53 protein-coding genes and 2 tRNA genes (2 of these 55 only partly in view) are annotated in these 56961 nt (G+C 62.0%); 25 read left to right on the forward strand and 30 right to left on the reverse strand.

Annotated features, from left to right (window positions below; all coding sequences use genetic code 11):
* The 4 genes in view from AACO21_RS07930 to AACO21_RS07945 are tightly spaced (at most 16 nt apart) and all read left to right on the forward strand, a layout consistent with a single transcriptional unit that may run on beyond the window.
* Positions 1 to 650, forward strand: the end of a protein-coding gene (locus AACO21_RS07930) for a pitrilysin family protein (RefSeq protein WP_346191976.1). The gene continues 664 nt to the left of window position 1, outside the view; the window shows 650 of its 1314 coding nt (coding positions 665-1314); its start codon lies off the left edge, out of view; the stop codon is at positions 648 to 650.
* Entirely contained in the window at positions 647 to 1186 is a 540-nt protein-coding gene (gene rsmD / locus AACO21_RS07935) for a 16S rRNA (guanine(966)-N(2))-methyltransferase RsmD (protein ID WP_346191977.1), read from the forward strand. Before AACO21_RS07930 ends, rsmD begins: the two co-directional genes overlap by 4 nt.
* Positions 1183 to 1680 (forward strand): pantetheine-phosphate adenylyltransferase, encoded by a 498-nt coding sequence (coaD, locus tag AACO21_RS07940; RefSeq protein ID WP_346191978.1) that lies wholly within the window; start codon positions 1183 to 1185, stop codon positions 1678 to 1680. Before rsmD ends, coaD begins: the two co-directional genes overlap by 4 nt.
* Positions 1681 to 1696: 16 nt before the next feature.
* The gene (locus tag AACO21_RS07945) at positions 1697 to 1954 is read left to right on the forward strand and encodes a YfhL family 4Fe-4S dicluster ferredoxin (RefSeq protein ID WP_346191979.1); all 258 of its coding nucleotides are present in this window, start codon (positions 1697 to 1699) and stop codon (positions 1952 to 1954) included.
* 124 nt (positions 1955 to 2078) lie between these two features.
* Here AACO21_RS07945 and AACO21_RS07950 read toward each other — a convergent pair whose 3' ends face one another.
* On the reverse strand, positions 2079 to 4028 hold the full coding sequence (locus AACO21_RS07950) for a dynamin family protein (RefSeq protein ID WP_346191980.1): 1950 nt from the start codon (positions 4026 to 4028) through the stop codon (positions 2079 to 2081).
* A 66-nt stretch (positions 4029 to 4094) separates the two neighbouring features.
* On the reverse strand, positions 4095 to 4928 hold the full coding sequence (gene mutM / locus AACO21_RS07955) for a bifunctional DNA-formamidopyrimidine glycosylase/DNA-(apurinic or apyrimidinic site) lyase (RefSeq protein WP_346191981.1): 834 nt from the start codon (positions 4926 to 4928) through the stop codon (positions 4095 to 4097).
* Between the two features lie 96 nt (positions 4929 to 5024).
* Here mutM and AACO21_RS07960 point away from each other — a divergent pair, with 96 nt between their 5' ends.
* The 8 genes from AACO21_RS07960 (at position 5025) to ychF (ending at position 11825) form a co-directional block, all read left to right on the forward strand.
* A complete protein-coding gene (locus AACO21_RS07960) occupies positions 5025 to 6743 on the forward strand; it encodes a tetratricopeptide repeat protein (RefSeq protein WP_346191982.1) in 1719 nt (572 codons plus the stop codon).
* Between the two features lie 8 nt (positions 6744 to 6751).
* On the forward strand, positions 6752 to 7339 hold the full coding sequence (lolB, locus tag AACO21_RS07965; RefSeq protein WP_346191983.1) for a lipoprotein insertase outer membrane protein LolB: 588 nt from the start codon (positions 6752 to 6754) through the stop codon (positions 7337 to 7339).
* Entirely contained in the window at positions 7336 to 8193 is an 858-nt protein-coding gene (gene ispE, locus AACO21_RS07970; protein WP_346191984.1) for a 4-(cytidine 5'-diphospho)-2-C-methyl-D-erythritol kinase, read from the forward strand. Before lolB ends, ispE begins: the two co-directional genes overlap by 4 nt.
* A gap of 78 nt (positions 8194 to 8271) precedes the next feature.
* Positions 8272 to 8348: transfer RNA gene (locus AACO21_RS07975), tRNA-Gln, on the forward strand.
* A 93-nt stretch (positions 8349 to 8441) separates the two neighbouring features.
* Positions 8442 to 9392 (forward strand): ribose-phosphate pyrophosphokinase, encoded by a 951-nt coding sequence (locus tag AACO21_RS07980; RefSeq protein ID WP_346191985.1) that lies wholly within the window; start codon positions 8442 to 8444, stop codon positions 9390 to 9392.
* 56 nt (positions 9393 to 9448) lie between these two features.
* Positions 9449 to 10051 carry a 50S ribosomal protein L25/general stress protein Ctc gene (locus AACO21_RS07985; RefSeq protein WP_346191986.1) on the forward strand — a complete coding sequence of 201 codons (603 nt, stop codon included), beginning with the start codon at positions 9449 to 9451 and terminating at the stop codon, positions 10049 to 10051.
* 69 nt (positions 10052 to 10120) lie between these two features.
* Positions 10121 to 10699, forward strand: a complete 579-nt coding sequence (pth, locus tag AACO21_RS07990; protein WP_346191987.1) for an aminoacyl-tRNA hydrolase — start codon at positions 10121 to 10123, stop codon at positions 10697 to 10699.
* Between the two features lie 34 nt (positions 10700 to 10733).
* The gene (ychF, locus tag AACO21_RS07995; RefSeq protein ID WP_346191988.1) at positions 10734 to 11825 is read left to right on the forward strand and encodes a redox-regulated ATPase YchF; all 1092 of its coding nucleotides are present in this window, start codon (positions 10734 to 10736) and stop codon (positions 11823 to 11825) included.
* 160 nt (positions 11826 to 11985) lie between these two features.
* Here the strand turns inward: ychF and AACO21_RS08000 are convergent, their stop codons facing one another.
* Both AACO21_RS08000 and AACO21_RS08005 read right to left on the reverse strand, forming a co-directional pair.
* Positions 11986 to 13257 carry an Hsp70 family protein gene (locus AACO21_RS08000; protein ID WP_346191989.1) on the reverse strand — a complete coding sequence of 424 codons (1272 nt, stop codon included), beginning with the start codon at positions 13255 to 13257 and terminating at the stop codon, positions 11986 to 11988.
* Between the two features lie 95 nt (positions 13258 to 13352).
* A complete protein-coding gene (locus AACO21_RS08005; protein ID WP_346191990.1) occupies positions 13353 to 14852 on the reverse strand; it encodes a polyamine aminopropyltransferase in 1500 nt (499 codons plus the stop codon).
* A gap of 127 nt (positions 14853 to 14979) precedes the next feature.
* Between AACO21_RS08005 and ribBA the strand changes: the two genes are divergently transcribed.
* The 6 genes from ribBA to AACO21_RS08035 all read left to right on the forward strand — a co-directional run bounded on the left by ribBA (position 14980) and on the right by AACO21_RS08035 (position 20763).
* Positions 14980 to 16089, forward strand: coding sequence for a bifunctional 3,4-dihydroxy-2-butanone-4-phosphate synthase/GTP cyclohydrolase II (gene ribBA / locus AACO21_RS08010; RefSeq protein WP_346191991.1), 1110 nt, complete (start codon positions 14980 to 14982; stop codon positions 16087 to 16089).
* A 3-nt stretch (positions 16090 to 16092) separates the two neighbouring features.
* Positions 16093 to 16566: a 6,7-dimethyl-8-ribityllumazine synthase gene (ribH, locus tag AACO21_RS08015; RefSeq protein ID WP_346191992.1), complete on the forward strand. Its 474-nt coding sequence runs from the start codon at positions 16093 to 16095 to the stop codon at positions 16564 to 16566.
* Complete coding sequence (nusB, locus tag AACO21_RS08020; protein ID WP_346191993.1) at positions 16563 to 17036, forward strand: transcription antitermination factor NusB; 474 nt, start codon at positions 16563 to 16565, stop codon at positions 17034 to 17036. Before ribH ends, nusB begins: the two co-directional genes overlap by 4 nt.
* A 5-nt stretch (positions 17037 to 17041) precedes the next feature.
* The gene (gene thiL, locus AACO21_RS08025; RefSeq protein WP_346191994.1) at positions 17042 to 18016 is read left to right on the forward strand and encodes a thiamine-phosphate kinase; all 975 of its coding nucleotides are present in this window, start codon (positions 17042 to 17044) and stop codon (positions 18014 to 18016) included.
* Positions 18009 to 18494, forward strand: coding sequence for a phosphatidylglycerophosphatase A (locus AACO21_RS08030; protein ID WP_346191995.1), 486 nt, complete (start codon positions 18009 to 18011; stop codon positions 18492 to 18494). The genes thiL and AACO21_RS08030 overlap by 8 nt, the downstream gene beginning before the upstream one ends.
* A gap of 112 nt (positions 18495 to 18606) precedes the next feature.
* Positions 18607 to 20763, forward strand: a complete 2157-nt coding sequence (locus tag AACO21_RS08035) for a TonB-dependent receptor (protein WP_346191996.1) — start codon at positions 18607 to 18609, stop codon at positions 20761 to 20763.
* A 48-nt stretch (positions 20764 to 20811) separates the two neighbouring features.
* Here the strand turns inward: AACO21_RS08035 and AACO21_RS08040 are convergent, their stop codons facing one another.
* The 3 genes from AACO21_RS08040 to AACO21_RS08050 form a co-directional block, all read right to left on the reverse strand.
* Positions 20812 to 20985, reverse strand: coding sequence for a hypothetical protein (locus tag AACO21_RS08040; protein ID WP_346191997.1), 174 nt, complete (start codon positions 20983 to 20985; stop codon positions 20812 to 20814).
* A gap of 162 nt (positions 20986 to 21147) precedes the next feature.
* Positions 21148 to 21224 (reverse strand) — tRNA-Arg (locus tag AACO21_RS08045).
* 66 nt (positions 21225 to 21290) lie between these two features.
* The gene (locus AACO21_RS08050) at positions 21291 to 21650 is read right to left on the reverse strand and encodes a C40 family peptidase (protein WP_346191998.1); all 360 of its coding nucleotides are present in this window, start codon (positions 21648 to 21650) and stop codon (positions 21291 to 21293) included.
* A gap of 204 nt (positions 21651 to 21854) precedes the next feature.
* On the opposite strand from AACO21_RS08050, the gene AACO21_RS08055 reads away from it, so the two are divergent.
* Positions 21855 to 22496 carry a hypothetical protein gene (locus AACO21_RS08055; protein WP_346191999.1) on the forward strand — a complete coding sequence of 214 codons (642 nt, stop codon included), beginning with the start codon at positions 21855 to 21857 and terminating at the stop codon, positions 22494 to 22496.
* A 55-nt stretch (positions 22497 to 22551) separates the two neighbouring features.
* On the opposite strand, the gene AACO21_RS08060 is transcribed toward AACO21_RS08055, so the two are convergent.
* The 10 genes from AACO21_RS08060 to glnL are packed head-to-tail and all read right to left on the reverse strand — an operon-like array spanning position 22552 to position 33169.
* Positions 22552 to 22695 carry a hypothetical protein gene (locus AACO21_RS08060; protein WP_346192000.1) on the reverse strand — a complete coding sequence of 48 codons (144 nt, stop codon included), beginning with the start codon at positions 22693 to 22695 and terminating at the stop codon, positions 22552 to 22554.
* Positions 22695 to 24602: a DUF4178 domain-containing protein gene (locus AACO21_RS08065; protein WP_346192001.1), complete on the reverse strand. Its 1908-nt coding sequence runs from the start codon at positions 24600 to 24602 to the stop codon at positions 22695 to 22697. Before AACO21_RS08065 ends, AACO21_RS08060 begins: the two co-directional genes overlap by 1 nt.
* Positions 24603 to 24612: 10 nt before the next feature.
* A complete protein-coding gene (locus tag AACO21_RS08070; RefSeq protein WP_346192002.1) occupies positions 24613 to 25608 on the reverse strand; it encodes an SPFH domain-containing protein in 996 nt (331 codons plus the stop codon).
* Positions 25609 to 25626: 18 nt separating this feature from the next.
* A complete protein-coding gene (locus AACO21_RS08075; RefSeq protein WP_346192003.1) occupies positions 25627 to 26028 on the reverse strand; it encodes a DUF350 domain-containing protein in 402 nt (133 codons plus the stop codon).
* Positions 26029 to 26086: 58 nt separating this feature from the next.
* Positions 26087 to 27778 (reverse strand): GGDEF domain-containing phosphodiesterase, encoded by a 1692-nt coding sequence (locus AACO21_RS08080; RefSeq protein ID WP_346192004.1) that lies wholly within the window; start codon positions 27776 to 27778, stop codon positions 26087 to 26089.
* Positions 27759 to 29057 carry an HD domain-containing phosphohydrolase gene (locus AACO21_RS08085; RefSeq protein ID WP_346192005.1) on the reverse strand — a complete coding sequence of 433 codons (1299 nt, stop codon included), beginning with the start codon at positions 29055 to 29057 and terminating at the stop codon, positions 27759 to 27761. The genes AACO21_RS08080 and AACO21_RS08085 overlap by 20 nt, the downstream gene beginning before the upstream one ends.
* A 5-nt stretch (positions 29058 to 29062) precedes the next feature.
* Entirely contained in the window at positions 29063 to 29809 is a 747-nt protein-coding gene (locus AACO21_RS08090) for a type III pantothenate kinase (RefSeq protein WP_346192006.1), read from the reverse strand.
* The gene (locus AACO21_RS08095) at positions 29806 to 30600 is read right to left on the reverse strand and encodes a biotin--[acetyl-CoA-carboxylase] ligase (RefSeq protein WP_346192007.1); all 795 of its coding nucleotides are present in this window, start codon (positions 30598 to 30600) and stop codon (positions 29806 to 29808) included. The genes AACO21_RS08090 and AACO21_RS08095 overlap by 4 nt, the downstream gene beginning before the upstream one ends.
* Positions 30601 to 30609: 9 nt before the next feature.
* A complete protein-coding gene (ntrC, locus tag AACO21_RS08100) occupies positions 30610 to 32025 on the reverse strand; it encodes a nitrogen regulation protein NR(I) (protein WP_346192008.1) in 1416 nt (471 codons plus the stop codon).
* A 49-nt stretch (positions 32026 to 32074) separates the two neighbouring features.
* The gene (gene glnL / locus AACO21_RS08105) at positions 32075 to 33169 is read right to left on the reverse strand and encodes a nitrogen regulation protein NR(II) (RefSeq protein WP_346192009.1); all 1095 of its coding nucleotides are present in this window, start codon (positions 33167 to 33169) and stop codon (positions 32075 to 32077) included.
* Positions 33170 to 33264: 95 nt separating this feature from the next.
* Here glnL and AACO21_RS08110 point away from each other — a divergent pair, with 95 nt between their 5' ends.
* Positions 33265 to 34347: an efflux RND transporter periplasmic adaptor subunit gene (locus AACO21_RS08110; protein ID WP_346192010.1), complete on the forward strand. Its 1083-nt coding sequence runs from the start codon at positions 33265 to 33267 to the stop codon at positions 34345 to 34347.
* 3 nt (positions 34348 to 34350) lie between these two features.
* Positions 34351 to 37512: an efflux RND transporter permease subunit gene (locus AACO21_RS08115; protein ID WP_346192011.1), complete on the forward strand. Its 3162-nt coding sequence runs from the start codon at positions 34351 to 34353 to the stop codon at positions 37510 to 37512.
* 6 nt (positions 37513 to 37518) lie between these two features.
* On the opposite strand, the gene AACO21_RS08120 is transcribed toward AACO21_RS08115, so the two are convergent.
* The 3 genes from AACO21_RS08120 to AACO21_RS08130 form a co-directional block, all read right to left on the reverse strand.
* A complete protein-coding gene (locus AACO21_RS08120) occupies positions 37519 to 37950 on the reverse strand; it encodes a DUF4124 domain-containing protein (protein WP_346192111.1) in 432 nt (143 codons plus the stop codon).
* 136 nt (positions 37951 to 38086) lie between these two features.
* Positions 38087 to 39502, reverse strand: coding sequence for a type I glutamate--ammonia ligase (glnA, locus tag AACO21_RS08125; RefSeq protein WP_346192012.1), 1416 nt, complete (start codon positions 39500 to 39502; stop codon positions 38087 to 38089).
* A gap of 199 nt (positions 39503 to 39701) precedes the next feature.
* Positions 39702 to 40865 (reverse strand): cation diffusion facilitator family transporter, encoded by a 1164-nt coding sequence (locus tag AACO21_RS08130; RefSeq protein ID WP_346192013.1) that lies wholly within the window; start codon positions 40863 to 40865, stop codon positions 39702 to 39704.
* 48 nt (positions 40866 to 40913) lie between these two features.
* Between AACO21_RS08130 and AACO21_RS08135 the strand changes: the two genes are divergently transcribed.
* Positions 40914 to 41366 (forward strand): rhodanese-like domain-containing protein, encoded by a 453-nt coding sequence (locus tag AACO21_RS08135; RefSeq protein ID WP_346192014.1) that lies wholly within the window; start codon positions 40914 to 40916, stop codon positions 41364 to 41366.
* Here the strand turns inward: AACO21_RS08135 and AACO21_RS08140 are convergent.
* Genes AACO21_RS08140 through AACO21_RS08150 form a run of 3 tightly spaced genes read right to left on the reverse strand, consistent with a single transcriptional unit; the run spans position 41363 to position 45700 of the window.
* Entirely contained in the window at positions 41363 to 42133 is a 771-nt protein-coding gene (locus AACO21_RS08140) for a hypothetical protein (protein WP_346192015.1), read from the reverse strand. The two genes, AACO21_RS08135 and AACO21_RS08140, sit on opposite strands and share 4 nt — an antisense overlap.
* A gap of 3 nt (positions 42134 to 42136) precedes the next feature.
* Positions 42137 to 42574 (reverse strand): hypothetical protein, encoded by a 438-nt coding sequence (locus tag AACO21_RS08145; protein WP_346192016.1) that lies wholly within the window; start codon positions 42572 to 42574, stop codon positions 42137 to 42139.
* A gap of 15 nt (positions 42575 to 42589) precedes the next feature.
* Positions 42590 to 45700 carry a CHAT domain-containing protein gene (locus AACO21_RS08150; RefSeq protein ID WP_346192017.1) on the reverse strand — a complete coding sequence of 1037 codons (3111 nt, stop codon included), beginning with the start codon at positions 45698 to 45700 and terminating at the stop codon, positions 42590 to 42592.
* Positions 45701 to 45753: 53 nt separating this feature from the next.
* Between AACO21_RS08150 and nadA the strand changes: the two genes are divergently transcribed.
* Genes nadA through clsB form a run of 3 tightly spaced genes read left to right on the forward strand, consistent with a single transcriptional unit; the run spans position 45754 to position 48812 of the window.
* Positions 45754 to 46854: a quinolinate synthase NadA gene (gene nadA / locus AACO21_RS08155; protein ID WP_346192018.1), complete on the forward strand. Its 1101-nt coding sequence runs from the start codon at positions 45754 to 45756 to the stop codon at positions 46852 to 46854.
* A 7-nt stretch (positions 46855 to 46861) separates the two neighbouring features.
* Positions 46862 to 47614 (forward strand): endonuclease/exonuclease/phosphatase family protein, encoded by a 753-nt coding sequence (locus tag AACO21_RS08160; protein WP_346192019.1) that lies wholly within the window; start codon positions 46862 to 46864, stop codon positions 47612 to 47614.
* Positions 47604 to 48812 carry a cardiolipin synthase ClsB gene (clsB, locus tag AACO21_RS08165; protein ID WP_346192020.1) on the forward strand — a complete coding sequence of 403 codons (1209 nt, stop codon included), beginning with the start codon at positions 47604 to 47606 and terminating at the stop codon, positions 48810 to 48812. The genes AACO21_RS08160 and clsB overlap by 11 nt, the downstream gene beginning before the upstream one ends.
* On the opposite strand, the gene gluQRS is transcribed toward clsB, so the two are convergent.
* From gluQRS to wecB, 7 genes are all read right to left on the reverse strand, one after another.
* Positions 48790 to 49698 (reverse strand): tRNA glutamyl-Q(34) synthetase GluQRS, encoded by a 909-nt coding sequence (gene gluQRS, locus AACO21_RS08170; RefSeq protein WP_346192021.1) that lies wholly within the window; start codon positions 49696 to 49698, stop codon positions 48790 to 48792. The genes clsB and gluQRS overlap by 23 nt on opposite strands.
* Entirely contained in the window at positions 49698 to 51590 is a 1893-nt protein-coding gene (locus AACO21_RS08175) for an ATP-binding protein (protein WP_346192022.1), read from the reverse strand. The genes gluQRS and AACO21_RS08175 overlap by 1 nt, the downstream gene beginning before the upstream one ends.
* Positions 51587 to 52384: a PhnD/SsuA/transferrin family substrate-binding protein gene (locus AACO21_RS08180; RefSeq protein WP_346192023.1), complete on the reverse strand. Its 798-nt coding sequence runs from the start codon at positions 52382 to 52384 to the stop codon at positions 51587 to 51589. The genes AACO21_RS08175 and AACO21_RS08180 overlap by 4 nt, the downstream gene beginning before the upstream one ends.
* Positions 52385 to 52614: 230 nt before the next feature.
* Positions 52615 to 54561, reverse strand: coding sequence for a nucleoside-diphosphate sugar epimerase/dehydratase (locus AACO21_RS08185; protein WP_346192024.1), 1947 nt, complete (start codon positions 54559 to 54561; stop codon positions 52615 to 52617).
* A 42-nt stretch (positions 54562 to 54603) separates the two neighbouring features.
* Positions 54604 to 55164 (reverse strand): sugar transferase, encoded by a 561-nt coding sequence (locus AACO21_RS08190; protein ID WP_346192025.1) that lies wholly within the window; start codon positions 55162 to 55164, stop codon positions 54604 to 54606.
* Complete coding sequence (locus tag AACO21_RS08195; protein ID WP_346192026.1) at positions 55161 to 56108, reverse strand: SDR family oxidoreductase; 948 nt, start codon at positions 56106 to 56108, stop codon at positions 55161 to 55163. The genes AACO21_RS08190 and AACO21_RS08195 overlap by 4 nt, the downstream gene beginning before the upstream one ends.
* 4 nt (positions 56109 to 56112) lie before the next feature.
* Positions 56113 to 56961 carry the 3' portion of a UDP-N-acetylglucosamine 2-epimerase (non-hydrolyzing) gene (wecB, locus tag AACO21_RS08200; protein ID WP_346192027.1) on the reverse strand. Its footprint extends 282 nt past the window's final position, so only the last 849 of its 1131 coding nucleotides appear in the window; its start codon lies beyond the right edge, outside the window — the gene reads right to left on this strand; its stop codon occupies positions 56113 to 56115.

The following is a 56961-nucleotide window of genomic DNA, read 5'->3' on the forward strand; positions in this document are numbered from 1 at the left end:
CCCGACGCGACGCCGAGCAGATCGCCGAACGGATCGCCCAAGGCCTGCCGACAGGCCGCCCCCCCGAGTTGCCGGTGATGCCGCAAGCACTGACCGGCCAGGACGTGCGCATTGCCCATCCGGCCAGCCAGGCCCATGTCTATCTGGGCATGCCGGCCATCGAGCGCGGCCACCCTGACTTTTTCCCGCTCATCGTCGGCAACTACACCCTGGGCGGCGGCGGTTTCGTCTCGCGCCTGATGAAGGAAGTGCGCGACAAACGCGGCTATGCCTACAGCGTCTACAGCTACTTCGCCCCGCTCAAGCAGCCCGGCCCCTTCCAGATCGGCCTGCAGACCCAGCGCAAGCAAGCCGGCGACGCCCTCAAGCTGGCCCGCGACATCCTGCTCGATTTCGTGCAAAACGGCCCGACCGAAGAAGAACTGGCCGCCGCACAAGCCAACCTGACCGGCAGCTTCCCGCTGCGCCTGGACAGCAACAAGAAACTGCTCGATAACGTCGCGGCCATCGCCTTTTATGGCCTGCCCTTCGATTACCTCGACCAGTATCAGGACAAAATCCGGGCGGTCACGGTCGACGACGTGAAGGCGGCTTTTTCCCGCCACATCCGCGCAGACAGCCTGATCACCGTGACGGTGGCCGGCGAATGAACAGCGTGCGCATCGTCGGCGGCGAATTCCGTCGCCGCGTCCTGCGCTTTCCGGACAGCGAAGGCCTGCGCCCAACGCCCGACCGCGTCCGCGAGACGCTGTTCAACTGGCTCGGCCAGGAACTCGATGGCTGGCACTGCCTCGACCTCTTTGCCGGAAGCGGCGCGCTGGGCTTCGAAGCGGCCTCACGCGGCGCCGAACGCGTCGTGATGCTGGAGAAGATGCCGCGAGTTCTGGCCGCGTTGCATGAAAACCACGAATTGCTCCATAAACCCGATGCGGTGGAGATCGTTCGCGGGGATGCGCTACAATATTTGGCCGCAACGACGGCGAAATTCGACCTGATCTTCCTCGACCCCCCTTACAACAAGGGCTGGATCGACAAATTGAGCCCGGGCCTGCCCCGGATTCTGAAGGACGACGGTCAACTTTACGTCGAAGCGGAATACGAAATCACCTCGCTCGGTGCGTGGCACACGGTACGCCACGGCAAAGCGGGAGAAGTCCACTTTCATTTGTTACGGCGGGAAGCTTGAGCAAACTCGATCATCGCGTAGCGATCTATCCGGGCACTTTTGACCCGATGACCCGCGGCCACGAAGACCTGGTCCGCCGTGCCGCCAGCCTGTTCGACCGCGTCATCCTGGCGATTGCCGAGAGCCCGAGCAAGCAGCCCCGTTTCTCGCTCGCCGAACGCGTCGAGATGGCGAAGGAAATTCTCGGTGACGTGCCAAACGTCGAGATCGTGGGCTTCAACACCCTGCTCATGAACTTCGTTCACGAAATGGGCGCCAAGGTTATCGTGCGCGGCCTGCGCGCCGTTTCGGACTTCGAATACGAATTCCAGATGGCCGGCATGAACCGCAGCCTCTACCCGGAAGTCGAAACCGTGTTCCTGACGCCGGGCGAACAGTACATGTTCATTTCTGCCACCATGGTGCGCGAAATCGCACGCCTTGGGGGCGATGTCAGTAAATTCGTTCAGCCCTGCGTTGAACGCCGCCTTCGGGCAAAATCTTCAGTCAATTAAGAGAGGAAGGACAGTCATGTCTCTGATCATCACCGACGAGTGCATCAACTGCGACGTTTGCGAACCCGAGTGCCCGAACGAGGCCATTTCCCAGGGCGCCGAGATCTACCAGATCGATCCGAACAAGTGCACGGAATGCGTCGGTCACTACGACGAACCGCAGTGCGTCCAGGTCTGCCCGGTTGACTGCATCCCGAAGGATCCGGGCAACGTCGAGAACGAAGATCAGCTCTGGAGCAAGTACGAGAAGCTGACCGGCAACAAGCGCCCCTGAGCGCCGGGGCCCCGGCCCCTTGCCTGGCTGCGAGCACAACCGGCCAACAAAAAACCCGCGACCGAAATCGCGGGTTTTTTCATGGTCGACCGCCGGACGATGACGCCACGGCGGTGATTGTCATTCAGGCAGCGGCGCGCACCGGCTCCGCCTCCGGACCAAGCAAGCCCTGCACGCCCTGCACCATGCCACCCAAGGCACCGACCTGCTGCTGCAGGCTCTTGTCGACGCTCTCCAGCTCGGCAATCCGCTCCTCCAGCGTATCCGTCGCCTGATGAATGCGGCGGATGCTTTCAAGACGGCGTTTCAGCTGGATCTGATGCTCGCGCACCTGCGTCTCCATCGGCGCCATGACCGCGCGCAACCAGGCTTCCGCATCCCGGTTAGCGTGCTCGAAAGCACGCCGGACCTGGACCGCCACCTCCTCGAAGAACTTCTGCGTGATGTTCTTCTTGTCGTTGGTCAGCAGACTGACCATCGAGTTGAGATGGCTGTCGCACCAGGCTTCGAGACGATCCAGCTCCTTTTCGTAACGGAGCAGCGAAAAGCGCGGCGGCACGCCGAGCTTCAAGCCGTGTTCGACTGAAAATTTCTTGTAGACCGCATCCATCATGGAGAGGATTTCGTCGACCTCACCGCTCGACTGCTTGAGCGCCTGACGCGCCCGCATGAAGAAGGTGACCATCGCATCCGAGAGCGACTTGGAAAACACCGCGCCCTGCATGGTCTCGCGGGTTTCCTGCGTGACCTGGCGCAGGCTGTCCATGCCCATGTGGGCGAACAATTTGTTCGTCAGGGTCGTAAACACACTCCGCACGGCATGGTAACGCTGCAGGCCGGACTCGAACTCGTCCTTCTCCGCCCGCACCTTGCCCATCATGTACTCGACCACCCCCTTGTTCTTGCCGCGCAGCTCGGTGAGCTCGGACAACTGCTCGTGCAGGCTGCCCAGACGGGCATCGAGCAGCCCGCGCACGCGTTGCGCCACTTCGCCGAAATCGGCACGCGTGCTATCGCAGACCAGATCCCGCTTGGCCGGCAGCAACTCGCCGGAGAGCGCCGATTCCAGAGTTTCCAGGCGGCTGCGCGCCAGCAGGTCGGCATCCTGATTGATCTTTGCCACCAGCGCCTTCTGGGCGGACACCGGAAAAACCTGCGCCACGTCGATATTCAGCACACTCGCGCATTGCGCCGCCTGACGCTGAATCTCGGCTTCAATTTCTTCCGGACGCTTCAGCTCATCCCACTGACCGTCAATCTTGTTGAGCACCACCATGCGCCCGCGCCGGCTGGTTCCGCCACCGTCGATGTGCTCTTTCCAGATCTGCAGGTCAGACTGGGTCACCCCGGTATCCGCCGCCAGGATGAACAGCACGGCGTGGGCATTCGGCAGCAGGGCGAGCGTCAGCTCCGGCTCGGCACCGATCGCATTCAGCCCCGGCGTATCAAGGATGACCAGCCCTTGCTTGAGCAGCGGATGCGGGAAATTGATCATCGCGTGGCGCCAGCTCGGTACCTCGACCAAGCCATCCTCGCCCACCTCGTACAGTCCCCCGTTGCCCGCCTCCAGCGAAAAGCCCAGACGGGCAGCTTCATCCGGCGTCACGCGGATCGTCTCGCTGACGTGACGCAGGGCCTCCTGCATGGCATCCGGCGACTGAACATCGAGCAGCAGGCGGCGCCACTCGTCCGGGTAGGACTTGTATTCGGAAACGCTGGAATTGGTGCCGCGCGTCATGATCGGCAGCAACTCGATGCACGGCGGCTTGGCGGCATCGAACAGCAACTCGGTCGGACACATCGTGGTCCGCCCCGCCGAGGACGGCAGCATGCGGCTGCCCAGCTCGGCGAAGAAAATGGCATTGATGAGTTCAGACTTGCCGCGCGAAAACTCCGCGACAAACGCGACATTCAGGCGATCCTCGCGCAGGCGGTCCTGCAACTGGGTCAGGCGCAAATCGGTCTGCCCGTCGGACAATTCATTCTGCGTCAGCCAGCCCTGAAACTGGGCGATGTGGCTGGATAGCTCCCCCCGCCAGGCGGTATAGGCGGCAAACTGGTTAGCCAGGGACATGGTTCGTATCCGTCTCATGCAATCGGAACAAGCAATTTAGCACAAGCGCACCGGGTTTTCCGACGGTCAACGCTGGCAAGCAGGGCAATAATAGGTCGAGCGCCCGGCCTGGCGCACTTGCCGCACCTGCCCGCCGCAACGCAGGCAATCCAGCCCGGCGCGATCATAGACGGCGGCCTGAATCTGGAAGCAGCCCGCGCCCCCGTCGCTATGCACATAATCGCGAATACTGCTGCCGCCGGCGGCAATGGCCGTTTCCAGGGTATGCCGGATGGCCGGCACCAGGATGGCAATCCGGTCGCGGCTGATCCGGTTGGCCGCCCGCAAGGGAGAAATCCCCGCCCGGAACAAACTTTCCGCAGCGTAGATGTTGCCGATGCCGACCACCAGATGACTGTCCATCAGCACCGGCTTGATCGGCCCGCTGCGCCTGGCGCACTGGGCATGCAGCCAATCGGCGGAAAACGCCTCGGACAAGGGTTCCAGCCCTTGCACCGCGAGCAGCGGGTGTTGATCGCTCAGCGCGGGCGGCCCGTCTTGCCAGAGCACCACGCCAAAACGCCGGGGGTCGGCGAGACGCAGGCTTTGCTTTGGCAAGACCAGCTCGAAGTGGTCATGCTTCTCCGGCGGCTGCGCCGTCGGCACGAAACGCAGATTGCCCGACATGCCCAGATGGATGATCAGACTGCCGGTCACCCCCGACCCCTGGCAATCCACCAGCAGATACTTGCCCCGACGCCGGACGCCGACGACACGACACCCCGGCAGCAGGCCTTTCAGTTCCTGCGGGATGGGGTGACGCAAGCGGGGCGCCCGGATCATCACGGCGAGGATTTCCTCGCCCAGCAACTCCGGCTCGATCCCGCGACGACAGACCTCCACTTCCGGCAATTCAGGCATTCGCTTGTTCCTCCGACAAAACCCACATAACATCGCAAACCAATCCGATTTTATGCGTTCCAACGCGTCGCCCGTCCCGTTTTTCGAAAGTACGCCATGCGCCTCAAGCCTCTCGCCGCCGCCCTGACCCTGCTCGTCGGGACCAGCCTGCCTTTGATGGCCGTGGCGGAAGCCCCCGCCAAGGCGGCGAAGCGACCGGCCGCCAGCCGGGAGCAGGCAAGCAGCAGCGGCGAAGACGTGATGGCGCGCACGGTATTTCAAACCCTGCTCGGCGAAATCGCCCTGCAGCGCGGCGACGTCCGTCTCGGGCTCGATGCCTGGAGCGATCTGGCCCAGCGCACCCGCGACCCGAAAGTCATCGCCCGCGCCACCGAAGTCGCCGGCCTGGCCCGCCAGTATGATCAGGCACTCGACCTGGCCAAGCTCTGGCTGAGCGTCGAGCCCGAATCGGCCAAGGCGCGCCAGATGCACGCCTCGCTGCTTGTCCTGGCCAATCGCCTGGACGAACTGGCACCGCAACTGACCCGCGTACTGGAGGAAGACCCAGCCAATCTCGCTGCCAATCTGCTCCAGCTGAATCGCATCCTCGGACGCATCCCGGACAAAAAGGCCAGCCAACGCCTCATCGACCAGCTGACCCAGCCCTACGCGCTCCTGCCGGAGGCGCATTTCGCCCGCGCCCAGGCGGCCCTCTCGGCAGGCGACGAATTCCGCGCCCTCAACGAAACCGAAAAAGCGCTGCAACTACGCCCGGATTGGGAAATGGCTGCCGTTGCCCGCGCCCAGCTGCAAGCCCGACCGGCGCCGGCCAATGCCATTGAAGGACTGCAGCGCTTTGTTCAGCAGCAGCCTGGCGCCCGCGAGGCCCGCCTGATGCTGGCCCGCCTGCTCATCAGCGAACGTCGCTACGACGATGCGCGGACCCAGTACACCCGCCTGCTCGACGACGCGCCAACGGCCCCCGACGCCCTCTACCCGGCAGCCATGCTGGCCCTGCAGCAAGGCGATGCCAAGCAGGGACGCGCCCTGCTCGAACGCCTGCTGGCCACCGACTACCCGGACAAGCACACCCTGCATTTTTTCCTCGGCCAGCTGGAGGAAGAAAGCGGCCAGCCGGATGCGGCCCTCAGCCATTACCGTCAGGTCGGCGGCGGCGAACAGTTCATCGTTGCCCGCTCCCGCGCCGCCCAGCTGCTGCAGCAGGCAGGCCGCCTCGAGGAAGGCCGCGCCCTCTTGCACAGCACCGCCGCCAGCGGCAACGAAAAAGTGCAACTGCTGCTCACCGAGGCCCAGCTGCTGCGCAATGCCGGCCAGGACAAGGAAGCGCTGACGCTGCTCGAAGCCGCGCTCAAGCGCCAGCCGGATAATCTTGAACTGCTCTACGACACCGCCCTGCTCGCCGAACGGACGGGCAAGCCGGAGGTGCTCGAACAACGCATCCGTCACCTGCTGCACCTCAAACCGGATCATCCGCACGGTCTAAATGCCTTGGGCTATTCCCTCGCCGACCGTGGCATCCGTCTTGATGAAGCCGAGCAACTGATCGCCAAGGCCGTCCGCCTGGCACCGGAAGACCCGTTCATCCTCGATAGCCTGGGCTGGGTCTTTTTCCGCCAGGGGCGCCACGAGGAAGCACTGAGCACCTTGCAGCGCGCTTTCAAGATGAAAGCCGATCCGGAAATCGCCGCCCACCTCGCCGAAGTGCTATGGACAGTCGGCCGCCGTGATGAAGCGCAGCGCCTGCTCAGCGACACGCTGCGCGCCCACCCGGACAACAGCGTACTCAAGAGTACCCGCCAGAAGCTGCAGCCCTGAACGCCGTCGTGCCACTGCTCCGCCGTCTGTCCTGGGTTGCCGCCCTCGCCGCCACGGTGCTGCTCAGCGCCTGCAGCACGCTGCCCCGCCCTGCGCTGCCGGAACGCACGGCCTGGCAGGACTTTGCGCTCACCGCCCGGTTTGCACTGACCAGCCGCCAACCGGGCGAGGCTGAACAGAAGGCCGGCGGTCGACTCGATTGGCGGCACCAAAATGATGGGGATGAGATCCTGATCGCCAACCCGATCGGCATCGGCCTCGCCCGCCTCGACAGCCGTCCTGGCGAAGCCCGCCTGGAAACGGGGGATGGTCGCCGCTTTGTCGCAGACGACCCCGAACAGTTGCTGTTCGACGTCCTCGGCCAGGCCCTGCCGGTCCGCCAACTCCCCCGCTGGCTGCTCGGCCGGACCAGCGCGGACGGCCAATTGCAGCGCGACCCGCAAGGCCGGCCCAGCCGCCTGGAGGAAGCCGGCTGGCGCATCGACTACAGCTACGACGACGAGGCCCCGGGCAGCTTGCCGAGCCGCCTCCACCTGCGCCAGGGCGAACACATCGACCTGCGCCTGCGCATCGAAGAATGGAAATCCGCACCATGACTGACCACCCCGCCGACTGGACCTGGGACAGCCTGTGGCCCGCCCCGGCCAAGCTCAATCTCTTCCTGCACGTGACCAGCCGCCGCAGCGACGGCTACCACCTGCTGCAAACGGTGTTCCGCTTCATCGACCGTGCCGACACGCTGCGCTTTGCGCCGCGCGATGATGACGCCATCGTCCTCGCCACGCCGACGCCCGGCGTGCCGCCCGACAGCGACCTGACCGTGCGCGCAGCCCGCCTGCTCCAGACCCATACCGGCTGCCGCCAGGGCGCCACCCTGTATCTCGACAAATGCCTGCCCATGGGCGGCGGCCTGGGCGGCGGCTCCTCCGATGCCGCCACGGTGCTGCTCGCCCTCAATCACCTCTGGCAGACCGGCGTCGCGCGCACCGAACTGGAACAACTGGGCCTGCAGCTGGGTGCGGACGTGCCCGTGTTCGTGCATGGCCGCAACACCTTCGCGGAAGGCGTCGGCGAAGCCTTCACCGACGTCACCCTGCCACCTGCCTGGTATGTGGTCCTGCATCCGCCGGTCAACGTGCCGACGGCAGCCATTTTCGGCGCACCGGAATTGCCGCGTGCGACACCGCGCATCAACCCGGCGGACTGGCAGCCCGGCCAGGGCCACAATGATCTCGAAGGCGTCGCCTGCGCACGCTTTCCGGCGGTTGCCGAACATCTGGCCTGGCTCAAGCAGCACGCACCGGGCGCCATGATGACCGGCTCCGGCGCCTGCGTCTTTGCCGAATTCAACGATCGCACCCAGGCAGAACGTACGCTTGCCAGCCTGCCGTCCGGCATGTCGGGCTGGCTGGCTGCCGGGCTCGCCGAACACCCGATCGCGAAAATTTAAAAAAAGAGTAGACACATCCCGAAAAGCCGCCTACAATGCGCGCCTCGTTCAGTTGCAAACACAAACGAACGAAACAGCTGGGGAGTCGCCAAGTTGGTCAAGGCACCGGATTTTGATTCCGGCATTCGAAGGTTCGAATCCTTCTTCCCCAGCCAGAATTTCTCGGGCAGACCCTCAGCACAAAACCTGAGTCTGCCCGTTTTCCATTGTGGCACCGCAAAAATGCAAATGCCCTGAAGGATGTTGATATGGCCTACAACAGCTTGATGGTCTTCACCGGCAACGCCAATCCCAAACTGGCAGCCGAGGTTGCAAAACACCTGAATGTCGACCTCGGTCGCGCCAACGTCGGTCGTTTCTCCGATGGAGAAGTCAGCGTCGAACTCCAGGAACATGTCCGCGGTCGCGACATCTTCGTGCTGCAATCGACCTGCGCCCCGACCAACGACAACCTGATGGAACTGCTGGTTGTCGTCGACGCGCTGAAGCGCGCTTCCGCCGGTCGCGTCACCGCCGCCATCCCCTATTTCGGCTATGCCCGCCAGGATCGCCGTTCGCGCTCCTCCCGCGTGCCCATCGCCGCCAAGCTGGTCGCCAACATGCTCGCCGCCTCCGGCGTCGACCGCGTGCTGACCATGGACCTCCACGCCGAACAGATCCAGGGCTTCTTCGACATTCCGGTCGATAACGTCTACGCCCTGCCGATCCTGCTGGAAGACATCCAGAAGCAGAATTACGAAAACCCGATGGTCGTCTCGCCGGACCACGGTGGCGTGGTGCGCGCCCGCTCGCTGGCCAAGCGCCTCGAGTGCGATCTCGCCATCATCGACAAGCGCCGCCCGAAGGCCAACGTTTCCGAAGTGATGAACATCATCGGTGAGGTCGAAGGCCGCACCTGCATCATCATGGACGATATGGTCGACACCGCTGGCACCCTGTGCAAGGCCGCCACGGCCCTGAAGCAGCACGGCGCCAAGAAGGTTGTCGCCTACTGCACGCACCCGGTTCTCTCCGGCCCGGCCGTCGAGCGCGTCAATACCTCCGACCTGGATTCCCTGGTCGTGACCGACACCATTCCGCTGCGCGATGACGCGGCCAACTGCCCGCGCATCCGCCAACTGACGGTCGCCGAGCTGATGGCCGAGACGATCCGCCGCATCAGCAACGATGACTCCGTGTCCTCGCTGTTCATCGACTAAGTTTTTTAAACCTTCCCGATCTGGTCGCGGTTCGGGAAATCTATTGGAGTAAAACCATGCAATTCGAAGTTATCGCTTCTGCACGCAGCGTCCAGGGTTCGGGTGCGAGCCGCCGCCTGCGCCGTGCCGGCACCGTTCCGGGCATCGTCTACGGTGGCGAAGCCGCCCCGGTCGCCATCGAAACCCACCACAACGACCTGCTGCTGAAGATGAAGAAGGAAGCCTTCCACTCTTCCATCATCAACCTGGTCATCGATGGCAAGAAGGAACAAGTCCTGCTGCGCGACTACCAGACGCACGCTTACAAGCAACTGATCCTGCACGTGGACTTCCAGCGCGTTGACGCTACCCACGAACTGCACATCAAGGTGCCGCTGCACTTCACCAACGAAGAAAATGCCCCGGGCGTCAAGCTGGGCGGCGGTCTGGTGAACCACGTCACCACCGAACTGGACATCCACTGTCTGGCCAAGGATCTGCCGGAGTTCATCGAAGTTGACCTCGGCGCCATGAAGGTCGGCGAAAACATCCACGCCTCCCAGATCAAGCTGCCGGCTGGCGTTGCGCTGGTCAAGCACGGCGAAGACGACCCGATCGTGGTCAGCATCGTCGGCAAGGGCGGCGCCCAGGCTGCCGAAGGCGAAGCTGCCGCCGAGTAATCCGCGCGCTCCGCTATACTCTGGCCGCCGCAGGCATCTCGCCCCGGCGGCCTTTTCACGACGGTACGCATGACCACACCCCGCCTGATCGTCGGCCTCGGCAACCCCGGGCCGGAATACGAAGCCACCCGACATAATGTCGGCTTCTGGTTTGTCGACCGTCTGGCCGACACGCTGAAAGTCAGCCTTGCCCCGCAGGCCAAGTTCTACGGCAAGGCGGCGCGCGCCGGCGACCTCTGGCTGCTGCAGCCAAGCACGTTCATGAACCGCTCCGGGCAGGCCGTCGCCGCCCTCGCAAACTTCTACAAGATTTCACCGGCCGAGATTCTCGTCATTCACGACGAACTCGACCTGCCGCCGGGCGGCATCCGCCTGAAGCAAGGCGGTGGCAACGGCGGCCACAACGGCCTGAAGGACATCCAGGCCAAGCTCGGCACGCCGGATTTCTGGCGCCTGCGCCTTGGCATCGGCCATCCGCGCACACTCGGCCTGTCCCAGCAGGTTGCTGATTTCGTCCTGCATCAGCCGCGCAAGGAAGAATTGCCGGATATCGAGCAGGCCCTCCATCGCTGCCACCTCGCGTGGCCCCGTATCGCCGCCGGGGATTACGCCGGCGCCCAGCAGCAGTTGCACGGCAAAGCCGTCTGAACTGCGTGATCCCTGACTTCCCGAAGGAAAAAACATGTCTTTGAAATGCGGTATCGTCGGCCTGCCCAACGTCGGCAAATCCACCCTCTTCAACGCGCTGACCAAGGCCGGCATCGAAGCGGCCAACTACCCGTTCTGTACCATCGAGCCGAACGTCGGCATCGTTGAAGTGCCGGATCCGCGCCTCGCCCAGCTCTCCGAGATCGTCAAGCCGCAGAAAATCCAGCCGGCCATCGTCGAATTCGTCGACATCGCCGGCCTGGTCGCCGGCGCCTCCAAGGGCGAAGGCCTGGGCAACCAGTTCCTGGCCAACATCCGCGAGACCGATGCCATCGTGCACGTCGTGCGCTGCTTCGACGATCCGAACGTGATCCACGTTTCCGGCAGCGTCGATCCGATCCGCGACATCGAAGTGATCGACACGGAATTGGCCCTCGCCGACATGTCGACCGTCGAGAAGGCCCTCAATCGCTACAAGCGCCCCGCCAACTCGGGCGACAAGGAAGCCAAGATCCTGGTCGCCGTGCTGGAAAAGTGCTTCGCCCAGCTCGACCAGGGCAAGGCCGTGCGCGCCCTCGATCTCTCCAAGGAAGAATGGAACAGCCTCAAGCCCTTCTGCCTGATCACCGCCAAGCCGGTGCTCTACGCAGCCAACGTGGCCGAGGATGGTTTCACCGACAACCCGCTGCTCGCCAAGGTTGAAGCCCACGCCGCCGCCGAAGGGTCGCAGGTCGTCGCCCTGTGCGCCTCGATCGAAGCCGAGATCGCCGACCTGGACGACGCCGACAAGGCCGAATTCCTGGAATCCATGGGCCTGCACGAAGCCGGTCTCGACCGACTGATCCGCGCCGGCTACAAGCTCCTCGGCCTGCAGACCTACTTCACGGCCGGAGTCAAGGAAGTGCGCGCCTGGACCATCCACGCCGGCGACACCGCCCCGCAAGCGGCGGGCGTCATCCACACTGACTTCGAACGCGGCTTCATCCGCGCCCAGACCATCGCCTTCGACGATTTCATCCAGTACAAGGGCGAATCCGGCGCCAAGGAAGCCGGCAAGATGCGCGCCGAAGGCAAGGAATACATCGTCAAGGATGGCGACGTGCTGAACTTCCTGTTCAACGTCTAAGCCGCCTGCCGATCCCGGCAGACTTGGCCGGATGACAAAAACCCCGTCACGCTCAGCGATGACGGGGTTTTTTATATCCTTTTTAGGCATGCCGCCCCAGGACGGGCCAGCCGCTGAGGCAAATCCCGGAGACCCCGCGCAGCGATACCGCTGACGACAATCAAGCCATGCCGTAACGGCGCGCCGCATCCACCGCCAGGCCCGCGCCAATGCTCCCGAACAGGTCTCCCTCGACCACCTTGGCCTGGGGAAACAAGGCCGCGATACGCCGACGCAGCAAAGGAATTCCGCTGGATCCCCCGGTGAAGAAGACAGTGTCGATACCGGAAGCCGTCACGCCCGCCTCCGGCAGCAACCGAGCCACCGCGCCCTCGATTTTTTCAACCAGGGCCTGCGCGGCCACATCAAACTGGCTGCGCGTGATCAGCGCCTGCTGGCCCGGCGAAAATCGCGCCAATGAAAGCTCGGCGGTTTCCTGATTGGAAAGGGCAATTTTGACGCCTTCAACCTGATGCGCCAGCCAATGTCCGGCCCGGTCCCGGATCAAGGCCAGGAGGCGCTCCATGCGCTCGGGCACCGTGCTTTCAAGACAGAGGCGCTGCTGTTCGGCCCAGACCTGGCGGGTGTAGGCAAAGTTGATGGTGTGCCAGGTGGCCAGATTGAAATAAATGCTGGACGGCATTTCCCGACCACTCTTCAAGGGGCTGCGATGTCCCAACAGGGGCATCGCCTCGGCCAAGCTCAACTGTTTGTCGAAGTCGGTGCCGCCGATGTGGATACCGTCATTGGCCAGCACATCGCTCCAGCGATCCGCCGCCCGGGCGCGCTCCGGGGAAAGCCGCACAATCGAGAAATCCGATGTCCCGCCGCCGATATCCGCCACCAGCACCACTTCTTCCCGGGCCAGACTGGTTTCGTAATGAAAGGCCGCGGCAATCGGCTCATACTGGAAGCTGACCTCCTTGAAGCCCACCGCACATGCGATCTCACCCAGCGTGGTTTCAGCCAGGCGGTCCGCAACGGTATCGTCATCCACGAAATGCACCGGCCGCCCGAAAACGGACTGATCGAACGCACGCCCGGCGTGTGCCTCCGCCCGTTCCTTGAGCGTCCCGATGAACTGCGTCAGCAGGTCACGAAACCGGATGGCCCGGCCCTGAACTTCGGTTACCCCGTCAATCAGGCCACTGCCCAACAGGCTCTTCAGGGAGCGCATCAAACGCCCCTCATAGCCGTCGAGATAGTCCTGAAGCCCAGCCCGGCCAAAGCGGACCACATCCTCCTCGGCATTGAAGAAGACGACCGAGGGCAAGGTGGGCTTATCCTCTTCGAGCGGAAGCAGCGTGGTGTGCTGCGGCCTCAGCCAGCCAACGGTTGAGTTGGAGGTACCGAAGTCGATGCCGCAGGCGTGGGCGGAAACAGGTGAAACCATGGGGGTGCTTTTCGAAAGGGGCAGCGATGCTACTGCGCCCCTCGCCGCATGTCCAGAGACCTCGGCCTGAAGCGCGACTGACGGACAGCGCCCGGTCAGCGAATGACCTTGCGCCACTCCTGCTCGAAGTAACGCACCAACACCTGATTGTTCAGACGATTGACCTCAACCGGCACCCGCCCCATGTCAGCCGGAAAACGGAAGAGATCGGCCTGGGTTTCCGGGGTCAAAAAGCGGGTTTTTTCCGGGTCGACCGTCGCCGGCGCAAACTCACTCCGTCCGGCGAGGATGTAACCCCACTCACCGAACGAGGGCACCATGGCGTGATAGGGCGCCGTTTTCAGCCCCACCTCCTCCAGCGTCGCCACCACGCACCAGAACGATTGGCGGGCATAAAAAGGCGAGGTCGCCTGCACCACGAGGCGCCCATGCGCAGACAAGCGCTTTTCCAGCAGGCGATAAAACGCCGCCGTGTAGAGTTTGCCCAGCGCGAAATTATTGGGGTCGGGAAAATCCACCACGATGAAGTCATAGTGCGCGCGATCCCCCTCCAGCCATTGCGCGGCATCGGCATTGATGACCTGAACGCGGGGGTCGCTCAAGGCACCGTGATTCAGCGCCACCAGCGCCGGTGCCGTGGCAAACAGCCGGGTCATGGCCGCATCGAGGTCGACCAGGGCCACGGACTCGATCTTCGGGTACTTCAGGATTTCCCGCACCGCCAGCCCATCGCCACCGCCCAGCACCAGCACGCGCCGCGCCCCGGGCAGGCTCGACAGGCCGGGATGGACCAGCGCTTCGTGGTAGCGGTATTCATCGTGCGAAGAAAACTGCAGGTTGCCATTCAGGAAGAGACGCAGATCGTCCCGCCAGCGCGTCACCACGATGCGCTGATAGGGGGTGCTTTCGGCATGGATGATCTCATCCGCGTAGACATGCTGCTCGGCCAGGTCGGTCAGCTGCCCGGCCCCGACAAAGCCGGCCACCAAGAGCGCCATCGCGCCGCCCGCCTGAATCCGCAACAGATGCCGTCCCGGCAATTGAGCCCGGAACAGATGCAGGGCCCAGAAGGCCACGGCGACATTGAGCAGCCCGAACAACAAGGCGGTCCGCATCATCCCCAGATGCGGCGCAAGCACCAGCGGAAAGAGGACGGACACGGCGAGCGCCCCGAGGTAATCGAAGGTCAGCACCTGCGACACCAGATCCTTGAACGCCAGGTCGCGCTTCAGGATGCGCATGACCAGCGGAATTTCCAGGCCAACCAGGACGCCCACCCCGAACACGGCGAGGTAGAGCAGCAATTTGAAGGCGCCGCCCAGGTAGGTGAAGATCAGAAAGAGGCCGACCGCCGAAAAGCCCCCCAGCACCCCAACCAGCAGTTCGATGCGAATGAAGGTGACCACCAGATCACGCGTCACGTACTTCGAGAGCCAGGAACCCACCCCCATGGCAAACAGGTAACAGCCGATCACCGTTGAGAACTGCATGACCGAGTCGCCCAGGAGGTAGGACGACAGGGCGCCCGCCACCAGTTCGTAGGCGAGACCGCAGGAGGCAATGACAAAGACGGAAAGCAGGAGGGCGTGTTGCATGGAACGCGATGCTACCGGGATTCCGGCCCCTTGGCGCGCCTTCCGGCGCAGGGCGGCATGAAAATTATCCCGCTAAGCCCCTGTTTCTGCGAAAATAGCTGCCCCCTGTTTTTTGCAGCTTATCCCTATGCCGCCCAATCCCGCCATTGCCTCCACCGCCGACATCGTTGCAGAACTGAAAGCGGGCCGCATGGTCATCCTGGTCGATGAAGAAGACCGGGAAAATGAAGGCGACCTCGTCATGGCCGCCGAGTTCATCACGCCGGAAGCGATCAATTTCATGGCCAAGTATGGCCGTGGCCTGATCTGTCTGACCCTGACCGAGGCACGCTGCAAGAAGCTGGGCCTGACCCAGATGGCCCGCAACAACGGCACCGTTTATGGCACCGCCTTCACCGTCTCGATCGAGGCGGCCGAAGGCGTCACCACGGGCATCTCCGCCGCCGACCGCGCCCGCACCATCCAGGTCGCCACCGCCAAGGACGCCGTGGCCGACGACATCGTTCAGCCGGGTCACGTTTTCCCGATCATGGCCCGCCCGGGCGGCGTGCTGGTCCGTGCCGGCCACACCGAAGCCGGCTGCGACCTCGCCGCCATGGCCGGTCTGGAGCCGGCCTCCGTGATCTGCGAAATCATGAACGACGACGGCACGATGGCCCGCCTGCCGGAACTGCTCGAATTCGCCAAGACGCACGGCCTGAAGATCGGCACCATCGCGGACCTGATTCACTATCGCGCCTCCTCCGAAACCCTGGTCGAGCGCGTGCACAGCAAGCCGGTCACCACGGCCCACGGTGAATTCACCCTGCACGCCTACGTTGACCGTAGCGGCGGCGCCACCCATCTGGCGCTGGTCAAGGGCGACATCCCGGCCTCCGGCGAAACCCTGGTTCGCGTACACGAACCGCTGTCCGTGCTCGACTTCCTCGACCCGGCCGGCAAACGCCAATCCTTCACGCTCGACGAAGCCCAGGCCGCACTGGCCAAGGCGGGGCACGGCGTGATCGTGCTCATGCACCGCCCGGAAGACGGCGAGGCCCTGCTTGCCCGCCTGGCCGGCGACAAGCCGAAGACCCAGCCAAAATGGGACCCGCGCACCTATGGCATCGGTGCGCAGATCCTGCGCGACCTCGGCGTCACCAAAATGCGCCTGCTCTCCAGCCCGCGCAAAATGCCTTCCATGACCGGTTTTGACCTCGAAGTCACCGGTTTCGTCTCTTCTCTCGCGGAGCTTTAACCCATGTCCCGCTTCGACAATATTTTCGAATACGACAACAACCTCGACGGTCGCGGCCTCAAGGTCGGCATCGTCATGAGCCGCTTCAACCTGCCGGTCTGCGAAGGCCTGCTCTCCGCCTGCGTGGCCGAACTCAAGCGTCTCGGCGTGGCCGATGACGACATGCGCATCGCCAACGTACCGGGCGCCCTGGAAATCCCGCTCGTACTGCAGAGCATGGCCCAGAGCGGCCGTTACGACGCACTGGTCGCCCTCGGCGCCGTCATCCGTGGCGACACCTATCACTTCGAAGTGGTCTCCAACGATGCTTGCCGCGCCATCATGGAAGTGCAACTGCACACCGGCATCCCCATCGCCAACGGCCTCCTGACCTGCGATACCGACGAACAGGCCGAAGTCCGCATGCAGCCCAAGGGCAGCGATTGCGCCCAGGCCGCCATCGAAATGGCCAATTTGAAGAAAGCCCTCGCCCAATGAGCGATCAAGACAACAGCCAGAAGGCCCCGCCGAAATCCGCCCGCCGCCGCGCCCGCGAATTCGTTCTGCAGGGTCTCTACCAGTGGCGCGTCGGCGGTGCCGACGAAGCCGCCATCGAGGCTTACGCCCCGGAAATGGAGGGCTTCGCCAAGGCCGACCGCGAGTTCTTCGTCGGCACGCTGCGCGGCGTCATCAAGCAGCATGCGGCACTGATCGAGACGATCAGCGCCCACATCGACCGCAGCTTCGACGACCTGTCGCCGATCGAATCCTGCGTCCTGATGATGGGCAGCTACGAGATGCAGAACCATCCCGACACGCCCTACCGCGTCATCATCAACGAAGCCATCGAACTGACCAAGGCATTCGGTGGCACGGATGGTCACAAGTATGTAAACGGCGTGCTCGACAAGGTGGCCGGCCAACTGCGCCCGACCGAAGTTGCCGCCCGCAAGCAGCAGAAGCAGTAACGCCCGTGCCCGGCGAATTCACGCTGATCGACCGCTACTTTGCCCGCCCGACGCCCTCTGCGGTGCTCGGTCCGGGTGACGACTGCGCGCTCGTTCAGCCGACACCGGGCAAGCAACTGGCCGTCACGACCGACATGCTGGTCGCCGGCACCCACTTCTTCCCCGACACCGACCCGGAACGCCTGGGCTGGAAGGCCCTCGCCGTCAATCTCTCCGATCTTGCCGCGATGGGCGCCACGCCGCGCTGGGTGACGCTGGCCGGGGCCTTGCCGACGGTCGACGAAGCCTGGCTGGCCAAATTCGCCACCGGTTTCTTTGCCTGCGCCGAACGTTTTGGTGTCGACGTGATCGGCGGGGACACCACGCGTGGCCCGCTCAATCTCTGCATCACCGCGATGGGGGAAGTCGCCCCCGGACAAGCCCTGACCCGCAGCGGCGCCCAGACGGGCGACCTGATCTGGGTCTCCGGTCGCCCCGGCCTCGCGGCTCTGGGCCTCGCCCACCTGCAAGGCCGCGTTGCCCTGCCCGAACCCTGGCCGCGCCTCTGCGTGACCCAGCTGGAAAAGCCTCAACCGCGCGTCGCCCTCGGCCAGGCGCTGGTCGGCCTTGCCAGCGCCGCGATCGACGTTTCCGACGGTCTACTGGCCGATCTCGGTCATATTGCCGAGCGCTCCGGCTGCGCCGCAGCGGTGCGTCTGGTTCAGCTTCCGCATCTGCCCAAGGGGGCCGAATACAACGCAGACCTGCGCCGCATCGCGCTCGAATGCCAACTGGCGGGCGGCGACGATTACGAACTCTGCTTCACCGCCCCCGGCAGCGCCACGCAAGCCATCGGCCAACTGGCGGCCAGGCTCGATCTGCCGCTCTGGTGCATTGGTGAAATGCACGCAGGCGAAGCAGGCAACGTCACCGTTTTCGACCCGGACGGCAAGCCGGTCAGCTTCGAACAAACCGGTTACGATCACTTCGCCCATGGCTGAGCGCCCCACCCTGCGCTTCCTGCTCGCCCACCCGGCCCATTTTTTCGCCCTGGGTTGCGGCAGCGGCCTTGCCCCCAAAGCCCCCGGCACCTTTGGCACCCTGTTCGGCTGGGGGAGCTTCCTGCTCATTCAGCCGCTCTTTTCCGATCTCTATCTGCTGACCCTGATCGCCATCGCCTACCTGTGGGGCATCTGGTTCATCGACAAAACCGGCCAGGCGCTGGGCGACCCCGACCACGGCAGCATCGTCTGGGACGAAATCGTACCGTTCTGGCTCGTCCTGCTCATGACCCCAAGCGGTTTCCTTTGGCAGCTCACGGCCTTTGCCTTCTTCCGCTTCTTCGACATCACCAAGCCGCAACCGGCCCGCTACTTTGATGACAATGTGAAGAACGGCTTTGGCGTGATGGCCGATGACCTGATCGCTGCCGGCTACACCCTCCTCGCCCTTGCACTCTTGAAAACGGCGATTTCCTGACGGTCGACCGTCGGAAAACCCAGGGTTTTCCCCTGCCCATATTGGTACTACTTTCGCAATAATCGCAACACATTCTCGCTATAATCGGCGCACGTTTTCCGATATTCAGAACATGTTTCGCCGCCACCCCATCCCCCTCCTGATCCTGAGTTGCTTCCTGCCTGCTGCACACGCAGATGATGAGGCGCTGTATTTTGGCGAGTTGCCTGTCGTTGCCTCCGTCTCGCGCTTGCCGCAGAAAATCTCCGAGACGCCAGCCAGCGTCACGGTCATCGACCAGGACATGATCCGCGCCTCCGGCGCACGCACCGTCGAAGACTTGCTGCGTCTGGTACCGGGCTTCCAGGTCACCAGCCACAACCAGGACCCGGCACTGGTGACCTACCATGGCCTGAGCACCGGGATTAACAGCACCACCACGACCGACGAATTCAGTTCGCGCGTACAAGTGCTGATTGATGGCCGTTCGCAGTTTTCCCCGCTGTTCAAGTCCGGCGTGAACTGGAATCTGTTGCCGGTCGCCCTTGAAAATATCGAGCGCATTGAGGTGACCCGCGGTTCGAACACCGTTTCATACGGCTCCAATGCCGTCATGGGCGTGATCAACATCATCACCATCGATTCGGCGCAAGCCCGGGGCTGGATGGTCTCGGCCAATCACGGCAACAACCAGATCAGCGACCAAACCCTCCGCTGGGGCGGCGGTACCGATAACGCCGACATCCGTTTTACCGCCAAGGAATTCCAGGATGGCGGCTTCCGCCGTGCCTACTACAGTACCTGGTATGACGCCCCGGACACGCGCCGCAGCGGACTCCTCGACTTGCGCGCCGATCTCCGTCTCAGCAATCGGGACGAGTTACAAATTACGCTGAGCCAGGCGGACGACGTCTCCGAATACGGCCGCCCAGACCGCACCACCCCACCGCGCGACCCCTTGCGCGAGATGCACTCCCGCTCCAGATCGCTGGGCCTGCATTGGCGCCGTATCCTCTCCGCCACGGAGGAAATCGGCCTGCGCTACGCCTACACGGATGACTGGGCCTCAATGCCGTATCAGTGGCAATACAGCTTTCAACCCACCGGCGCCCCGTCCAGCGTGACCGGACTTGCCTCCGTCGATAGCGGCGGCCGCTCCCGAGTGCACGAACTCGAATTCGAACATCGCCTGAGCCCGACCGCGGAAACACGCGTCATCTGGGGGAGCACGGCAAAAGCCATTGCCCTGCGCTCTCCCGCCCAGTTCACTGACAACGACATCAAGACCCGAAACAGCATTCGCCTGTTCGGCAATCTGGAATACAAGCCCCATCGTGACTGGCTGTTCAACCTGGGCGCCAGCGTTGAGCGCGACAGTGCCACCGAAACTTTTTTCGACCCGCGCGCCAGCGTCAGCTATCACGTCACCCCTGAACATACCTTGCGCCTGATCGCCGCCCGCGCACATCGTACCCCCAGTCTTTACGAAGCTATGGGGCTGACACAACGCTGGGTGACCTACAACGGCAGTCCGGTCAAGGATGTCACCTATTACGCGCAAGGCGTTCAACCTGAAACAATCGACTCGTTTGAAATCGGCTATCTCGGGGAATTCAAGTCGCTGCGCGCCACGCTGGATATTCGACTGTTCCGGGAACACATTCCCAACCGGATCCAGATCGTTCCCCTTCCACTCCCGCTTGCCATGGAGGACGGCACGGACAAACTGGCCGCCCCGACTGCCACCCAACCCCTGATTTATCCTTACGGGCGGGCCGACGGCGCAATCAACCTCGAAAATGTACGGATTCACGGGTACGAACACCAACTGCGCTGGCAACCCTTCGAAGGCACCCGCCTGATTTACAGCGGCGCACTGATCTCGATTGATGCCACCCTGAACGACCCCTACGCCGTCGCCGACAGTTTCCCCAATGCCCAGGGGGAAGGCGACAACGTTGGAAAAATTTCCCGTCAGACACGCGCCTCAGCCCCGGTACATTCGCACTCAGTCATGCTGATCCAGCGCCTGCCCTATGGCGTACAAGGCTCGGTGATGTATTTCTACAACGACAGCATGCGCTGGCGTCGCAATGGCGGCCCCATCCAGAACAGCAAGCGCGTTGATTGGCGCCTGGCCAAAGCCTTCAACTGGGGCGGCGTCCGCAATGAGGTGGCGTACACCATGCAAATGGCAAACGCTCCCCAAGAAGGCCGGTTTGCGAACGACAACCAGATCGCGCGCATCGCAACCCGCCAGCAATGGCTGAGTTGGCGTACCGACTTCTGATGACGATCCACCGGCATCGTGATGCCGGCGGACTCAAATCAAGGCTGCTTAACGGACTTTGAAAGTCTGGCTGACGACCGAAGCCTCTTGCGTGATACGCGCTGCGTAACGGCGAGCCGTAGACGAAGCTTCGCACAACTGACGTGTGGCCTGTGCATAGGCATGCAAGGCATCTGAAAAGCGCCGCAAGGCATCCGGAATATTGGAGGAACGGGCCGACATGATGCATCTCCTGAGAGAATCAGAAACAATCATTTTCGGCAGACATTGTTTCACAGGCGTGTCAGCCTAACCATACGACATTGGTCATAGCGACACACTGCCGACACATCCGCATCATCTCGTCATAAAAAAGCCCCGTCACAGGACGGGGCTTTGGCATTCTGGCGCGCCTGACACGATTCGAACGTGCGACCACTGCCTTCGGAGGGCAATACTCTATCCAACTGAGCTACAGGCGCGTAGGGGGCGAATTCTACCGCGTCGCGGCGTGGCTCGTCCAATGCCTTTTAGCCCGTCAGATCAGTTCAGTCGAAGAAGGTCGCCGCCGCTTCGAAGCGTTGGGCGTAGTAACGATCCGTGAGCCGATCAATCCGCACCTTGCCGTTGGTGGCCGGCGCGTGCACAAAGCGCTCCTCACCGATATACACCCCAACATGTGAATAGGCCCGGTTGCGCGTGTTGAAAAAGACCAGATCGCCGGGCCGGAGAGACTGACGTTCGATATTCCGGGCACGCCGAGCCAGATCAGCGGCACTGCCAGCCAGTTGCATGCCCAGCGCCTCGCGGTAGATATAGCTGACCATCCCGCTGCAATCGAGGCCTGCCTCCGGATTTTTCCCGCCAAAGCGGTAACCCGTATCGATCAAACCGAGGGCGTAGAGCACCACCTCACTCCCGCGCGCAGGCTGCGCCGCAACAGGGGGCTGCGTTATAGTCGCAGTCGTCCCCGGCCTGGGGGCAGGACCGCTACACGCCGCCAGTACGGCCATACTCAACACGGAAAAAACGAAACGTCGCACGGCAAACCTGAAGTTGTTTCTTGAAGTTAACCGTAACTTACCGTTTTCTCAGGATTTTTCAACATCATCATGGCTAAATTTTTACTCGCAGCCGCGCTGATTCTGCTGGCCTGGATGGGATTGCGCCGCTGGCAGGGAAGACATCGCGCCAGCTATATCGACCGCTATCCCTTTCAAAAGCACCTGGATGCCCGCCTGGCTGCCCGCCATCCAGAACTCACCAGCGAGGAAAGGCAAGCCGTCTTTGCCGGCCTGCTTGACTACTTTCATCTCTGCCGCAGCGCGGGACGACGGCAGGTGGCCATGCCCTCCCAAGCCGTCGATGACGCCTGGCACGAATTCATCCTGTTCACGCGCCGCTACCAGGCTTTCTGCCAAGGGGCATTTGGCCGCTTTTTGCACCACACGCCGGCCGAGGCCATGCGCAGTCCCGGCGAGGCCCAGGAGGGTATTCGCCGGGCATGGCGCCTGGCCTGCCAACGCGAAGGGATCGATCCGAAAGCCCCCGACCGGCTGCCCCGCCTGTTTGCACTCGACGCCCAACTGGGCATTGCCGGCGGCTTTGTCTATCACCTGAACTGCATGACGGGCAAAGGCAACACGCCGGATGGCTATTGCGCCAGCCACATTGGATGCGGCGGCGGTAGCGGATGCAGCAGTGACGGCGGGGACAGCAGCGGTTGTAGCGGAGGTTGCGGCGGCGGCGATTAGACCGCCCTCTCTTGGGGAGCCCCGTGCCGCGCGCAGCCCGCACGGCATGCGATGCTTACTTGTGATAGCTCCGGCTGCTGCCAGAATGACCGCGGCCGCTATCGGCATGGTCGTCGAAGAGGTTCCAGCCTTGATATTGCGCGTAGGCAAAGAGCACGAGCGCCAGGAGACTGGCGAAGCGGGCAATACGGATATACATCAGTCGTCGTCTCCCTCATCGGCATCGGCCGGCGGATGATCGCTTTCCAGCCAGCGGCGGGTCTCGAAGGCGGCAGCACGCGCATAGGCAAAACCGGGCCAGAGCAAGACGAACAGCGCCAGCATGACCCAGTTGGACCAGCCGACACCGCCACCGAGCACTTCTAGGCGGGCATTCACGGGTTCCGGCTTCTCGGGCGCGATCTCGGGTTCAATGGCCAGGTAATAGGTACCGGCCGGAATGCGCTGAAAGACCACCTCGTCGGACGCACTGCCTTCGGTCCAATGCCCGTCATCCCAGCCTTGATAAAAGCTGAGTTCACGCGTCACCGGCCAGGCCTCGCCGGAGGTTTTATTCACCAGGACCAGATCGAGACTCATCCAATTGTTGTTCAAGGAAGTCCGGTTCCGCACCCGGAGGGTCTTCTCCATTTTGGGGAGCACAAATTCACGGCTGGTCGTTTCACCCTGCGCGGGCATGAAGTCAAAATCCTGACGCAGCCATAAGCGCTCCCCGAAGGTCAGCAAAAACACGGCTTGGAGCAGGATGGCTGCCAACACCAGCTTCCAGGCGGTCGACCATGTCCGGTTACGCGTTTCCAGCCAGGGATTGGGCTGGCAGGCGTGAATCCCGACCGGCTCGGGCAAGGCAGCCTTGAGCGCAAACATCTCCGCGACGTGCTGCGGCGTCAGATAACTCGCCACGCTCCAGGTCAGATCTTTGTCGCTGCGTTCGCAGGAAAGCATGCGGGGCGGCGCCACGTAATCGATGACGCCGCTCCGTTCGCCCCGCTGGACGCGCCACGGAAATTCGCCGGCAACCTGAATGACCTCCACCTCTTGCGTGGTCTGGAAATGCCGGAAAATCTCGCCCTCGTAACGGACATTCCCCAGTTCCACGGGCAGCGTGGGCAAGGTCCGGGCCAGGCTCCAGTGACCGTCATATTCGATCAGCCAGCGATACTGCCCCGTCGCATCCACCAGAAGATATTCACGCCAATCGTAGGCGCGCCCCGCCACCCGGCACTGGCGGACGAGAAAACCGATCACTTCAAGCGCCGCGCCATCCAGTTGTCCTTTTGCCCCCAGAGGCAACTGCGGCGTGTAACGCTCGGCCTCGGGCTTGAGCGCTTTTGAGAGCAGGGCCTGCGTCTTGCTGTTGAGATCGATCACCGCCCCGCAACTGATGCACCCCGCTGCCACACTGTCCATCGATTTGGCCTGCATCGGCGCGCCACAGGCGGGGCAATGAAAACTGCGCACCGGGACCACGTTTTCCGGCAAGGGCATGCCCTCGCGCAAGCGCGTCCAGGCCAGCTGATCGAAAACAACCGGCTCGCCCAGAAAAAGCAGCGGCGGCGTTTCCGAATAATCCAGGGTGGCGAAATGCCGGGTATTTTTCAGGTCGACCGCCGGAACCGGGTACCCGCCCCCCACCTTGAAAGGCAACTCCCCCTCGCCGGCGACGCAGGACGCCGTTTCAAGATTGGTCACCGTCCAGGCCTGGCCGGCCAATTGCAGGCGCTGCCCGGCGCTCAAGCCCTCGAATGGGGGAAGCGGCTCCTGAACGGGCTGCACCGATGTGAGCACATACTCACCGCCAGCCTCAGACAACCAAGCGGTATGCTGATCTGCAAAAAGCAGATACCACTCATTCCAGAGGCCTTGACTGTAACGCAGTTGAATTCGCCCGATCAGGGTAAAAGGCACATCGCGATAACGCCCCTCACTCCCCAACTGCAACGGCGATCGATCTTCGGCCAAGGCCGCCATCTTGCCGATATCCTCGACCGCCGCATCCTGACGCAACAAGGTGCTCTGGCAGTATTCGCAGACAGCCAGAATGGAGGCGGCCGATCGAAAAACGACCGGCGCCCCACAGGCAGGACAGGTGGCGTTCAGCGGCACGATCCGACGGTCAACTCAGTTTCTTGAGCAATTCTGCCTTCTTCGCATCGAACTCGGCCTGGGTCAGGATGCCTTTTTCGACCAGGGCATGGAGTTTCTCCAGCGTGGCGACCACGTCATCCGCCGACACGGCCTGCGCCGGCGCCATGGCCCCGGCCATCGATTGGCCGACCGCCTGGCCAAAGCCCACGCCCGCGCCCAGCCCGACGCCCACTGCAGCCAGGCCACCTTCATTCTTGGCGGCATCGGGGATGCTGTTGGCCACCTGATACTGGGTATACCGCTGCAGATCACCGATCATGTTGATGCCGATCTTCTGATCGAGCACCTTCTGCAACTCTTCCGGCAGGGAAATGCTCTGGACGACCAGCGAATCCAGCGCAAGGCCGAATTCGGCAAACATCGCAGCGGCTTTGCCCTGCATGGCCCGGCCAAACTCATCGAGATTGGCCGCCATGTCGATGAAGGGGATGCCGGATTCAGCAAAAAGATCCGACAGGCCGGCGATCAGGGTATTACGCAACTGCCCTTCGAGATCGCCCCGCGGATAGCTGTCACGCGTGCCGGACACTTTCTGATAGAACACTTTGGGGTCGACCAGATGGTAGGTATAGATCCCAAAGGCGCGCAGGCGCACCATGCCAAATTCTTTGTCGCGAATGGTCACGGGGGTAGGCGTTCCCCACTTCTGATCCAGTTGCCCGCGTGTCGAGAAGAAATACACGTCGCTCTTGAAGGGCGACTCAAACAATTTGTCCCAGTGCTGCAGGTTGGTCAGCACCGGCAGCGTCTGCGTATTCAGGGTGTAACGCCCCGGCCCGAAGACGTCGGCAATCTTCCCCTCATTGACGAACATCGCCATTTGCGAGTCCCGCACGGTCAGGCTGGCGCCGTTCTGGATTTCCATATCCTGCATCGGGAATCGCCAGGCCAATGTGCCGTCGTCAGACTCGGTCCATTGCAGGACATCGATAAACTGCTTTTTCAGGAAATCCATCAGTGCCATGCGAGGCTCCTTTCGGGGTCAGATGATGCAACCGGCGTTGAGAATCCCCACGCCAATCGAAAGCGATGCCAGAAAAATCCCGGAGGCAATCCGCCCCTGGGCAATATTCTGATTGATCCCCGGCAGCGCCAGACGCGCGGCCGTGAAGGTCAGCAACTGAACCAGGCCGGCCACCACGGCCCAGCCCACCATACTGTAGAGGTTGTGACTCACCGCGACCGAAACCGCAATCGGCAAGGCAAAGCCGATCACTGCACCGCCCAGGCTGGTGGCAGCCGCCTCATTGCCGGCGCGGATCAGGGCAATTTCACTGTATGGCGTGATGTAGATATAAAGCACCACAAACACCAGCAGCAGCAGGGCAGCCGTGGCAAAGAAACCGGCGAAGGCAGGCAAGCTGTTCAGAACAGGATCAAACATTGCATTCCCTTCGCATAGTATCGTCGAAGCGGCATTGTCACCGCTCACCGCACGGGAATCAAGCCAGACGGGCGTTGAACCACTCGATGAAGGCGGGCAGGGGCAAAGGCTTGGCGTAGTGGTAACCCTGGGCCAGGGTGCACCCCAGCGCCCACAACTGGTCGCGCTGCGCCACGGTTTCCACCCCCTCCGCCAGCGGGGTCATGTCCAGATCGCGTGTCAGGTCGATGATGGTGCGCACCAGACGCAAGCTGTCGATCGACTCCCCCATGGCAACGACAAAGGCACGATCAATCTTGATTTCGTTGAGCGGCAGCGACACCAGATAGCTGAGCGATGAATACCCGGTCCCGAAATCGTCCAGGGCCAAACGGAAGCCCAGGGCGCGCAGACGATGCATGATGCTGAGACAACGATTCCGGTCCGTCAGCATGGCCGATTCCGTGATTTCCAGCGTGAATCGCTCCGGCGGGATATGCCAGGTTTCGATCCGCTGGGCCAGCAGTTCGGGCAGATCCTCATCCAGCATGTCGGCGGCGGTCAGGTTCAAGGACAAGGAAATATCGATCCCGGCTGCTGACAAATCCGCAGCGATGCGCATGGCATTGCGCACCAACCAGTCGGTCAACTGCATGCGCCAGCCGTTTTCCTCGATCAACTCCATCACCAAAGGCGGCGGCACCCATTCACCATTCTCGCGCTGCCAGCGCAACAACAACTCGGCACCCGTGCAGGCCTTGGTTTCAATATCCACCTGCGGCTGAAGATAGAGTTCCAGCGTCTCATGCTGCAGGGCCTTGCGCAGTTCTTCGGCCATGCGGAAGCGTTTTTGCCAGTCCTGGCTCAAACCATCCTCAAACCAGCCAAAACTCTGTCCGGAAGTCCCCAGGTTCCAGCGCGCCAGACGCGCCGCATGGACCACCGCATCGGCAGTGGCCCCGTGATCCGGCATCATCGCGGCACCAATGGCCACATCCATCATCAGCGCCCGGCCGCTCAGCAAACGCAAAGGCTCGGCAAACAGGCGCTGCAAATGTGCCGCAGCAAGCGAGGGTTGGGCCATCGAGCGAATGCCGGGCATAACCAGCAGCCACTCCCCTTCCCGACCAGCAAAGACCCGATCCTGCGCATGCAGGACGCCTTGCAGACGCTGCGCGAGCATGCTCGGCAAGCCTTGGAGATCGCTGGCAGAGAGATGAACGAAGGAATTTCGGTTCACCAGGGACAGCGACAGGACAGCCACCTGTGCATGATCCGTGCGCAAATCATGGAGCGTACGCAGGGCGGTCAACTCGCCCTGAACCCCCATTTCCGCATCGCGCAACTGTTCGCCGAGTTCGATTGCGCAGCTGATGGAGGCAGTAATGGCTCGGCGCAAGCTCGAGTACAACTCCAGATTCAGGCGGCCAACCTGCGGCCGATCACCCAGAATATCCGCTTCACAGCGCTCCGCCGCCCGGAAGAAAAAGCGAAAGATTTCGCCGAGTGACACACCGCTCCCGTAGAGCTCATGCCAGGTCTGCATCCAGCGGCGCTGCCAGTCCGTGTCTGCCAGCATGACCGGCATATCGCAGCAAATGGCCACGAAGGCCTCTTCGGCCGCTCCGCCCGGCACCACGCGCGCTTCTTCGATAACGGCATGACGCCAGATATCGGACACCGCCTTGAGCGAATACAAACGCGACTCGCTCAGGCCATAGGCCTCGAAGTCGATGAATCCTGATTCGCCGTCAGCCAACATAATAGTCATTATCCGACAAGCCGTAGGCATCCAGAGGCAAGGCGCGCAGCACCCGCAAGGACTGGTTTTGCTCTTCCCGCAGATCCAGTACCCGATAGCCCTTGACCTGATTTTTCTCGGCATCCAGCATGATCAGGATACGCGGCCGCGAACGCTGCACACGATTTTGCTGGATGACCACCCCAACCTCGCCATTGCTCAGTTCCACCAGCGTCCCGATCGGGTAGAGCCCGACGCACTGAACAAACTGCTCCATCAATACGGGATTGAATTTCTTGTCACGCAATTGATAAAGCTCTTCCAGCGCTTCCTGGTGGCTGAGCGCATCCCGATAGGGCTTCTTCTTGAGCATGGCACAGAAAGAATCGCACAGACCGGCCATCTCGCCGCCCAGACCAATCTGATCGAGGCGCAGCCGGCGCGGATAGCCGGAGCCATCCCAGCGCTCGTGATGGCGCGACACGATGACCATCACCTCCGGCGGCAAGCCCCGCTGGGCATAGAGAATTTCCAGCGTACTGGCGACATGGGACTCCACCAGGGCGCGCTCCGCCGCCGTCAGCGAAGCCTGCTTGTTCAGCAACTCGTTCGGTAGATGCACCTTGCCCAGATCCTGCAGCAAACCGGCCAGTCCCAGTTCAAGCAAGCGATGGCCGCGCCAGCCGATGTGTGTGCCCAGCAGGAGCATGTAAACCGACACATCCATCGAGTGGTCAAAGCTGTATTCGTCCTGGCGCTTGAGACGGAGCAACCACATCAGGGCATCCGGATTGCGCTGCAAGCTGCCAGACAGATCGCGCACGCCTTCGCGTACGCCATCCAGGTCCATTTGCTTGTCCTGGGCAACGGCATCGAAGGAACGCTCCAGCGCCCGATTCAGTTCATCGTAACGCGGCTCGATACGCTCCAGTTCGCTGGACAGCGCGCGCCCTTCCTCCGTATCCCGCTGGCTGTGCAGAAAATCCAGAAAACGCCGACGCCGATCACGGCGACGAATCTCATCGGGCGTCAGCAAACGCTTCTGCTTATCTTCCTCGCCACTCCCCGGCCCATTGAACGGGCGCGCCTTGAGTGGATCATCCTTCTTGTGAACAGCGGCCTGATAGTGTTCCCCGAGGGAACGCGAGCGATCGATATGAACGAAACGGCACTTTTGCTGGAAAACGTCAATTTGCCGAGGCTCGGTAATGATGAAGCCCTGCAGGGCGAACGGCAGCTCCGTCCACGAGCAGTCCGGCTCGACAACGAACATACCGACTTTGAGGTCAGCGGAAGCAACGATTTCCATAATAGTCAGTGCGCTATGCCTGGATCAGCAGGAAGGCCCAGGGCCTTTAGCCCCAACAAGGGGAGATTCTCGACGAGCCTTGCTGGAATGACAAGAGCGCCACCAAGACCATCCGCATAACCACCGGAAATCAGGCAGGTTTTGTCGTTTCCCGATGGGCAAGGCAAGGTTGCATACATGCGCTCGATCGCCCCCAGTTGCGCATGCAAAATCCCGCTGCTGATCGCGTCATGGGTGTTGCGCGGCATGCTCACCAGACGCCCGTCCGCCAGCGGCAGATGGGCTGTTCCTGTGGCCAGTGCAGCCCGCATCGCCCCCATTCCGGGCAGGATGCAGCCCCCGAGAAAACAACCCTCCGCGTCAAGCAGATCGATCGTCGTTGCCGTGCCTGCCATCACGACGAGACAGGCATTCCGGACCAGCGAGCGAGCGCCGATCAGCGCACACCAACGGTCGACCCCAAGGCGCGATGGATTTTCGTAAAGATTGGTAACCCCCCCCGCCTGCGCCGTACTGTGCACCTCTTCCAGGCAAGACGCCCAAGCCCCCAGTGCAGCACGAATCTGTTGCCCGATCTGGGCACCGGCCACATTCGCCAGCAAGATTCGCTCAGGCTCCGGCAAGTGGTGAGCGAGCGCCCCGAGTTCGCCCAATGCATCATGCGCAAGATTGCCGCTGCGGAGCATCTCCCCCGAAGCCGCGTAGCAGGCCCATTTCAGACGGGTGTTCCCGCAATCGATGCACAGGATCATGTGCGTCGCACGCTCACATCACCCGCATAGACAGACTGAATGCCGGTTTCGCTGGCCACGAGGAGCGCCCCATCCTCAGCAACGCCTTGGCAGCGCCCCACCCAGCCAGCACCCACCTCGTCCAGAATCGACACCTCGAGTCCCTGCCAGGCATGCCAGCCCTGCCAATCGCTTTTGACTGCCGCAAAGCCGTCGACCGCAAAGCGATCCAGTACCACGACCAAGGCATCCAGCAGCGCCGCCAAAATACGCTCCCGCCCGGGCAAAGCAGGCATCGCCTCGGAGAGCGCTGAAACGGGTTGCGGCAACTTTTCTTCTGGAGGCAGCAAGTTCAGGCCAATGCCAATCACCACCTGCGTGCCTCGACGATCGGATGCCAACTCGACCAGAACCCCGGCGAGTTTGGCATAGTCGCCGTCCCCTGTACGAAGCAAGACATCATTGGGCCACTTCAAGCCGATGCCGGCCGCCCCCAATGCCGTCAAGGCTTCCGCCAGGGCAACCCCCACGGCCAGGGAAAGCCCTGCCAGCCGTGCCGGCGAACCCGTAAAGCGCCAGAGAAGAGAAAACGTGAGGCTGCGCTCGGGAGAGGAGAGCCAGACCCGGCCCCGCCGGCCCCGCCCGGCCGATTGCCGATCAGCGACCACCACCCGGCCTGCCGGCGCTCCCGCCGAGGCCTGACGCATGATTTCACTGTTGGTCGAATCGCAAGCATCGAGCGCATCGACATCGACACGCCCGAGCGCCGTGGTCAGGCAGCTTTGTAAAAGAAGGGGATCAATCAGACTCATGCGCGGATTTTACTCTGCGCCGGCCTGCTCCTTGCCCCCTTCAATGCCGAGTTCCGCGATTTTCCGGGTAATGGTATTGCGCCCGATCCCCAAGGCGAGCGCAGCCTCGATCCGGCGACCACCGGTATGCGCCAGGGCGCGGGAAATCAAAATACGTTCGAAGGCCTGCACCAGGACATCGTGCACCTGCCCGCCGCCACACAGCAGCAGACGGTCAACCTCCTGTTCGAGGGCTGTTTCCCAGTTGCCGGCCACCAGGGCTGGCGTGGCTTCGCGGATCTCGGGAGGCAGATCGCCCACCTCGACCTGTTGCGCCGGCGCCATGACGGTGAGCCAATGACACAGGTTTTCGAGCTGACGAACGTTACCCTGAAAATCCAGTCCGCTCAGATACTTCATGGCCGGCTCGGAGACACGCTTGGCCTCGACACCCAGTTCGCGTGCGCTCTTTTGCAGGAAATGTCGCACCAGCAGGGGAATATCCTCCCGGCGCTCGCGCAGGGACGGCAAACGGATGCGAATGACGTTCAGGCGATGGAACAAATCCTCACGGAATAAGCCATCCTTGACGCGCGCCTCGAGATGCTGGTGTGTGGCGGCGATCACTCGGACATTCGCCTTGACCGGCGCATGGCCGCCGACACGATAGAAATGCCCATCCGAGAGCACCCGCAGCAAACGGGTTTGCAGTTCGGCGGGCATATCCCCGATTTCGTCGAGGAACAAGGTGCCGCCCTCCGCCTGCTCGAAGCGGCCTCGCCGCTGCGCCTGGGCGCCGGTAAAGGCCCCTCGCTCATGCCCGAACAGTTCCGACTCCAGCAAATCCTTGGGAATCGCCGCCGTGTTGATGGCAATGAAGGGTTTGTCCGCCCGCGGACTATGCCGATGCAGGGCGCGCGCAACCAGTTCCTTACCCGCACCGGACTCCCCGGTGATCAAGACGGTTGCGTGCGACAAGGCAAGTCGCCCGATAGCCCGGAAGACCTCCTGCATGGCCGGCGCCTGACCGAGAATTTCCGGGGCGACCGCCACTTCTTCAACCGCACCGATTTGGTGCATTGATTCATCAATGGCTCGACGGATCAGTTCCACCGCCTGATCAACGTCGAATGGTTTGGGCAGGTACTCAAAGGCACCGCCCTGAAAGGCCGCCACCGCGCTTTCCAGATCGGAATAGGCCGTCATGATGATGACCGGGACGTTCGGATGCTCCGCCTTCACAACCTGCAGCAAATCCAGCCCGGACTGGCCCGGCATGCGGATATCGGACATCAGCACCTGCGGCGGTTCCGCCCCCTGCTCCAGCAGGGAAATGGCCTCGGTGGCCGAAGCAAAGCTCTTGAAAGGAATGCCTTCCCGGCTCAGGGTCTTTTCCAGGACCCAGCGAATGGAACGATCATCATCGACAACCCAGACCGGTTTCATTGGTGCTTTCTCAAATAGTTATGATCAATGGGCGTAACCAAAGCAAAACTCAGGCCGCCCCTTCCTCGCCCCGTGCAGCCTCGATCGGCAGGCGCAGCGTGAAGGCCGTTTGTCCGGGACGGCTGACGCAATCAATCGAGCCCTGATGATGTTGAACGAAGTTCTGGGCGATGGTCAGCCCCAGGCCGCTCCCCCCTTCGCGCCCGGACACGAGGGGATAAAACATACGCTCGCGGATGTGCTCGGGAATCCCGGGACCGTTGTCGATCACTTTCACTTCCAGCGCAAGACGATAACGCCGCTTGGCCAGGGTCACCTGACGCAGGGCGCGGGTGCGCAGGACAATCTCCCCCTCGCCTTGCATGGCCTGAGCGGCATTGCGGGCAATGTTCAAGACTGCCTGAATCAATTGTTCACGATCACCGATCATCTCCGGCAAGCTGGTGTCGTAGTCGCGGCGCACCTTGAGCGACCCCGGATATTCCGCCACCAGCAAGGAGCGGACTCTTTCCAGGATTTCGTGGATGTTGACCGTCGCCGGCACCATCGCGCGATGCGGGGTGAGCAGGCGTTGCATCAGGTCCTGCAGGCGATCCGCCTCCTTGATGATGACCTGCGTGTACTCCCGCAAAGACGGCGCATTCGGCAAACCAACCAGTTCGTGCTCCAGCAGTTGCGCCGCCCCGCGCAGCCCCCCCAGGGGATTCTTGATCTCGTGCGCCAAGTTGCGAATCAATTCCCGATTGGCCTGTTGCTGCTGGATCAACTGCTCCTCGCGCGTCGCCGCCAGTTGCTGCTCGATCGGCTGCAACTCCAGCAACAGACGCACCCCCACCACCAGATCCGGACGAATCGGAGTCACCGTGCAGTTCAAATGCAGCACCTCACCATCGCTGCGCCGCAACTCGATGTTCTGTCCGGTATAGCCCCAGTTATTGGCAAGACCATTGTCGATTGCCGACTGCAAACTGGGTGGGCAGGTGCAGAACACAGCGAGCGGCTTGCCGGTGGCCGAGCGGATACTGACTGCGAAGAGATTTTCTGCCGCCGGATTGAGGTAGCGCACACAACGCGCATCATCAATCAGCAATACGGCAGAAGCCAGCAAATCAAGGCCGGAGAAAGGCGTCGTTTGAGTATTCATGGAGGTATTGTAGTCCGTTGTTTCAACGGGGTTTGCTTGCGTTACTGACCGATCGTTCATTATTATTCGCCATCCTATTTTGCACGAAGCACGTCATGCTCCGGACACGCCCCACTCTGCTTTCCCTGCTGCCCCTCGCCCTGCTGGCGGCATGCAGTCCAGATGCACCACCCGCGAGCAAGCCGCGCACCGTTTTGGTGCAAGCGGCCGAACCCGCCGATCCGCGCCAAGGCAGTTTCACCGGCGAAGTCCGCGCCCGCCACGAAGCAGACCTGGCTTTTCGCGTCGGCGGAAAAATCTCTGCCCGTCTGGTCGATACCGGCCAGGAAATCCGTGCCGGACAGGCGCTGGCCCGCCTCGACCCGACCGATCTCGAACTGGCCGCCAGCGCCGCCCGCGCCCAACTGGCCGCCGCCGAAAGTGATTTCAACACGGCAAGGAGCGAACGCGAGCGTTACGCCGGCCTGCTCGCGAAAAAATTCGTCAGCCAGACCGCCTTTGACGCCAAGGACAACGCATTCAACAGTGCCCAGGCGCGCCTTGAGCAAGCCCGCGCGCAAAGCCGAATCAGCACCAACCAAAGCGACTACGGGACATTAAGCAGCGACCGTGCCGGGATTGTGACGGCGATCCTCGCGGAAGCTGGCCAGGTGGTTGCCGCCGGCCAGCCCGTCCTGCGCGTGGCCCGCCCGGAAGAAAAGGAAGTCGCCATCGCCATCCCGGAAAGCCGCCTCGCCGAAGTGCGCACCGCCAAGGGCTTTACGGTCGACCTCTGGGCAGACCCGAAAACCGCCCTGCGCGGCGAACTGCGCGAGTTGTCGCCCGCCGCCGACCCGGCCACCCGCACCTACGCCGCCCGCATCCGACTGCCGCAAGCCCCGGAGAGCCTGCGCCTGGGCATGACGGCGCGCGTCACGCTGGCGGGCGAGGGGACGTCGGCAGTCAAGGTCCCGCTCAGCGCCGTCGTCCATCTGGGCAAGCAAGCACAGGTCTGGGTCGTGGCGAACGGCAAACTCGCCGCACGTCCGGTGCGCGATCTCCGCTTTGTCGAAGAGGGCGCCCTGATCGGCCAAGGCCTGCAGGCTGGCGAGCAGGTTGTGGTCACGGGGAGCGCCAGCCTGGTCGCGGATCAGGCGGTGACGCCACAGCCCCTGAATCCACCGGAAAGGCAGCGCTGAATCGTGAGCCAGCGTTTCAATCTGTCCGACTGGACCCTGCATCACCGCACCCTCGTCGGCTATTTCCTCTTCGCCATCGCCCTCATGGGCGTCTTTGCCTATGGCAAGCTGAGCCAGGCCGAGGACCCGCCCTTCACCTTCAAGCTGATGGTCATCCGGACTTTCTGGCCGGGCGCCACGGCGCGCCAGGTCGAGCAGCAGCTGACCGACAAGATCGAGAAGAAGCTGCAGGAAACCCCGTTCGTCGATCGCGTATCGAGTTACTCCCGCCCCGGCGAATCGACGGTCATGTTCTTCGCCAAGGACAGCACGCCGCCCGCCCAGGTCCCGGATGTGTATTACCAGGTCCGCAAGAAGGTGGGCGACATCCGCCACACCCTCCCCGCCGGGGTTCAGGGTCCCTTCTTCAATGACGAATTCGGCGACGTTTTTGGCAATGTTTACGCGTTGACCGGCGACGGCCTGACCTACCCCCAGCTCAAGGATTTTGCCGAGCGCATCCGCGACGAGCTGTTGCGCGTCCCCAATGTCGGCAAAGTGGAACTGTTCGGCATCCAGGACGAAAAGATCTATATCGACCTGGCTAATACCAAGCTCGCCACGCTGGGCCTCGACATCAATACCCTGACACAAGCCATTGCCCAGCAAAATGCCGTGGCCGGTGCCGGTTATTTCGAAACCAGCAGCGAGCGCATCCAGATCCGTCCGGACGGCGGCTTCACGAGCGTCCAAGCAGTGGCTGACACGCTGATCCGGGCCGGTAACCGCAGCTTCCGCCTGGGCGATATCGCCCAGGTCTATCGCGGCACCGTCGAACCGCCTGCCCCGCTGGTGCGCTACCAAGGCAAACCGGCACTCGGCATTGGCGTTTCGATGGCCAAGGGCGGCGACATCATCCAGTTGGGCAAAGCACTGGATACCCGCATCGCCCAATTGCGCGAGACGCTGCCGATCGGTGTTGAGATCGGTGCTGCCGCCAGCCAGCCGGAGGCCGTCAAGCGCTCGGTCCAAGCCTTCATCCAGGCCCTGGCCGAAGCCGTGATCGTGGTCCTGCTGGTCACCTTCATCAGCCTGGGCGTACGCACCGGGATGGTTGTCGCCATCTCCATTCCGCTGGTTCTCGCCGCCACCTTCCTGGCCATGCAGTGGTTCAATGTTGGCCTGCACAAGGTCTCCCTCGGCGCGCTGGTACTGGCACTGGGCCTTCTGGTCGACGACGCCATCATTGCCGTCGAGATGATGTGGGTGAAGATGGAGCAAGGCTGGGAACGCACCCGGGCCGCCTCCTTTGCCTACACCAGCACGGCCGGCCCCATGCTCTCGGGCACGCTGGTCACGGTGGCGGGATTCATCCCGATCGCCCTGGCCAAGTCCTCGACCGGCGAATACGCCTTTGCCTTTTTCCAGATCAATGCCGTCGCCCTGCTCATTTCCTGGCTGGCTGCGGTGATCGCCATTCCCTGGCTGGGCTACAAGCTGCTGCCGGATCCGCATGCGCCACGCACACCATCCGTCCTTGAACGACGCCTGCCACGCCTGGCGCGGCTCGCCGACAAGCTGGGGCTGTCCGGCCCGGCGCCGCACAGCGAAGAACACGATGTCTACGCGACGCCCTTTTACAACCGCTTCCGCCTGCTGGTGGATCGCTGCGTTGCACATCGCTGGCTGGTCATCGGCATCACCGTGCTGCTCTTCATCCTGGCCATCGTCGGGATGGGCAAGGTGCAAAAGCAATTCTTCCCGAACTCGACCCGCCTCGAACTCAACGTCGAGCTTCGCCTGCCGGAAGGCGCTGCCATCAATGCCATCGATGCCGAAGTACGCGCACTGGAAACCTGGCTCGCCAAGGACAATGCCGAGCATGACCAGTTCGAGCACTATCTGAGCTTCATCGGCTCCGGGGTGCCGCGCTACTACCTCGGCCTCGACCAGCAACTGCCTGCCACCAACGTTGGCCAGGTGCTCATCGTGACACGCGACGTGATCGCCCGCGAAGCCCTGCGCGAGCGCCTGATTCAACACTACGCGGAGAGCGGTTCCGGGGTGCGCGCTGCCATCAACCGTATCGAAAACGGACCGCCCGTCGGCTACCCGGTGCAGTACCGCATTTCCGGGGAAGACATGGCCACCCTGCGCAGCATCGGTGAATCGATCGCCGAGGTCATGCGCCAGGACCCGGACCTGTCCAACGTCAACTTTGACTGGTTTGAGCTCTCCAAGGCCGTCCGCATCGAGATCGACCAGGACAAGGCGCGCCTCCTGGGCATTTCCAGCCAGGATCTGGCCGGACTGCTCGGCATGTCGCTCAATGGCTATGCCGTGACCAGCTATCGCGAAGGCGAAAAGAGCATCGATGTCGTGCTGCGCAGCAGCCGCAGCGATCGCCAGCAACTGGCCGCTCTGCCCGATCTCGCCATTCCGACCCGCAGCGGCAAGAGTGTGCCGCTGAGCCAGATCGCCCGCCTGGAACATGACTTCGAGCCGGGCGTCATCTGGCGCCGCGATCGCATGCCGACGCTTACCGTCCGCGCCAACCTGTATGGCAAAACCCAGCCCGCCACGGTGGTCGACCGTCTGAAATCGGACATCAACACCATTCGCGCCAAACTGCCTGCCGGTTACCAGATTGCCGACGGGGGCTCGGTCGAAGAGTCGGCCAAAGGCTCGGGTTCGGTCATGGCTGGCGTGCCGCTCTTCATCCTGGCGGTGGTCACCATCCTGATGATCCAGCTGCAGAGCGTGTCGCGCGTTGTCATGGTGATGCTGACCGCACCGCTCGGCATGATCGGGATCGCGCTTTTCCTGCTGGTGTTCAACAAACCCTTCGGCTTCATGGCCCTGCTCGGCACCATCGCCCTGTTCGGCATGATCATGCGCAACTCGGTCATTCTGGTCGATCAGATCGAACAGGACCTGAGTGCCGGCAAGGCACGCTGGGAAGCCATTGTGGAGTCGACCGTGCGGCGCTTCAGGCCGATTGTGCTGACGGCCCTGGCCGCCGTCCTGGCGATGATTCCGCTGTCACGCAATGATTTCTTCGGCCCCATGGCCGTCGCCATCATGGGCGGCCTGATTGTGGCCACCGCCCTGACGCTGCTCTTCCTGCCTGCCCTGTATGCTGCCTGGTACAAGGTGACGCGCCCAACGGTCGCGCCACACGTCTGAGCCAGCTCAACGCAGGCCGGACAGTTCCTTCTGGATGGCCTGCAAGTTGCGCTCGTGCTGCCCGATGCGATCCCGGTAAGGCAACAGCCGTTCGGCCGGCGGCGCCGGGCGCACTGCCTCCTGCTCAGCCAGATCGCGCCGCGCCTGCTCCAGCTGACGGCGCTCGGTGGCCAGCTCCTGCTCCAGGATATGGCGGCGGTCGTTATCGCGGGCTTTCTGCGCCCCTTCGTTAACCCTCGGAAAATCCGAGGGCGTCGGTGTGGCCGCGGCCTTGGGGCGGGTGCCTGGCGTAGAAGCGGCGCTACTCCCTCCGGCATCATTGCTCTTCGAAACCGGCTTGCAATTCGTGAAGTCGCGCGAGGTCGTATAGACCTTCCCCCCGGCCGCATCGGTGCAACTGTAGATGGTTTGGGCGGAAAGGGTGGCGCTGAAGAACACGAGCAACAAAGGTAAAACCGGGCGCATTGGCATGGGCAACAGACTATTCACAGATCATGAATCTTAACGATTTCACCCGCTCGGGGTAAACAAAAAAAGGGCGGGGAAACCCGCCCTTTTCTGGCTCAGCCGGAGATTACAGGCTGTAGTACAGGTCGAATTCGACCGGGTGGGTCGTCATGCGAACCTTGTTCACTTCTTCCATCTTCAGGGCGATGTAAGCATCGATCCAGTCGTTGGAGAAGACGCCACCCTTGGTCAGGAATTCGCGGTCAGCGTCCAGAGCAGCCAGCGCTTCTTCCAGAGAGGCGCAGACGGTCGGGATCTGTGCGTCTTCTTCCGGCGGCAGATCGTACAGGTTCTTGGAAGCCGGATCGCCCGGGTGGATCTTGTTCTGAACACCGTCCAGACCGGCCATCAGCAGGGCGGAGAAGCACAGGTACGGGTTGGACAGCGGATCCGGGAAGCGCGCCTCGACGCGACGACCCTTGGTCGAAGCAACGAACGGGATACGGATGGAAGCAGAACGGTTCTTGGCGGAGTAAGCCAGCTTGACCGGGGCTTCGTAGTGCGGGACCAGACGCTTGTAGGAGTTGGTACCCGGGTTAGTGATCGCGTTCAGGGCCTTGGCGTGCTTGATGATGCCGCCGATGTAGTAGATCGCGAATTCGGACAGACCGGCATAGCCGTCGCCTGCGAACAGGTTCTTGCCATCCTTCCAGACGGACTGGTGAACGTGCATGCCCGAACCGTTGTCGCCAACGATCGGCTTCGGCATGAAGGTCACGGTCTTGCCGTACTGGTGTGCCACGTTGTGGGTCACGTACTTCTGGATCTGGGTCCAGTCAGCGCGCTGAACCAGGGTGCTGAACTTGGTACCGATTTCGCACTGGCCGGCGTTGGCCACTTCGTGGTGGTGCACTTCAACCGGCACGCCCAGGGCTTCCAGAGTCAGGACCATGGCGGAACGGATGTCGTGCAGGCTGTCGACCGGCGGAACCGGGAAGTAGCCGCCCTTGACGGCCGGACGGTGACCGGTGGCGCCATTGCCTTCGTTCTTCTCACCAGCGCCCCAGGAGGCTTCGGAGGAGTGAATCTTCAGGTTGCAGCCGGACATATCGACGGACCATTCAACGCCGTCGAAAATGAAGAATTCCGGTTCCGGACCGAAGAAGGCGGTGTCGCCCAGGCCGGAGGACTTCAGGTAGGCTTCAGCGCGCTTGGCGATGGAGCGCGGGTCGCGGTCGTAACCACGGCCGTCGGTCGGATCGACGACGTCACAGGTCAGGACGACGGTGGTTTCGTCGAAGAACGGGTCGATGTAGGCAGTGGCGGGATCCGGCATCAGCAGCATGTCGGAAGCTTGAATGCCCTTCCAGCCGGCGATGGAGGAACCGTCAAAAGCGTGACCGCTTTCGAACTTGTCTTCGTCGAAGTGGGAGACCGGCACGGTGACGTGCTGTTCTTTGCCACGGGTATCGGTGAAACGGAAATCGACGAACTTGGCGTCGTTTTCCTTGACCATGTTCATCACGTCTTGCGGGGTTGCCATAAGCGCAGTCTCCTAACTAAAACAAGATGCCGGATTGCCGGCACGAATCAATAATCGGCCACCCAAGCTAGCAGAAAACATGCCACCTCAAGAAGCGCAACCTTTCCATTTTGCCACAATGACCTAAGCAGGCGAAGTCTGATTGCAATAAGTTTTTAGCGCACCAAACAGGGGCGTAAGTACACACAAACGCACCTTTTTAGTGCGCAACGACCAGCACCCGCACATTCGACACCCCGGGCTGCGCCAAAAATGCCGCGCGCAAGGCGTCGACCGTCGCCGCCGTTTCCGGCCCCGGCAGTTGGCCGAGATGAAGCTCCACCTCGATCCCCTCGCTCAGATAATGGAGGTCGATACGCGCCAGCAGCGGGCTGGCCAGCAAGGCCGGCGCCACGCGCGCCAACAACGCCGTACGGGCGGGGAGATCCACGGCAAGACGCGCCCCTTCGGCATCGTCATCCGGATCGATATGAATCAGGACATCCAAGACCGCAGCATGGGCATCCAGTACGCGACGCCGGGCCGCCTCGGCCACACGATGCCCCTCGGAGACACTGATCCTGGGATCCACCTGCACATGCACATCGACCAGTGCCTGATGCGCCATGCGCCGCGTGCGCAGGGCATGCACGCCAATCACCCCGTCGCACGCAATCAGGGTGGCTTCGATTGCGGCCACCTGCGTGGCATCCAGACCGGTATCGATCAATTCCTGCAAGGCCCCCCAGGCCAGCTCTCCGCCCATCCGCAGGATCATGAAGCCCATCACGGCGGCCGCCAGCAAATCCAGGAAGCCCCAGCCCAGCAGGGCGCCGGCAATCCCGACCACCACCACCAGCGCCGAAGCGGCATCGGCCCGCGTGTGCAAGGCGTTGGCAATCAGCAACTGGGAACGCATGCGCTCCCCGACCGCAATCAGATAGCGATACAAGCCTTCCTTCGCGACCACGGTCGCCACCGCCACCCAGAATGCCGACCATTCGACGGCCGGTTGCACGGCGCTATCCTGGATGCGCAGCCCGGATTCCCACAGGATGCCGCCCCCGATCAGCATCAGTGAACTCCCCAGAATCAAGGTCGCTGCCGTTTCCATGCGGGCATGCCCATAGGGGTGCGCCGCATCGGCCGGGTGCGCGCTTTGCCGACTGGCGTAGATGACCAGAAAATCGGACAGCAGATCGGAAAAGGAATGCAGGCCATGGGCAATCAAGGACTGGGAGTGGGCCAGCCAGCCGACAAGCAACTGCGCCGCGGTCATCACCAGATTGACCCAAACGCTGACCCAGGTGGCCCGCTGCGCCTCGGCGGCCCGCGCCGCCCCTGCCTGATTTCCGGAAAATCCGTCCTGCTCGCGCGCTGTCATCGTTGCTTGTCCTATACTTGGAGCCAACGATTTTAGCAGCCGAACATTATGGGACAGTTAAGCGAACTCCTTGCCCTTGCCCGCCAACGCGCGGAAACACAGGGGCATCCTTACAGCGGCGATGTCACGCCTGCGGAAGCCTATGCATTGCTCCAGCACGCCCCCGGCGCAAAGCTGGTTGATGTTCGTACCCGTGCCGAATGGGACTGGGTCGGACGTGTACCGGGCGCCATCGAAATCGAATGGAATCAATATCCGGGCAGTGTGCGCAACCCGAATTTCCTGGCAGAACTGAAACGCCAGGTGGATCCGGAATGCCTCGTCCTCTTTTTGTGCCGCAGCGGCGTGCGTTCAGTCGGTGCGGCAAGCGCCGCGGCAGAAGCCGGCTTCACCAATGCCTGCAACATCCTGGAAGGGTTTGAAGGCGACAAGGATGCGCATGGCCACCGCGGCAATATCGGTGGCTGGCGCAAAGCCGGGCTACCCTGGATTCAGGGCTAGTTACCCAGGAAGTCCTTCAGGCCGGTATAGATCGAAATCGCGGTGGTTGCCACGCCGACCACCGCACTGCCGACATCGTTCAGACGGCTCAGGGAATCGGCCACTTTCTGACCGTTGACCGTCGCCCCGCGCGCCAGCTTGGCTTGCGCCTGCTGTTCTGCCTTCAATGCGGCCCGACGCTGCAACCAGTGGGCTGCCCAGGCGCCGGTAATGAAGCTGAAGGCAATGCTCACTGCAAATTCGATGAACTCCCGCACCTCGACCATGTTCTGCGGCATCACCGGCACCTGATCCAGCCAGCCGGTCACGGCGCTCATGCCAAATACCGCGGCCACTGCCATCACGATGGCGGCCGCACTGGCCCAGCCCATGCGGGTACCGACCTGACGGCAGAAGAGAAACCCGAACGGCAAGGGCAATAACAAGGCAAGCACGCGCAGAAAAATCAGCTTGGTGTCGTACACAAACACGATCAGCCAGTGCGCCAACAACAAACCCGCCAACGGCAGCAGCCAGGCGGCCAAAGCCAGCCGCCAATCCGCAGTCGGCGAGGGCTGAGCCATCTCCGGCGTGGCGGATTGCGCCACAGCGTCGGTCTCCGGCAATGCCCCCTGATCAACAGCCGCTGCCGGCGGACGGGTCGCCAACTCGGCCTCCAGCTGCGCGATCTTCTCCAGCAAGGGTTTGATGACAAACAGATCGCGCCGACACACCGAACACACCAGTGCCTCGTCCGGAATCTCCGAAACGCAATAGGGACAGTGCATTGCTTATTTGGTCACGGTCAGTTGCAGAACCGTATTGGTCACCCGGCCCTCGCTGTCCTGCACACTGATCTGGATTGCATGCTCACCCGGCGGTGTTTCTGCGCCCTCCAACACCAAGCCCTGTTCAGACAGGCCGTTTTTCACTCGCGGCAGCAGGTCGACCGGGGTTGATTTCAGGTACGTCACCTTCACCGCCGCCGTATCGATCTTGGCCCCGCCACGGGCCTCAAAAGCCAGCTTCAGGTTGAACGGAGAGGTCAGCGGCCCGGAGAGATCTGGTGACACCACTTTGACCGCCGGACCGCGGGAAATTCCCCGCGTCGCCAGAACGCCGCTGGCCGGCGGCAGTTTGGCCTCGTCACTCTTGATCAAGGTAAATGACCAGGCCGGGCCCGCGACACACGCCAAGGCCACCCCACACGACAGCAAGATTCGTTTCATTTCACCCTCTCCCAATCAATCGCCCACCAGCACAAAAGGTGCCCAGAATAAAGGATGAGCATAGCTGAAAAGCGGCTTGCCCGATTTGCCGTCGAGCTTCACCCCGCTTTCCATCATGCCACGCATCGCCGCCTGCAAGGCCTCGGCCTTGCCCAAGGCGGCATCGCCCGATTGCCGACGGAAGAGGTCGGTCATCAGCTTGCGTGAGGCTTCGGTTTCCACCGGCCAGTTCGAGACCAGCAGCGCCCGCGCCCCCGCATAGAAGAAGGCGCGCCCCAGACCGGAGACCGCTTCGCTGCCCGCGCCCTCCCCCGCCGCGGTATTGCAGGCAGACAAGACCACCCAATCCGCATTAAGTTTGAGGGAGAGGATTTCCTCCTGGGTCAGCAGGCCATCGCCTTCATTCCCCGCCACCTTGGGCGCACTCAAGGCCAGCGCAGGCTGGGATAGGCCATCCAGTTCCCCCGGCACCAGGCCATGCGTTGCAAACATGATGACGCGACGATTGGCAAGGTTGGCTTCGAACACCGTTTTCTCGTTGGCCGCGGCATGCAGGAACACATCCCGCGACGGCTCGGCCCCCAAGGCCAGGGCGATATCCTTGATTTCCTCCGCTGTATCCGGCAAACGGGGCAAAAGCGCCAATTCCGCCGAGTCGACCGCCTGGGTTTTCGGCACGCTGCGCAGGCGCAAGGGCACCCCGCGCATGGCCAGGGCTGCGGCTTTACGTTCCCCTTGTGCAGCCTGCTCCTCACTGAAATACGGATCGCCAAACCCGATGAAGGGCAAGCGGGCTGCGTCACCCGGCGGCAGGCGCCGCAAGCTGGCGAGGGCCGTCACCGAGGGCAACTGCGCCACGGCAAACTGGCGCATCAACCACGGCACCTGGCGATATCCGGCAAAGAGGACAGGTGAGGCGGGCAGGGCGGATTGCGCTTGCGTGACCAGCAAGGCCAGGGGCAATTGGCCCAACTCGGCATGCGGCACCGCCAGCATGACCTTAGCGCCCTCAAGGACATCGCCCACCGGCGCCAGCAAGGTTTGATAAAGACGATGCGCCGTCGCCAAATCGAAGGCGGGAATCTGGTCGACCGTCGGGACATCCGGATTCAGCGCTCGCCGCAACCCCGCCACATCTTTTGCAATGACAGCACGGTCGGTGGGCAAGGCGGCAAAGCGACTGCGCCCGTCCGCCGCAATGGCCCAGACCTGTGCCCCCCGCCCCCCGAAATACCAGGACACCAGCACCTCGCCGGGCTTCAGCATTTTTTGCACCTGCTCGATACTCACCGCAGGCGGATCCACCAGGCGCGCGTAATCGGGGAATTGCGTGCTGATTTCCCGCTTCAGACGCTCCCGCTTTTCACGCAACGCATCAATATCGGCCCGAATCTTGGCCTGAATGACCGGCAGTTGCTGGTCCGGCGAGGCTGCCAGCAACTGGGTCAGCAGATCGTTGAGCGCATTTGCCCGGCGCTGCGCATCCTGCTCCTCCCGCGCCAGATCGGCCAGCTTGGGATCACGGATCGCCGCCCGCGCCGCACTGCGCGTCAGGGCCCGCTGCACCGAACTGCCTCTTGCCTCATCCGCCAGGATAAAGGCTTCATTTGCCACATCGGCCTGCAACAAGCGCTTGTCCTGCATTTCAGCCAACAGGCGCAGATAGCGCTCGATCAACAGCACCAGGCGCTGCTGCCGGCGCATGCCGCCGGCCTCTGCCTCGATATCGTTGTGCACGCGCTCGATCAGGCGCGGCACCGCGCTTCTGAAACCAGTCAGCGCATCCGCCAGCTTGCCGGCATCGGCTTCCGCCATGGCCATGAAGGCGCGGATCTCTGCCGTGCGCAGGGCTTGGTCGCCATATTGCTGACGCGAACGCGCCAGCATGTCGCCGGCCATCTTCATGGCTTCGTCGGTACGCGCACTGCGGATCAGGGCCTGAACGACATCGAGGTCCCCTTTCTGCAACTGCGCCTGCAAGTCGGGATTCCCGGCCATCGCTTTCAGCATGGCATCGTAGCTGGCCAGTGCCTGCGCATCGTTGCCCATTGCCACCTGCGCTGCAATCACCGCGCGCGATGCGGATATCGCCGCCCCGGAATCCGGCGCCGCACCGCTTTCCCGGACTGACTGCATGGCGGCCTCGGCAATCTTGGCTGACTCGGCATAGCGCCCCTGTTCAGCCAGGGCGATCGAGAGCACGCGCAAGCCCCGCGTCACATCGGGCGAGGCGCGCCCGGCACGTTTCAGGGTATGTTCAAGCGCACGCCGGGCCATGGCTTCGGCCTCCACGGGCTTGCCCTGCCCCAGCAACGCCATCGCGATGCTACGTTCGACGCCCTCAACGCCCTGACGCACGGTTTCACGCGTGGGCGCCTCCTGACCCGCCTTGCGCAAGGCTTCGAGCTCGGGATCGCCCAGTTCGGATTCGCGCAGGGCACGTCGATAGGCGGCCTCCGCCTCAACATGCTTCCCCGCCATGGCAAACATGTCGCCTCGGGATTTTTCGTAGTTGAAAAGCCAGTTGTGACCGTAACTTTCCCAGGCCCTGCGACTACGCAGGATCACCATCACCGCCTCCAGCGACCGCAAGGCCGACTGAGCCGTCTCGAAATCACCGACTTGGGATGAAATCGAGATCAACTGGGTGTAGGCCCCCGTCAATTGGCCGGAGCTGCTCTGCGGAATTTCCCGGATGGAGGCTTCGACATATTGTTTGGCCAGCAGGAAATTGCCCCCCAGGCGTTCTGCCTGGGCCAGATCGCGCAAGGAGCGCGCATATTCAGCCGAACCGCGCTGGCCCAGTTCTACGGCCTTGCGCAAATCGGCAACCTGCTGCGGCACGCGCGACAATTCACCCGCAGCCTGCCCCCGGCGCCAGTAAAAATTGAACAAGGCGCGCCGATCCTCGGTCTCAGGAGGCGCCGCATCCGCCACGCTGCGCAAGCGACCGACCAGGTCCTCGTGCTGCCGGTGATCCTGCAACATCCGGGTGATGTCATTGATGGAACGGGGCGGCAGCTTCAAGGCCAAGGCATCTGCCTCATCTGCCGCCAAGGTGTGTGTTGCCAGACCGAGCATTAACATGCCGGTCAGGCAGCGATGGTAGAATCCGCGCTTGGTCATTCGATCGTCTCCGTCCCGGCCATGCCGGAAGATTAAATCCCCTGACGTCAGCCATGCAAGCCACACAGCCTCTCGTTTTCGCGCCGTACAACACCCTCTCCGATGAAGCCTGCCAGGAGCGCATCCGCGCCGCCCGCGCCAAACTCGGCAAGAAGGCCGTCATTCTGTGCCATCACTATCAGCGTGCCGACATTTACCAGCATGCCGATCTGACGGGCGATTCACTGAAACTTTCCCGGCTGGCCTCACAGACCGACTCGGAATACGTGATTTTCTGTGGCGTGCATTTCATGGCCGAAGTCGCGGACATCATGACTGCTCCCAACCAGATCGCCATCCTGCCCGACCTGGCTGCCGGCTGCTCGATGGCCGACATGGCGAACCTGGCCAAGGTGGAACGCTGCTGGCGCGAACTGGGCGAAGTGCTGGACGTCGAGCGCGAAGTCACCCCGGTCACCTACATCAACTCCGCCGCCGACCTGAAAGCCTTCTGCGGCGAGCACGGCGGCATCGTGTGCACCTCCTCGAACGCCGGCACCATCGCCAAATGGGCCTTCGATCAACGGCCCAAGGTCCTCTTTTTCCCGGACCAGCACCTCGGCCGCTGGACTGGCCACCAGATGGGCTTCCCGATGGATGAAATGGTCGTCTGGGACCCGGATCTGGAAATGGGCGGCCTGACGCCGGAACAGATCAAGAAGGCGCGCATCCTGCTCTGGAAGGGCCATTGCTCGGTCCACCAGATGTTCCAGAAGTCGCATATCGACGCATTCCGCGCCAAGTATCCGGACGGCAAGGTCATCGCCCATCCCGAGTGCAACTTCGAGGTGTGCGCCGCATCGGACTACGTCGGCTCGACCGAGCACATCGTGAAGACCATCAAGGAAGCACCGGAAGGCACACGCTGGCTGGTCGGGACCGAACTCAACCTGGTCGACCGCCTGGCCAAGGAAGTGTTGCCGCAAAACAAGATCGTGCAATTCATGGCCACGACCATCTGCATGTGCTCGACGATGCAGCGCATCGACCCGCAGCATCTTGCCTGGACGCTGGAAAACCTGGCCGAAGGCAAGGTCGTGAATCAGATCAAGGTGCCAGAGCACGAGGCCAAGCTGGCCAAGCTGGCGCTGGACCGGATGCTGGCGATTTCCTGAGGCCAGCATGACTCAGCCCTTGCTGCACGTTGCCACCTACAACATCCACAAGGGCTTCTCGCAATTCAATCGGCGCATGATGGTGCACACCCTGCGTGAGCGCCTGCGGGAACTAAACCCGGACATCCTCTTCCTGCAGGAGGTTCAGGGCTTGCATCTCGGCCATGCCGAAAAACACGCCGACTGGCCTGGTCGACCGCAGCACGAGTTTCTGGCAGAGGACATCTGGGAATCCGCCTACGGGCGGAATATGGTCTATGACCATGGCCACCACGGCAACGCCATTCTCTCCCGTTTCCCCATCCTGCACGCGCACAATCAGGATGTGACGCACCTGCGTTTTGAAAAGCGCGGCCTGCTGCATTGCCGGATTGCCTTGCCTGAAGGACCTGCAGCCCATTGCGTCTGCGTCCATCTCTCGCTCTTTGGTCACTCCCGCCGCCGCCAGATGCATGCCCTCGCCGATTACCTGGAGCAGGAGGCCGGTGATGCGCCGCTGATCATTGCCGGCGATTTCAACGACTGGCGCAACCATGCCGGCGACCATCTGGCAGCCCGCCTCGGGCTAGAAGAGGCTTTTACCGGGCGTCAGGGCCTGCCGGTACGCAGCTTTCCGGCGGCCATGCCGATGTTCCGGCTCGACCGCATCTACATTCGCGGCCTCCGGGTCGTCGATACCGCCATCCACCACGGTCTGCCCTGGTCCGCCATTTCGGACCACGCCGCCCTCTCGGCCCGCTTGAGCCACCATGCACGCTGAGTTCCTGCCGGGCAACCGGATCGAACTCCTGAATTCCGGTGCCGACTATTTCCCAGCCCTGCTTCGTGATCTGGATGCTGCCGAGTGTGAAATTTTTCTCGAGAGCTACATCTACGCCAATGACCGCATCGGCCACGCCGTCAGCGCCGCGCTGTGCCGGGCCGCCGCACGCGGCGTGCGGGTAAGGCTGACGGTCGACGGTTTTGGCGCGCGTGATTTCGACACCGATTTTCTGCCCCTTTTGAAGGCTGCCGGAGTCGAGACCATGCGCTACCGCCCGGAAATCGGCACCTTCCGCCTGCGGCGGCATCGGCTGCGCAGACTGCATCGAAAGCTGGCCGTGATCGACGGCCGCATCGCCTACGTGGGCGGCATCAACATCGTGGATGACTACAATGCGCCCCCGGCCATGTGTCCCCGCTATGACTACGCCGTGCGCGTCGAGGGGCCCGTGGTGGCGCGGGTCCATGCGGCGGCGCTGCGCATGTGGGAAATCGTCACTTGGGCCAGTCTCAAGCGTCGTTTTCGTCCGGCGACGGTCAACCGATTGTTTTGCCCCATTTCCGGCGAACAGCGCGCCGCATTCCTGATCCGGGACAACATCCGGCATCGTCACGACATCCTGAACGCCTATCTCGCAGCCATCCAGGCGGCACGCAGCGACATCCTGATCGCCAACGCGTATTTCCTGCCCGGCCTGCGCTTTGCCCGCGCCCTCCTGGCCGCCGTCCGGCGTGGCGTGAGGGTGCGCATCCTGCTCCAGGGCAAGACCGATCACCCGCTCCTGCGCTACGCCACGCAGGCACTGTATGAGGCCGCCCTCGACGCCGGCATCGAGGTTTACGAGTACGAAAAAAGCTTCATGCACGCGAAAGTGGCTGTCATCGATGGGCACTGGGCCACGGTGGGCTCCTCCAACATCGATCCCTTCAGCCTGCTTCTGGCCAAGGAGGCCAATCTGGTCATCGATGACCCGAGCTTCGCCGAAACACTCCGCAGCAGTCTTGAAAACGAGATGGCATCCGGAGCGCAACGCATGCTGCCGGCACAATTCGCCCGACAGGGGCTCTCCAGCCGCTTTGTCCGCTGGCTGAGTTATGCGCTGGTCCGCCTGCTGGTCGGTCTGACCGGCTACGGCCCCAAGCACTGGCAGGCCGATGAAGAAACGCCGGGCATTACCCCCAGCGAGGATCGCTGATCGCACGAACGCGTGGAATGTGATTCACGTTCCAATGCGCCAGAGCCCACGCCCACAAATCGTCCAGCCCCGCACCGACCAGCTCCTCCGGCACTGCCAGCCCGAGGAAACGCAAAGCACGCACCAATTCCGAACTGCGTGCCTCCAGCGCCAGCGCCGGTGCCAAGGTCTGCTTGGAGAGCTTTTCACCCGCGGCATTGGCGACGACGGGCAAATGCGCATAGCGCGGCACAGGCCAGCCGAGTTGGGTATAGAGCCAGATCTGGCGCGGCGTCGAATCAAGCAGGTCCGCCCCCCGAACGACATCGGTAATGCCCTGGGCGTGATCGTCCACCACCACGGCCAACTGATAGGCCCACAGGCCATCGGCACGGCGCAGCACAAAATCGCCGACATCCCGCTCCAGATGCTGAACCAGGGGCCCTTGAATGCGATCCGTCATCGCAATGGCCCGATCATCCACACGCAAGCGCATGGCACGCGCCTCACGGCCGGGCGGTACGCCCACGCGGCAGGTACCGGGATAACGCAGGCCGCCATCGGCGGCGGTCGACCGTGCGGAATCGGCAATTTCCTTACGCGAACACGCACAGCCATAGGCCTGCCCGTGCTCCAGCAGACGATTCAGGATGTCCGCGTAGGCATCCCCACGACGGCTTTGCCACACAATCTCCCCATCCCAGGCGAATCCGAATGCCGCCAGGGTGCGAAGTATGTCATCTGCAGCGCCGGGCACCGTACGCGGGGTATCGACATCTTCAATCCGGACAAACCACGCACCGCCTTGGGTGCGGGCATCAAGATAGCTGCCAACCGCAGCCACCAGCGAGCCAAAATGCAATGGCCCCGTCGGCGACGGCGCAAACCGGCCCCGATAGTCAGACATCACACGACAGTCCGCGCACGCGTCACATCCAGAGCCTGCAGCAAGGTCGTCAGATCAACCGGTTTCAACAGCAGGCTGACGCCTTGCTGTTGCAGCGCAAGCGGCAGGGAGGCCATCGGATCGCCCGTGATCATGAAAATGCGCATCGGCCGCCGCGGACGCTGCAGCAACCGGGAGACCAGTTCCACGCCGCCCGTCTCGCCCGGCAGCCACAGATCGGAAATCAGGTAATCTGCAACGTCGACCGCCGGACTCGCCAATGCGGCATCACCGGAAATGAAACGCGTCACCAGCATCCCGGCCCCTTCGAGGGCGCGGGAAAGAGCAGCGGCCACCAAGGCATCATCCTCGACCAGCACCACCTTACGCGGCCCGGTCACCGTCGCGGCGACGGCGGCAGGGAGCGGGCAAGCCATATTTCCCTGCAAACCATCCGGCGGGCACAAGGGAATCGATAGTTCGAACACCGAACCCCGCCCTGGCACGGAATGGCAGCGCACATCCGTCCCGATCAGGCTGGCAATCCGACGCACAATCGACAAGCCGAGGCCGAGCCCCTTGTTCTTGTCCCGCTCCGGATTGGCCACCTGAACATACTCATCGAAAATCGCCTGCAGATCGCTCGGCGAAATACCGATGCCGGTGTCCCAGACCTGAATCAATGCCCGGCCGCCCCGCCGACGCACGCTCAGCAATACGCCGCCCTGACGCGTGTATTTGAGGGCGTTATCCAACAAGTTCCGCAAGAGGACGAACAACAACCCCGGATCCGTCTGCAAGGCCAGTCCACTCATCGGGAACCAGAGTTTGAAACGCAGGCCGCGCTGCCGCGCCAGCTCACCAAACATCTGGTCAATCCGCTCAATCAGGCTTTCTACAGGCAAACAACGCGGCACAGCCTTGATGGCGCCGGAATCGAGTTTGGAAATATCGAGCAAGGTGCCGAGGATATCGTTGAGCGAGGCCACCGCCACCCCGATATTGCGGCTCAACTGCTGCTGCTCCTCGGTCAGTGGCGTGGATTCGAGCGCGCTCTGGAACAAGCTGATTGCCTGAATGGGCTGCCGCAAGTCATGACTGGCGGCAGCCAGGAAAACGCTTTTTGCCTGATTCAGTCGGTTGGCCTCCTGCTGTGCAAGGCGCATGGCGTGCGTGCGCTGCTCGACAGTCCGCTCAAGATTTTTCTTGTGCTCACGCAAGGCATACTCCGCTGCATGGCGCGCCGCCTCACGTTGGCGCAAGCCCTGAAGCAGGGCACGGAATCGAGCGCCCAGGGTCTGAATCTCATCATCCCCCTCCCAGGCCGACTGTTGCGCAAGCAAGGCAGGCAACTCTTCGGCGATGGCTTTATCGGTGACCTGGGTCAAGGATTGAATCGGCCGGATCACCGTCCGCCGGAGCAACCAGACCAAGGCAACGCCAAACGCAGAAAACACCAGCAAAGTCGCCCAGGCGATTTTATAGAGGCTATCGTCGATGAACAGATCGTGCTCACGCGTCGAGAACACAATGTAAACGTCACCCAACTTGCCGTTCGAGCCGTCGTGGGCCCGAATCTCTTCAGAGAAGGCCCGACCTTTCGCATCCGGGCGCCCATAGGTTGCCGCCGTGACGCCGCGATGCATGACCTCGATATATTCGATCGTGTCATCCGCCCGCCCGGCTACCCCAAGCGCGTGCTCCAGCACGGGGTAATCCATGGTGAGCAGCCCTTCAATACTGAACACCGCAATGGTCTGGGCGATGGTACGGCTCTGCCGATCGAAGGCCATTTCCAGGGAGGCCCGTTGCAGCCCAACCAGATAAAAACCCGACATCAGAATGGTGGCAATGAGCGTGACGGCCGTCCCGGTCAGGATCTTTGTTGAAAGATTAGCGCGCCAACGCATCATTCAGCAAAACGCTCGGCCTTACGCATGGCTTTACGCAAAGCATCGTAATCCGCATCGCTAGCGGGCAAAAAGCGATCGCGGCTCAAACGGGCCAGATCCTCTGTCCGCAAACCGAGCAAGACCTGACGCAATGCAGACACATGCTTGACGGGCAAGGCTTTACGGGCGACCCAGGCATGCGCGGGAGACAGTAACGTATGAATTTCGCGGAGATTTTTGCCAGGGCCATACTTCCGGTAAGTCACTTCATTGGCCGCGCCGGCATCGTAAGCCCCCGCCCCCACGGCATAGACCACTTTGTCATGGCGCCCCAGAAAGTTGTAAGAGGCCAGATCCTTCCCACGCCCCCCCGCATCCAGCATGGCAGCCTGCGCCAAATAGGCGCCGGTGGTCGACCCGGGCTCACCAAACGCCACACGCCGCCCGCGCAAATCCTCGAGTTTCTGCACGGGAGAATCCTCCGGCACAAAAATATAGCCTTTCAGGAAGCCCGAATCACCCTGGCTTTCCTTCACCATCAACTGCAGCCCGTTGTTGCGCAGGCGCGCACGCACATAACTCACCGGTCCCAATCGGGCGAAATCCACCGAACCGCTACTCACGGCCTCAATCGCCTCATCATAGGTCGTAAAGATGCGCATCACGACACGATAAGACTCCCCGTTGGCATTCAAAGCCGTTTCAATCGCCCCGCGAATCGGCTCCAGTTTGACCAACTCTTCGCTCGGACGCTCGGATGGATAGGTGGCAAAAATCAGGGTAGTGACCGCCCAACCCGGCAGGGCATACAGCATCCCGGCCAATATCCAGCCCCACATCCGATACCCTGTCACAAGCGGCCCCTACTATGCATTCCGTTTCCTAATGTAAATCGCCAGAAGCAACAAAGCCCGGCATGCCGGGCTTGAGCGTCAAACGATGATCCTCACTGGCTTCAGGACAATTGTATATCCAAGTTTCTTGAAAGGGCAGCCCAAAACACTGCCAAAAAAAATCAAACAAGCGCCTTGGCGAATCTCTCGTATCAGGCCGTCGATTCAATCGGCGACAACTCGGCCAACTGCTCCAGATAGACCCAATCCACAATCTCATCACTCGGCACATAACCGGTGACCAGCTCCTGCATCATCGTCCGGATCACACCCACATCATTGGCATTCAGGGCCACCTCCAGCGCCTGTAACTTTCCTTCAAGCATCTCCCACGGAATGAACTCTTCGTGCGCTTTCATGATGCGAGGATGTATGGTCGGCTGGGGATTATCGCCAATCAGCAGTTCTTCGTAGAGCTTTTCACCAGGGCGCAACCCCGTGATTTGTATCTCGATATCTCCCTCCGGGTTTTCATCATCCTTAACAGTCAACCCTGAGAGTTCAATCATGCGGCTCGCCAAGTCAATAATTTTGACCGACTCTCCCATATCGAGCACGAAGACATCGCCCCCTTGCGCCATCGCCCCCGCCTGGATCACCAACTGAGAGGCTTCGGGAATCGTCATGAAGTATCGGGTAATTTCAGGATGAGTCAACGTGATCGGCCCGCCATCCCGAATTTGTTGCCTGAATTTAGGCACCACAGAGCCCGATGAGCCCAGCACATTACCAAAACGAACCATACTGAATTTCGTGCCAGAGGCGTTTGCTGCAAGCGCTTGCAGCGCCATTTCAGCCAAACGTTTGCTGGCCCCCATGATGTTGGTGGGGCGAACTGCCTTATCGGTGCTGATCAGCACAAAATTCGTCACACCGTTATCTATAGCGGCTTGTGCAGTGCGTAGCGTACCCAACACGTTGTTCTTGATGCCCGCAGCAGGGTTGTGCTCAACCAAAGGCACATGTTTATAGGCAGCGGCGTGGTAAACCGTGTCCGGGTGCCAGGTGGACATGATCTCGCGCATGCGGTCGTCGTCTTGCGCCGAGGCGAGCAATGGAACCAGCACGGTTTGATGTCCGGCAACCTTTTCTCCCAGCTCTTGGTGAATGGCGTACAGGGCAAATTCGCTCTGCTCAATCAGCAGCAGCTTGGCCGGAGCCACTGCCAGAATCTGGCGACACAGTTCGCTGCCAATCGAACCGCCAGCCCCCGTCACCAGCACCACCTTGTCCACGATGTTCTTGGCCAACAGGATGTGATTCGGGGCGACAGGTTCGCGACCAAGCAAGTCGTCGATGTCCAATTCCCGCAAGTCCGAGATACCCACCTTGCCCTGAGCCAGATCGGTCACACTCGGCAGGGTGCGCACGGCCACGTGAGCACTTCGGATTTGGGACAGGATTTCGTTGCGACGCTTGCGACTGAGGCCAGGCATGGCCAGCAGCACGTCGCTGATGTTAAGCGATGAGGACAAATTAACCAGATCGCCCGGGTTGTAGATGGGCTGACTGTTGAGAAGATGGCCGTGCAGGCGGTCATCGTCGTCCAGGAATCCTGCCACCTGCATTTCATGGCTGTTGGCCATGGCAGCGGCCAACTGGCGGCCGGTGGTACCTGCGCCATAGATCAACACCTTAGGGCGCGCCGCACGCTTCAGAATACTCAGATACTGGTCGCCAAGCCAGATCCGGGCCAAGGCGCGCGATGCCCCCACGAACAACAGCAACAGGATCGGCTGGATGATACCCACGGTGCGGGGCACCCCGGCCACGCCAATCGCGGTAAAGATGGAGGCATAGAGCAAGCCGTAAATCCCCACGGCGCGGGCCACGGCCAGCAACGCAGGCCAACCGCTGTAGCGGAAGATCGCACGGTATAAGCCCGATACGATAAAGATGGGCAGCGCAATACCCATCGCAGCCCCCACCGCCCATAACGCAGCGCCAGAAAGGGCGACCAGTTCGCCCAGGCGCAGATAGAAAGCCAGCCAGACGGTCAGGACGCAGAGACCCAAATCGACCGATAAAGCCACAAAGCGCTTTGCCGCTCGCGGCAGGGCCAGGATGGGGATGGCCAACTTAAACAGAGGCTGTTTCATGGCGAGCCGCTCTCCGGTGCCTCAAGATGATCTGAATTTTCTTCAATGTGACACGCCATCCCTTGCCAGAACCTTCAATGCCGTCATCCACAGAATTTTCAGATCAAACAGGAGTGATCTTCGCTGCAGATACTCCGCATCCAGATGCACCTTCTGAGGAATCGGGAGTTCATCCCTTCCATTGACCTGCGCCCACCCTGTCAAGCCGGGCAGCAATGTGTGCACCCCTTTTTCCGTACGCAAGGCGATCAGATCATCCTGGTTGAACAGCGCCGGGCGAGGCCCCACGAAGCTCATGTCGCCTTTCAGGATGCTCCACAGTTGGGGCAACTCGTCCAGACTGGATTTACGCAAAAAGGAGCCGATGGGGGTGAGCCACTGTTCGGGATTTTGCAGCAGGTGCGTCGCCACCGCAGGGGTATCGATACGCATGCTACGAAACTTGGGCATTTTGAACACGCGATTGTGGCGACCGACCCGGTCGCTCCAGTACAAGGCCGGCCCTGGCGAGGTCAGGCGAACCGCCAGCGCCACCATGGCGATGGGCAGCGCCAGAAACATCGCGGCCACCAAGGCCCCTGCCAAGTCAAACAGGCGCTTCATGGGCACATCCCCCCGGCTGCACGCTGCAGCCCTTCATCCACAGACAGCGGAGGCGTCCAACCCAAACGTTGATTGGTCTTGGCAATATCCAGTTGCAGAGAACCGCACAGGCGTTGATAGATGCTCGGCTTATTCAATACGCTTGCCCCCAGCTTCAACATTGCAGGCGGCAGGTAAAACAAGCGTGCCGGGAACCCCATTGCCGCCCCCATACGCTTGAGCAGTTGTACCGTTGATAAATCCTCTCCGTCACTGACCAGGAAAGTCTGATTGGCGGCATCGGGATGGTGCAGGCACGTCACGATCAAGTCCACTAGATTATCCAGTGCAACCAGACTGCGGCAGTTTTCAGTCACAGCAGCCAGCGGCAGCGGCACCCCCCGCGCCAACCAGCGCATCATGGCTTCGAAATTGGCTTTCACGCCGGGTCCATACACCAGGGGCGGCCGAATGATCACCACCTCCATGCCTGTTTCAGCGGCAATCTGCCGGAGCAACTGCTCGGCCTCGTATTTCGATACGCCGTAGGGATCCTCCGGGGCAGGAATATCATCGGCAGTGAACGGCCGTCCAGCTTCCGTCCATTCCCCGTTCACCTTGATCGAACTCAAAAAGACAAAGCGCTTCACACCTGCCGCCGCTGCTTGGCTGGCGAGATTGACGGTACCGTCGACATTGACACGACGAAACTCCGCCCATGGATCCGAGCTCTTATCATTCATGACATGAACGCGAGCCGCCAGGTGCACAACCTGATCTACATTTCTCAGAGCGGTCGTCAAATCGGTTTCCGACGCAAGGCAGCCAATTGCAACATGCTCGGTCTCTCCCTGCGGCACCTTCAGCGTTCTGACAGCACCGCGAACAGCAATCCCGTCCCTGTGCAGCCGCCTGCAAAGCGCCTGGCCAACGAATCCGCTTGCCCCTGTTACCAACGTTGTCATGGGGTCACAAGGCCTTGTGCCACACCGTTCGGTTCACGTAATCGGTATAGCTTTCCACAATCCGAAGCACTTGTTTGGAGACCGAAGGATTTTCGTAGTCCAGCACCGGGCGCACTGCGGCCTTCAGACGATCGTGTTGCGCAACCGTAATCCGCACCGCATCCAGCACACGGTCCTTCTTCAGCCCTGCCATGATCAGTGTCCCCGAATCCATGCCCTCCGGGCGTTCGTGCGCGTTCCGGATCGTGATGGCGGGCAGATTCAGCAGCGATGCTTCCTCTGTAATTGTTCCGCTATCGGAAATCACGCACAACGAGGCCATTTGCAAGCGAATGTAATCGCAGAAACCAAATGGCTTCATGAACTGAATCCTGCGATCGAGCACCACCCCCGACAGGGCATCTAGCCGCTTACGGGTTCGCGGGTGGGTCGAAACGATCACCGGCATATCGTAGGTTTGCGCCAGTGCGTTCAGCGTCTCCAGCAAGTCCCGGAGGTTGTCCTCCGAATCCACATTCTCTTCCCGGTGCGCGCTGACGATGAAATACATGCCCTGCTCAAGTTGCATGCGCTGAAGCACATCTGAGAACTGAATTTTAGGCATGTAGTGGTCCAAGACCTCCCGCATGTGCGATCCGGTCTTGATGATCGTTTCAGACCGAATGCCTTCGGCGATCAGATAACGTCTGGCATGCTCGGTCAGGACCAGATTGATATCGCTCAAGTGATCAAGCACCTTGCGGTTGAGTTCTTCGGGAACGCGCTGGTCGAAGCAACGGTTGCCTGCCTCCATGTGGAATACCGGCACCTTGCGACGCTTGGCGGCAATAACCGCCATACAGGAGTTGGTGTC

It is taken from the genome of Dechloromonas sp. ZS-1, assembly GCF_039649255.1.
Lineage (GTDB): Bacteria > Pseudomonadota > Gammaproteobacteria > Burkholderiales > Rhodocyclaceae > Azonexus.

Excerpts from the sequence above, each read along its gene's own strand:
- rsmD (WP_346191977.1), top strand. The coding sequence starts at position 647 with ATGAACAGCGTGCGCATCGTCGGCGGCGAATTCCGTCGCCGCGTCCTG.
- AACO21_RS07945 (WP_346191979.1), top strand. The coding sequence starts at position 1,697 with ATGTCTCTGATCATCACCGACGAGTGCATCAACTGCGACGTTTGCGAA.
- AACO21_RS07950 (WP_346191980.1), bottom strand. The coding sequence starts at position 4,028 with ATGTCCCTGGCTAACCAGTTTGCCGCCTATACCGCCTGGCGGGGGGAG.
- mutM (WP_346191981.1), bottom strand. The coding sequence starts at position 4,928 with ATGCCTGAATTGCCGGAAGTGGAGGTCTGTCGTCGCGGGATCGAGCCG.
- AACO21_RS07960 (WP_346191982.1), top strand. The coding sequence starts at position 5,025 with ATGCGCCTCAAGCCTCTCGCCGCCGCCCTGACCCTGCTCGTCGGGACC.
- ispE (WP_346191984.1), top strand. The coding sequence starts at position 7,336 with ATGACTGACCACCCCGCCGACTGGACCTGGGACAGCCTGTGGCCCGCC.
- AACO21_RS07980 (WP_346191985.1), top strand. The coding sequence starts at position 8,442 with ATGGCCTACAACAGCTTGATGGTCTTCACCGGCAACGCCAATCCCAAA.
- AACO21_RS07985 (WP_346191986.1), top strand. The coding sequence starts at position 9,449 with ATGCAATTCGAAGTTATCGCTTCTGCACGCAGCGTCCAGGGTTCGGGT.
- pth (WP_346191987.1), top strand. The coding sequence starts at position 10,121 with ATGACCACACCCCGCCTGATCGTCGGCCTCGGCAACCCCGGGCCGGAA.
- ychF (WP_346191988.1), top strand. The coding sequence starts at position 10,734 with ATGTCTTTGAAATGCGGTATCGTCGGCCTGCCCAACGTCGGCAAATCC.
- AACO21_RS08000 (WP_346191989.1), bottom strand. The coding sequence starts at position 13,257 with ATGGTTTCACCTGTTTCCGCCCACGCCTGCGGCATCGACTTCGGTACC.
- AACO21_RS08005 (WP_346191990.1), bottom strand. The coding sequence starts at position 14,852 with ATGCAACACGCCCTCCTGCTTTCCGTCTTTGTCATTGCCTCCTGCGGT.
- ribBA (WP_346191991.1), top strand. The coding sequence starts at position 14,980 with ATGCCGCCCAATCCCGCCATTGCCTCCACCGCCGACATCGTTGCAGAA.
- ribH (WP_346191992.1), top strand. The coding sequence starts at position 16,093 with ATGTCCCGCTTCGACAATATTTTCGAATACGACAACAACCTCGACGGT.
- nusB (WP_346191993.1), top strand. The coding sequence starts at position 16,563 with ATGAGCGATCAAGACAACAGCCAGAAGGCCCCGCCGAAATCCGCCCGC.
- AACO21_RS08030 (WP_346191995.1), top strand. The coding sequence starts at position 18,009 with ATGGCTGAGCGCCCCACCCTGCGCTTCCTGCTCGCCCACCCGGCCCAT.
- AACO21_RS08035 (WP_346191996.1), top strand. The coding sequence starts at position 18,607 with ATGTTTCGCCGCCACCCCATCCCCCTCCTGATCCTGAGTTGCTTCCTG.
- AACO21_RS08040 (WP_346191997.1), bottom strand. The coding sequence starts at position 20,985 with ATGTCGGCCCGTTCCTCCAATATTCCGGATGCCTTGCGGCGCTTTTCA.
- AACO21_RS08055 (WP_346191999.1), top strand. The coding sequence starts at position 21,855 with ATGGCTAAATTTTTACTCGCAGCCGCGCTGATTCTGCTGGCCTGGATG.
- AACO21_RS08060 (WP_346192000.1), bottom strand. The coding sequence starts at position 22,695 with ATGTATATCCGTATTGCCCGCTTCGCCAGTCTCCTGGCGCTCGTGCTC.
- AACO21_RS08070 (WP_346192002.1), bottom strand. The coding sequence starts at position 25,608 with ATGGCACTGATGGATTTCCTGAAAAAGCAGTTTATCGATGTCCTGCAA.
- AACO21_RS08075 (WP_346192003.1), bottom strand. The coding sequence starts at position 26,028 with ATGTTTGATCCTGTTCTGAACAGCTTGCCTGCCTTCGCCGGTTTCTTT.
- AACO21_RS08080 (WP_346192004.1), bottom strand. The coding sequence starts at position 27,778 with ATGACTATTATGTTGGCTGACGGCGAATCAGGATTCATCGACTTCGAG.
- AACO21_RS08085 (WP_346192005.1), bottom strand. The coding sequence starts at position 29,057 with ATGGAAATCGTTGCTTCCGCTGACCTCAAAGTCGGTATGTTCGTTGTC.
- AACO21_RS08090 (WP_346192006.1), bottom strand. The coding sequence starts at position 29,809 with ATGATCCTGTGCATCGATTGCGGGAACACCCGTCTGAAATGGGCCTGC.
- AACO21_RS08095 (WP_346192007.1), bottom strand. The coding sequence starts at position 30,600 with ATGAGTCTGATTGATCCCCTTCTTTTACAAAGCTGCCTGACCACGGCG.
- ntrC (WP_346192008.1), bottom strand. The coding sequence starts at position 32,025 with ATGAAACCGGTCTGGGTTGTCGATGATGATCGTTCCATTCGCTGGGTC.
- glnL (WP_346192009.1), bottom strand. The coding sequence starts at position 33,169 with ATGAATACTCAAACGACGCCTTTCTCCGGCCTTGATTTGCTGGCTTCT.
- AACO21_RS08110 (WP_346192010.1), top strand. The coding sequence starts at position 33,265 with ATGCTCCGGACACGCCCCACTCTGCTTTCCCTGCTGCCCCTCGCCCTG.
- glnA (WP_346192012.1), bottom strand. The coding sequence starts at position 39,502 with ATGGCAACCCCGCAAGACGTGATGAACATGGTCAAGGAAAACGACGCC.
- AACO21_RS08130 (WP_346192013.1), bottom strand. The coding sequence starts at position 40,865 with ATGACAGCGCGCGAGCAGGACGGATTTTCCGGAAATCAGGCAGGGGCG.
- AACO21_RS08135 (WP_346192014.1), top strand. The coding sequence starts at position 40,914 with ATGGGACAGTTAAGCGAACTCCTTGCCCTTGCCCGCCAACGCGCGGAA.
- AACO21_RS08140 (WP_346192015.1), bottom strand. The coding sequence starts at position 42,133 with ATGCACTGTCCCTATTGCGTTTCGGAGATTCCGGACGAGGCACTGGTG.
- AACO21_RS08145 (WP_346192016.1), bottom strand. The coding sequence starts at position 42,574 with ATGAAACGAATCTTGCTGTCGTGTGGGGTGGCCTTGGCGTGTGTCGCG.
- AACO21_RS08150 (WP_346192017.1), bottom strand. The coding sequence starts at position 45,700 with ATGACCAAGCGCGGATTCTACCATCGCTGCCTGACCGGCATGTTAATG.
- nadA (WP_346192018.1), top strand. The coding sequence starts at position 45,754 with ATGCAAGCCACACAGCCTCTCGTTTTCGCGCCGTACAACACCCTCTCC.
- AACO21_RS08160 (WP_346192019.1), top strand. The coding sequence starts at position 46,862 with ATGACTCAGCCCTTGCTGCACGTTGCCACCTACAACATCCACAAGGGC.
- clsB (WP_346192020.1), top strand. The coding sequence starts at position 47,604 with ATGCACGCTGAGTTCCTGCCGGGCAACCGGATCGAACTCCTGAATTCC.
- gluQRS (WP_346192021.1), bottom strand. The coding sequence starts at position 49,698 with ATGTCTGACTATCGGGGCCGGTTTGCGCCGTCGCCGACGGGGCCATTG.
- AACO21_RS08175 (WP_346192022.1), bottom strand. The coding sequence starts at position 51,590 with ATGATGCGTTGGCGCGCTAATCTTTCAACAAAGATCCTGACCGGGACG.
- AACO21_RS08180 (WP_346192023.1), bottom strand. The coding sequence starts at position 52,384 with ATGCTGTATGCCCTGCCGGGTTGGGCGGTCACTACCCTGATTTTTGCC.
- AACO21_RS08185 (WP_346192024.1), bottom strand. The coding sequence starts at position 54,561 with ATGAAACAGCCTCTGTTTAAGTTGGCCATCCCCATCCTGGCCCTGCCG.
- AACO21_RS08190 (WP_346192025.1), bottom strand. The coding sequence starts at position 55,164 with ATGAAGCGCCTGTTTGACTTGGCAGGGGCCTTGGTGGCCGCGATGTTT.
- AACO21_RS08195 (WP_346192026.1), bottom strand. The coding sequence starts at position 56,108 with ATGACAACGTTGGTAACAGGGGCAAGCGGATTCGTTGGCCAGGCGCTT.